We start from the raw sequence: 54882 nt of genomic DNA on the forward strand, positions 1-54882 counted from the left end.
GGAGAAAACTCGGAACTTGACCAAGGCCTGACCAGCCCAACATCGTCAAAGCCGGGTCAGTTCTTGATGGAAATCCTGGGTCAGCTCTCAGTGGAAATCAACACTTTGTGCTCTTGTCTGGCGAAATGAGTTCCTGCGGAACTTTAGTGTGGCGAGGACACTAAACGGCACGGTGGCGAAATCTCAAAATAATGTAGTGAAATCAGTAAGAGACCCGAAGTCTTATCTGGCGAGCAAGACTTCCTGACAGAAATGCGGATACGAGGACCGTCGGACTTTCCGGCGACGACCTGCTCTAGTTTCTGTCTGCATTCATCGGATCCAGATCATCGCGCAGGCAAGATGGACGACGCCCTGTAAGGCGGCGAGTGTCCTCCCCATGGCATCTCTGAACCAATCGGCGTCGTAGCCGCGGTCGCCGAGCAGCCAATGCGCCTTCGGCAAATCGTCCAGCAGAGCGGCCGATCCGGTGTCGTCGCTGATGTGCCCCGCGTTCATGAAGAAGCTGATGATCGAGCGCGAGATCCTGTTCCGCGTCTCCCAGGGACCATAGGGCGACTTGCTTCGGCAGATCGCCCGGCCGGACCGTCGCCTGTCTGAGGTCCGCCGAGCTCTCGACGGGATCCGGGCGCACTTCAACGAGCCGTTCCGCGTCGAGCCGCTCGCAGCCTTAACGAGGATGCGTGTCGCGGCCTTCTACCGTCACCTCAAGGCGATCACTGCCATGACGCCGATCCCCGTACCAGAAGCGCCTTCGCCTGCTCGAAACGCGCAGGCTCCTGTTGTTCGAACCTCGCGACGCCGCCGCGATCGCCTTCGCGGTGGGTTACGAGAGCGCGTTCCAGTTCCGTCGGGACTACGCCCGCATGGACGCCATGCCCCCGGTGCGGGACATGGCGCGGTTCAAAGATGAGACGGTCGCAGCCCCCCTGTTCGGGTGACTTGACGCGGCACGGGCGGCCGGCCCGTCCGTCGGCACAAGCGCAGCAGCGGTCCTGACGATGCGCCTTTTTCTTCTCGGCGGTCCGGCTGTCGCGAACGAGAACGTTCCGATGGGCCTTCCGGGCCAATGGGATGTGCTCGCGGTCCACCCCCGGACACCAACGGCCATTCCCCGAAACCGGCCGGACCGACCACGAGAGCGATGGTCGCGATCGCCATCAGGGACAATCCCGCAGCGGTTTGCGCTGGATCAAGGCACGAGGCCCGACGGACCACGTAAGTCAGCGGGGTGGTCACCATGCCTACGCAGACGCGGATCTCCTGGTCCACACAGGATTGCTCGACCGCAGGCATCACCCCGGGATCGGCTGACCCTGACCGATCCCATGCTGTTCGGTCGGCAGGAAGAGGCCGCCCGGCGCGGCTTGTTTCCCGAGAAACGCGAGGCCACCATGCGTGCTATTTCCAACATCGTGAATGCCACGATCGGGGCGGACGAGCCGTTGCAGACGGTCACCGTCGGTCGTGTCGCTGCGGCGTCCTACCGGGATCTGCTCTCGATCGTCGACGGTTCCGCGACGGACGAAGCTGTCCTGGCACATGCGGAGTCGATCGCCGAAACCTTCGATGCCCATATCGAGGTGATGCTCGCCAACGAGGTTCCAAGCCCTGCCGTCTATGCGGCCGAGGGACTGGGTCCGACCTACGCATTGATCGAAGCGGAGCGGGAAACCCGCGACGCCAAGGCCGATGCTTTGCGCCAGCGCCTGGAAGGCATCGACCGTCGCCACGATGTCCGACGTTGCGACGCCTATCCGGGCGAGCTCCAACGCCTTGCAGCATCGCTGTCGCGTTGCGCAGACCTGACGATCGTCTCTCGACCATACGGTCGTCAACATCACGACGCCACGACCTTGGAGGCCGTGCTGTTCGAAGGTGGCAGAGCCGCCTATGTCGTCCCGCACGAACCGTGCAAGCCCGTCCTGCCGGAGGTCGTCGTCGTGGGTTGGCGGGATACGCCCGAATGCGCACAGGCGATCGGGGCGGCCATGCCGTTTCTTCAGAGGGCGCGGCAGGTCTATCTCGTCTCGGTCACGGAAGGCGAACCCGCCGAAGCCCGTCGTCAGGAACCCATGGCCGACATGGTCCGCCATCTCGCGCGACACGACGTCAAGCTCGAGGTCCGCCACCTGCCGGAATGGAGCCATCCCGCCGACGCCCTCCTCAACGAAGGAAGGATGACAGGCGCCGGACTGATCGTGGCGGGCGCCTATGGTCGCTCCCGACTGCGCGAATGGATCCTGGGCGGCGTCACGAGGGAACTCCTCAAACGCAGTGAACTGCCCCTTCTGCTCGCTCGATAGGAGGGCTTGGGATGGTGCTTCGACGCGTGCCCCACCCGGTCGAGCCTCGCGAGGGGCATGGGACGGTCGCGTTCTCGCCCTGTGCCGGCGCGACCAAATCCCCGGAAGGCGCAGTTCCCCGGGGCCTTGCCGGCGATCCGCACGTCGCAGGTCCGCACGCCGCCGGGACCCCTCGATGAAACCGAACCAAATGCTCGGCTCGCAGGCCGGCCCATTCGACACGCTGCCGCACTCCTGCTCGGCGCGTTCCGTGGCGAGCAAACCGAAAGGGGCGGTCCGGAACACGAGGGCGGCCACGCGCTGGACTGCCCTATTCCCGATCGCCTGCGCCTTGATCGGCCTTGCCACCGGCTTCGCGATGCAAGGGCTGGGACGTCCGGACGCTGCCGGACTGGTCTGGTCGGCAGGCGTCGTGCCGGTTCTGGCCATCCTTCTCTGGCAGATCGTCGCCAGCCTTCGCCGGGGCGATGTCGGGCTCGACATCGTCGCCGCCCTCTCCATGTCGGCCGCGCTCCTCATCGAAGAGACACTCGCCGCAGCGGTCGTCGGGTTGATGTATGCCAGCGGGCAGGCGCTGGAGGCCTATGCCGCGGGCCGTGCGACGAGAGAGATGAACGCTCTCCTCGACCGCGTTCCGCGCAGCGCCGTCCGCCACTCGAACGGGACGCTGGAAACCATCCCCATCGCGCAGATCGCGGTCGGCGATCGCCTTCTGGTTCATCTCGGCGACGTCCTGCCTGTCGACGGGACGGTCGTGGGTACGGCTCTGCTCGACGAGGCGCCGCTGACGGGCGAATCGCTTCCGGTCACCCGGCGCGACGGAGAGGCCGCCATGAGCGGCTCGACCAATGTGGGTGCCGCCTTCGATCTCGTCGCGAGGGAGCCTGCGGCCCGCAGCACCTATGCGGGCATCGTTCGGCTTGTCGAGGAAGCAACGAAGTCGCAAGCTCCGATGACGCGTCTCGCCGACCGCTACGCCCTCGGCTTCATGGTGGCGACCATCGGACTTTCGGCTCTCGCCTGGTGGATCTCCGGCGATCCGGTCCGTGCCGTCGCCGTCCTCGTCGTGGCGACGCCCTGCCCGCTGATCCTCGCCGTGCCCGTCGCCATCGTGTCCGGCATCTCCCGGGCGGCGAAGATCGGGGTCCTCGTCAAGGGCGGGGCCGCCCTCGAAATGCTCGGACGCATCCGGACCCTCGTCGTCGACAAGACGGGGACGCTGACCCACGGAACCGCGGCCGTATCGCAGATCGTCGTCGGACAGGGCTGGTCGCAGAGCGAGGTCCTGCGGTTGGCGGCCAGTCTCGACCAGGTCTCCCAACACGCGGTGGCCCAGGCGATCGTCGCGGCCGCCGCCGAGCAAGGGCTCGCGCTGGCGCTTCCGACCGAAACCCGGGAAGTGCCGGGAGACGGCGTCGAGGGGCGCGTCGCAGGGCATCTTGTCCGGGTCGGCGGCAAGGCTTTCGTCTCGGGCGGCCTGCAGGAACGAGATCGGGTCCTGTTGAGGGCCGCCGTTCCTGCTGGCGCGCTGACCGTTGCCCTGTCCGTCGACGGTGCGTTTGCCGGGCTGGTGCTGATGCGGGACGCGCTCCGCTCGGATGTCTCCGGAACCCTGGCGCGGCTCCGGGAGCTCGGCGTGACGCGCGTCGTGCTGGCGACCGGCGACCGCAGGGACGTCGCGGTCGCGATTTCCGCGGGCCTCGCTCTCGACGAGATCGCCGCCGATCTGGTGCCCGAAGACAAGATCGCGCTCGTCCATCGCGAGAAGGCACGCGCGCCCGTCATGATGGTCGGCGACGGGGTCAACGACGCCCCCGCTTTGGTGGCAGCCGACCTCGGCGTCGCCATGGGCGCCAGGGGCGCGGCCGCCTCGGCCGAGGCGGCAGACATCATCCTCCTGCGCGACAGTCTCGACGGTATCGGCGATGCGATGGCGATCGGCCAACGCTCGCGGAAGATCGCCCTTCAGAGCGTCTTCGCAGGAATCGGTCTTTCCGCGTTCGGGATGGTCGCTGCGGCACTGGGTTATCTGCCGCCGGTCCAAGGGGCTCTCGTGCAGGAACTCATCGACGTCGCGGCCATCTTGAACGCGCTGCGCGCCCTTCGGCCGGGCTAAAGCCCGGCACGGGCGGGACGTCGCCGAGCATGCGGGACGTCCGTGACCAAGCTTGCGGGCCAGGTTCGCCGATCGACGATGCTCCCGTTTCCCATGTCTGCCGCCACACCGCTTGGCCGAAAGAACCGCACCAGAACGCATGTCCCTTCCATCCTCGCCGCCATGATGGCCGGCGGTGCCGATGAATGTGCTATGCGTCAACGGCACCGGGCTCGATCGCGAGGAGTGCAAGAGCCCATCTCGGCCGAAGCCGGGAGGAGCAGGGCTCCCACAGCGAACCGGATCGGACATTCCGTCATACGAAACCGACGGCGATCTCGGCGGAATGTCTCCGTGCCTGTTCGGCAATAGGGGCGACGGCGAAACGTCGGGCCAGCGGACGGAAGGCACGGTAGCGGGAAAGGTATACGGCCATGAACGAGGACGTCGCTCGACTTGCTCGTCAGCTTCTGGACAACGGGCTCGGGGCATTGTCGGCCCGCGAGCAGCGGGTGATCCTCCACATCGCCAAGCGGCTGAACGTCACGCGAAACGTCAATATTGTCGTATCGGAGCAACAGACCTTCGGCGAGCGTCTGGCGGACAAAGTCGCTCAGTTCGGCGGCTCCTGGACTTTCATCATCGTCTTTTCCAGCCTGCTTGTCTCCTGGATCGGACTGAACGCGTTTGCAATGAAGGCTCTGGGCGCGACGTTCGACCCGTATCCGTTCATCTTCCTGAATTTGATCCTGTCTATGGTTGCAGCCCTGCAGGCGCCCGTCATCCTGATGTCCCAGAACCGTCAGGCCGCCCGAGACCGCATCGCGGCTGGGCTCGACTACGAGGTCAACCTCAAGGCCGAGCTCGAGATCATGTCGCTTCACGACAAGCTGGACCGCCTGCGCGTGGAACATCTGGAGGCGATGCTGGGGGAGCAGACACGTAGAATCCAGGAACTGACGGAGCGCGTCGGTGTTGGTGGCACACAGCCGGCAGCTTCTTGACATCGCTGAACCGTCGGCGGTGCGAGGATGACCGAGTCGCAGCCCGCAACACCAGCGTCGATCTGACCGATGCAGGAACAGCGATGGCGCCTATTTCACGACGCCTTGCCAGTGCGTAGCCGGAAAACGAGACCTGCATGAACGAAACAACTGCCCAGGTGGCACCCACCGTCGATCCAACGGCAACCGCTGACGCCATCGCCGCCAATGCACCCGAGACCGTTGAACAAGCGGTTCGCGTCGATCCTGCCTTCGTCCTCGCCAAGATCGAGACGTGGGTCGTCGGCTTCCAGCAGCTCCTCCCCAACATCGTGGTCGCGATCGTCGTGTTCGCCGTCGCCTTCGGTATCGGTTGGAGCATCGAGCGCTCGTTCCGGGCTTGGGCCGACAAGCACGAGCGCGCCAATCTCGGTGCGGTGCTCGGCTCGTTCCTGAAATGGATCGTCCTCCTGTTCGGAGCGCTTCTGGCGCTCACCATCGTGATCCCCTCGCTGAATCCCGGCGACCTTCTCGCCGGCCTCGGTATCGGATCGGTGGCGATCGGCTTCGCCTTCAAGGACATCCTCCAGAACTGGCTGGCAGGCCTCCTGATCCTGATCCAGCGGCCATTCGAAGTCGGCGACCAGATCATCGTCGACGGCTTCGAGGGCACGGTGGAATGGATCGAGACGCGAGCGACGATCATCACTCTCTTCGACGGGCGTCGCGTCATCATCCCGAACGCCAGCGTCTACTCCAGCTCCGTGACAGTGAACACCGCGCGGCCCCTCCGCCGCTCTCAGTATGACGTCGGCATTGGGTACGGCGACGACATCGAAGTCGCTCGAGCGGCCATTCTGGCGGCCATTGCGAATGTGGAAGCGGTCGTGGCGGATCCGGCCCCCGAGGTCATCGTGTTCGACCTCGCTGCCTCCAGCGTCAACCTGCGGATCCGCTGGTGGACGCCGTCCAAGGGATTCAATCTCGTCAAGGTGCAGGGTGAGGTGCTGGAGGGCATCAAGCTGGCCCTCGATGCCAAGGGCATCGACATCCCCTATCCCACCCAGGTCACGCTCTTTCACAACCAGACGGAAGAAGCGGACGGCCGTCGGGGCGAGCAGCGCGAGGGATGGCCGCCACGCCCCGGCATCCGCCGAAATGCCACCGGCGCACAGGAGCCTGGAAGCGAGGATCTGGCCGGACGACCAGCCTCATCCTGAGGGCTCGTCAAAAGTGAACTTGCCCCGGAAGAGTGAGGCGTTCTCCGGAGTTTTGCGGAGGATCCCGCATGGCAGAAGTGCAAGGGCGGTTCACGATGGAAGCTGCGTGACAGGAACCCGGCGCCGGGAAGCGTCCTGTCGTCCTTCGGCGGCATCATCCGCTTCCACAACCCATCGGCGACCGTGCGGCATCATCACCGAACGCCGATGCCCCTTCGCAGCCCGTGCCGCTTCATCTCCAGCAGATCGACGGAACAGAGCCGGTAAGAGCCGGCTCCAACCCCATCGAGGATGCTCGTGCGTGTCTGCTCCCTTCCACGAAGGGAACGGAACGTCTCGGTCTCTGCTGGAGCCCTCGACGCGGCTGGAGCCATCGATCCCATCGCTCGAAGGACGATCACCCCGGCGTCAACGCATGCCCTGTTCGCGCAACAGCTCCGGTATCTGCTCCCTGAACTTGAAGAAGCCTTTGGTCGCGTGCGGCCAAAAGAGATCGTCCCAGTCCCGTCGAACCTGCACGAGCGTGATTCCCTGGCCTGCCAGGCTCGGCGTCAATCTTGCCAATGCGTCTGCGACCGGCCCGACGGGAGCGTAGGCCGTCACGATTTGGTGCGCACCAGCCGAACGCGCCGCGATCGCCAGCGTCTCGGCGTCCAGATCGACCAAGACGTTCGCTTCGCAATCGAAACTCACGGCGACCCGCGACGCGGTTTCCGCCGCAGCCTTCGCAACGAAGACCCGTGCGCGATCGCCCCAGAGCCCGTCGGGAGAGGAAGCGACAACGGCGGCCTTGATGGGCATGTCGGTGCGAGCGACGGTTTCGGGATTGAGATCGTCCGATGTGACAAGCAGAAGCGACTGGTCCGAAGATGCCGATCGCATCGGTCGAGGCAGGGGTTGCGGCCGCGGAATGGGGGGCTCGGTGATCGCGAACGCCTCTGTCGCCAGTCCTTTCGGCGAGAAACGGCCATTGGTGTAGCGAGCGATGTTGTCGGCGGTTGCAAGGTAGGTTTTGCCGACCGTCTGCAAGCCTGCCACCCACCGCCAGGACAGCGTGTTGCTGGCAGCATCCGCGTCGACGAGGTGGCGCAGGAAGAAGTCGGCGCCGAGCGTCCAGGGCAGACGAAGGGTAAAGATCCAGATCGACGCGAACCACATCCGGGCATGATTGTGAAGATAGCCTGTCGCGAGGAGCTCGCGCGCCCAGTCGTCGAAGCCCTCGATTCCCGTCGAGCCGCTCTCGGCAGCGGTCAGGGCACGTTTGTTGGGAAAGGTCTGGCGCTGGCGGTCTCGTTCCTCGACGAAGCGCGCCCAGACCGTCGGCCGCATCTCCAGCCAGCCCTTCCAATAGGTCCGCCAGAGAACCTCCTGCACGAACTTCTCGGCCGGCTCGAAGCCGTGCCGTTCGAGGACCGCCGCGACGACGTCGCGCTCGGTCACGAGGCGATATCGCAGGTAGGGCGAAAGCTTGGACACGGCGGTCGCCCTGCCGGGTCCGTCATCGGTGTTGCGTCCCGCGGCATAGGAACGTCCGGCACGGTTGACGAACTCGGCGAGGCGATCCAGGCCGGCGCTGCGTGACGGTTCGAAATCAGACGGGTCATCCTGCATGGCCAGAGAAGTAGTTGGAGAACCGTGGTCGTCATCCGCGGCATCGGCGCGCGGCCGTCTTCCGTCACGTCCCGGTCGGAATGGCCACCTTTGTCCTCGCCGGGCACAGTGTTCGCCCGCGAACATGGCGGAGGCCAAGAAACCAGGAGAGTTGCTTGTTCCCCTGCGCGACGCACGCGTCGCCTGCATCCTCGTTACGGTGTTACGGCCGGGAAACGGAGCCGTTGTCGCCGGGGCTGAATGGCAGCGATGCTTCTGTACCCTTCCAGAAGCTGGCGGTCGCCGTTCCACCCGTGTCGGAAATGATGTCTGGCAGCAGTCACGCGCCGAAAGCAGCCTGTCCACATCCGGGCCAGCTTTTGCGAAGAGCAGCCAGTCCGCGTCGACCGTCAGCCGACATTCAAACAGGGACCGGTGCGCCCGTTTTACGGGCGATATCGACGGGAAGCGGAGGCTTGCAGCGCCGGCCTTCGCCGCAACCTCTTTCGTCTGTCAGGCGATGACCGTGGCCGGCGTTTCGTTTGCTTCACCGGGTTTCAGCGTGCAATGCGCGGCTGTCGCCGGCTCCCAAAGCGCAACGCTGGGGATCCGCCTGCACCCGCGGTTCCCACTCGACCATTCGGGCTCGTCCCCGAAGCGGACGCGATGAAAGGGACCGGGACATGACCTTACGTGAAGCGCTCCGGCAGGCAGAAACCAGAGGATTGCAATCCCCAGAATCCATAGACTGCGCCATCCATCCAGCTTCGCGCCAGCTTCACATCCGACAACACTGTCCAAGCCGTGTTTAGGAAAGATCAACTGATGTTCTCGACCGTTCTCGAAGCCACCCGCACTGATGACGCCGAGAAGGAAGCCTTGGCGGCCTCGATGATCGAGGTCTCGAAACTGACCCGCGATCTGCTCGCGATGCATCTGGCGACCATCGCCCTATTGCCGGGTGAAGACGACTACCTGCTTGCGCTCAGCACCCGCGTCCCCACCGACCTCATCGAGGCGGCTGAGGAACTCGGCGTCCGTCGGCTCGTCGCCGCAAGGGCGTATGAAAGGCTGTCTGTCCGGAACTTCGTTGAAATCGATGGCAACACGGTCACCCTGACGGCCTCCGGCCAGGACATTCGCTCGCAGATTTCGACCGTCTACCGCATGGTCGGCGAAGACATCGCGGACAGACTGAGCACCAACACGATCGAAGTCGTGAAGGGTGCGCTCGCCGAAGTCAGACGGAACATGAAGCGCGCGCTCAAGCGGAAGGGTTGAGACCACGAGCCAGCCGGCAAGGGCGCGAGCGAGCCTCTCTCATGCCGCCAGTGGGCCGATGGCTGCCCGTCGGCTTTCGGGAAGGCAGAGGCCACCAGCTGCCGTTCCGGCTTCGGTCCATCGGCAAAAGCCGTAGCGAACCGCGTCCGTCACCTTCGCAAATGGCTCCGCCCGTGCCTGGTTCCTACCGGCCGGCCTTCGTCGCGGAATGAAAATCGGCGGGCTTGTTGGCGACCCATTTCACGAAGCGTGCGACGCTTTCGTTGTCCGTCAGCGCTGTTCCCGATTCCGCATGACGGACAAGTTCGCTTGCCGAGAAATTGGCGTCGATGGTCTCTCGGCAAATAGGATGGACGGGTACGGTGTCGCGACCTCCTCGGCTCTTCGGGATCGGGTGAAAGCGGTCCACGGTCTTTCCGAGCAGCCGTCCGCAGAGCCAGCACGGCTCCGCCGGCTGAGCGTCCACGGCAGCTTCCGTGAGCCAGTCCGCGTCTCGAATCTTGCGTGCCATCCTGCAACTCCCGACCTACGGAACGAGGTGACGCCTATGGTGATGGCGCCATCATCCTTGCCGCGACTGATGGAGCGGACCAGGGCGCTCGGTCAAGCCGATGGGGAACAAGGTTGATCCCCCGGCAAGCTCAAGCCTTGGATGCCGGCGCCGCGGTCCGTCAAAGACCGCCCTCTTGCGCCGTCAAGGCCGATCGCGGACCGGCAGCTTTCGGCCCGTGCGGTGGGAAAGCTGTCCATCCGCCAAAGGCCTGATCTCGCACTTCAAGCTTCGTATGCGGATCCGGATCGTTCCGGACGTCCCCCACAGGGTGCTGCGGACCGACAGCGCCCCTCGAGGACCCCGTCGGCTCGAACTCGGCTCGCCGACCGGTTCGCAGCCGTTGATCCGGCCGACTACGTTGGCCGTGCGAGCAGGCGGGCAGCATTTTCACGGTCAATGGCCGGGCGCGACAAACCCTCCACGTCCATGTCTTCCAGCGCCCTGACGAAGGTTCTGATGCCGAAATCGGGCGCCATCGGGAAGTCGGTTGGTCGGACGCGCGGCTTGCGCGGATCGTGGGGATGGCGCGGACTCCGCCCACCGTCGAGCCGCAGGTCGAGCGAAGCGCCTCAGGAAATCTTGTACTGTCCGCCATCGACAGGGATCGCCTGCCCCGTGATGAACGAGGCATCCTCGCTGGAGAGGAAGCAGATCGCACCGGCAATGTCCCTGGGTTCGGCGAAGCGCTTGATCGCCTGCTGTTGCCAGGTCTGACGCTTGGCCTCCTCGGGCATGTCCTGCGTCAGCCGCGTGTTCGTGAGGGCGGGAAGAACCGCGTTGACCGTAATGCCCCCGTCCGCGACATCGTTCGCCAAACCTCGAACGAAGCCGATGACGCCCATCTTGGACGCCATGTAATGGCTCATTCCGGGTATCGCGAGCCCGATCGAGTTGGACGATATATTGATGAAGCGGCCCCAGTTGTTGTTTCTCATCTGCGGCACAAACTGCTTTGCACTGAGAAAATGCGCATCGAGATTGACGGAAAGCGTCTTTTTCCACTGCTCGAAGTCCAGTTCGTCGATGCGCTTGGGGCTCCCGATACCGGCATTGTTCACCACGATATCGGTCCGACCGAAGCGCTGCTGAACCTGCTGGTCGATGCGCGCCCAGTCCGCCGCGCTCGTGACGTCGGCGGCGACGACCAGACTGGGACCGCTCAGGAGGGCGGCGGTCTCGTGGGCTTCGTCGATATCGACCAGAACGAGGCTGGCGCCGCGTTCGGCCAGTTGAACGGCAATGGCCTGCCCGATGCCGCGGGCTGCGCCCGTGACGAGGGCGACGCGACCTTCGTGACTCGATCTTGGCTCGTTCATGCTGTGTGGCTCCCAGAGATGGATGACGTGGAGCGGTGCCGATTGCGGATCGGCGCCGCGATCTTGGTCAAAACGGATGGTCGGCCTGGTTCGCGCTGTGGCGGGCGTTGATCCAGATCGTGTCCGTGACGTCCTTCATGCAGTCCGGCCCGGTCCGGCCCCCGCCGCTGCCGCGCACCCCGCCCATGGGCAAAGATCCGAAACGGCGGTTCGCGCGGCGTGATCGACATCGACATCGACATCGACATCGTCGAGCACGATCAGCCTTTCATGTGCTTCGCCGGAAAGGCTTCGACATAGACGTTCGACGGCGTTGAAGGCCCGGCTCATCTCGACGATTCCATCCTGGCACGGGTGATGTTGGGGCCCGGAGGCTGGACGGCCCCTTGTCCCGCAGGGCTCGGCAAACGGTTCGATGCCGTTCGCTCGGGCCCGTTGCGCCAGGTTCCGGCGCATGTCCGGGCGGAGCGACCTCGCTTCGCCCGGACATGGCTTAGGTCATGGAAGCGGCGATACGCTCGGCCAGCATCATGGTCGGGAAGGCCGTGGCGACCGAAGGCACGTCCGGCCAGATCGAGGCGTCGATCACGCGCAGGCCTTCGATGCCGCGAACGCGGCCCTCGACATCGACGACGGCATGGGGATCCTGCGAGCCGCCCATCGGCACCGTGGAGGTGGGATGCTGATAGGTGACGACCGACGCAGCCAGGGCGGCGTTGATCGAGGCACGGTCGCCGACGGCGGCGCCCGGCGCCAACTCCCCGTCGATCATGTCGGCGAAAGGCTTGTGACGTGCGATGTCGCGGATCATCTCGACACCGTCGATCAAGCGCTCCCTGTCGTCGTCGTCCTGGAGGAAACCGAGATCGATGACGGGAGCCGCCTTGGGATCCCGGCTGGCGATGGTCAGCAAACCGACCGATCGGGGTCGCACGAGCGCCGCGAAGAGAAGGAACATCGCGCCGGCGGATGAAGCACCGTCGTCCGGCAGCGTCGCGGTGCTGATATTGAGGTCAACCTCTACGCCCCTGGCATGGTTCGACCGCGCCCACAACATCGCGCCGATCGGCGGATACGGAAGACCGACCGCCTCCTTGCGGATGGACCAGACGGTTGGAACGAGCGGATGATCCTGCAGCCGGCGACCGACCGGCAGATCGGCGATGATCGGGATGTCGAGGCGACGCAGCGTTTCGGCGGGCCCGATGCCGGACCGCATGAGGATGGCGGGGCTGCCATAGGTCCCCGCGGAGAGAATGATCTCCCCCCCTTCGACGATGTCTCCGCCAGCCAGGCGAAGTCCGGTCGCACGGCCGAGCGTCACGACGACGGCGTCGACCAGTGTCTCGTCGCGGATCGTCAGATTGGGGCGAGCGCGGATCGCCTCGCCGAGGAGCGTCATGCCGGTGTTCAGGCGGACGCCCATGCGGGTGTTCATCACGTAGGGGCCGACACCCCATGGCTGTTCGGTGGCAAAGCCCGCGGATCGTCGGTGGCCTGCAGCCAGGGCGGACGCGATGAAGGCTCGGTGTTGATCGGAGACCTCTTCGTCGCCGAGCTGGTGCAGCGGGAAAGGACCGTCCTGCCCCTCGCCGCCGGTGCCGGAGGTCCGCTCCAAAGACGTGTAGAAGGGATGCGTGGCCTCCCGGCTGAAGGCGCCGAGGTCGTGGTCGCGGGCCCAACGGTCATGATCGTCGCTCGGCAGCCGCATGGCGACCGCCCCGTTGATCGCGGACGAGCCACCCAGAACCTTGCCGCGGTTGAGGGGGATCGTCCGGCCGAGGAGACCGGGCTCGCTCTGGAAGCCCCAGTCATGCTCCGCGTCGCCGCCGACGATGTCCTGGCGCCGCACCGCGTCCGGATAGGCATGGGGCGGGTAAGCCTTGCCGGCTTCGATCAGGAGGACTCGCCGCGATGGATCCGCGCTCAATCGGTTGGCCAGCACGGCTCCGGCCGAGCCGCCGCCCACGATGATGACGTCGAACCTGGAGCGGCCTCCGGCTTGTGCGGATGCGGCGCCGGAGACCGGCCGTACGACCGTCGCGACCCCGCCACCGACGACATCCCGCCCATGGGGCCCGTTCTCGTCGGGTTGATTGCTATCAGTCATGCTTACTTTCTTTTATTCGGCGGCGAAGCGGATCTGCTGTCCGCGACCGCTGCGCCTTCAAAATCTTTTCTGTCGGAAACTCGGAATGGCGAGACCCCGACGACATAGATTCTGGTTCATCTCGCGTTTGCCCCATCAAGATGGGGTGCGCATTCATGCCAAGCTTTCGTTATCAGGAGCAGCCTGTATTTTCTGATGTAGACCATCGGCTCGACCGATATGATGATCTCGACATGGTGGAAGATCTATCGCTGGATCCGAGTGTTGCGGCGCAGGTCGGCGGCTGTCGACGATCGGTCCATCCGATCCGTCACGGCTGGACTGCCGGCTCTCGCGCGTCCGTCGGATCCGGGACAAGCCGCGCCAGCACCTCCACGTCGTTTCCCGACATCCGGACGACGATCATCTCCCCGGACGCCGGGAAGACGCCCGTCAGAGACGTGATGTTGACCTGATGGGTGACGAGCGTCGCTCTCTGACCTGTCCGGTCGAGGTCGGACAGCGTGCGCCTCACCTCGTCCGACTGCGTCCGGGCGGTCTCGCGCGTGTCGAAAAAGGAGTTGAGCGCGGCGTCCTCCACGATCGGCCCGAGATCGAGGAGCGTCGCGGTCTCGGCCGCCCGGCACCATTGGCTCGTCAGGATGCGGTCGACACGGATCCCTCGATCCTTGATCGCTTCGCCGATGCGACGCGCCTGTTCGCGCCCCGCCGCAGACAGGTTGCGCTGGGTGGCGCAATCGCCGAGCCGAAACCCCGCGGGGTCTCCGACGCCGGGCGCCTCGGCATGCCGCATCAGGATGTGGGTCTGCGGCTGAGACAGGGCGTCCCATCCCGGCGTCCCTTCGGCCTTTGACGGAGCCGTGACAGCCGAACACGCGATCATGACCGCGGCGATGAACGGAAGGCGGTGCTTCATGGAGCGAACTTTCGGTTGGGCGGACATCGCCGGAACGTACGCTCCGCATCGAGAGCGTAAAGGGTCAGCCGCAGGTCGTCCGGTCGCATGGACGACGATCCCGTGCCGGTCGGATCGGCGCTCGATCCCGCCGGATCGACGGATGACATGCCCTCCCCCAACTGCGCCGAACCGCATGTCCCTGCGTCGCGCCTCGCCGAAGCCGGACCGGGCTCGCCTCGTCCTTCGGGAAGGGCGGGTCGATCCTTTTTTCCGGCTTTCGACGCGCGCATCGGCGTGCAGGGCGAACGAAAAATCCGCTTCGGGCTGCAAATACGAACTCTTTTATCTACTTCATCGATAGACATTATGATCGGATCAGGGCCTCAACGCGATGGGGAGCCCAGAATGCCCAAAACCGAATCCAACGCCGTCCCACTCGGCACGAAGGCCATCGAGTTCTCGCTCCCCGGCCCCGGGGGCCGTGAGGTCGCGCTGGCCGACTACGCGGACAAGCCCGCCCTTTTGGTCGCCTTCATTTCGAACCGTTGTCCCTTCGTCCTCCTGCTGCGCGAGGAATTCGCAGCCCTGGCGCGCGACTACGCGGACAAGGGCCTCGCCGTCATCGCGATCAACGCCAACGATGCCGATGCCCATCCGGAGGAATCACTGGACCGCATCGCGGCGGAGATACGGGACCAGGGCTACGGATTCCCCTACCTCAAAGACGGCTCGCAGGAGGTGGCCAAGGCCTATCGCGCCGCCTGCACGCCGGATTTCTTCCTCTTCGACGCCGACCGACGGCTGGTCTACCACGGGCAGTTCGACGACGCCCGGCCCGGGAACGGCAAGCCGGTGACCGGCGCGGACCTGCGCGCCGCGGCGGACGCGGTTCTCGAAGGCCAGACGGTGGCCGCGCACCAGACGCCTTCGATCGGCTGCAACATCAAATGGAGCGCCGGCAACGAACCCGGCGCGGCGCAGAGAGCGGCCTGAGCCTTGCGCCCGCGTCCGAGCCGCCCCGCGGCCCCCTCTACCGATTGATGTGAGATCCGAACATGTCCTCGACCCGGAAGGACCGCTTCCTGCCCGATGGCCAGACCCTTTCCTGCGACGTGCTCGTCGTGGGCGGCGGCCCGGCGGCCGCATGGGCTGCGCTTTCGGCGGCAGGCGACGGCGCGACCGTCATTCTCGCCGACAAGGGATATCTCGGCACCAGCGGGGCGACCGCGCCCTCCAACACCGGGACGTGGTGCGTTCCGCCCGGAGAGGGGCGTGCCTCGGCCGTCGAGGCACGCTGGAAGCGGACGGCGGGCCTGGCCGACAAGCCGTGGATGCTCCGCTGCGTCGACTAGAGTTTCGAGAACCTCGCCAAACTCGTGGAGTGGGGCTACCCCTTCCCGAACGACGACGGCGGCAACCTCTACGTCGCCAACCTGCGCGGTCCCGACTACATGCGCTTCATGCGGGCCCGCGTCGCGGCGGCGGGCATCCGCATCCTCGACCATCACCCCATCCTCGAACTCATCGGTGACGGCCATGCCGTCAAGGGTGCGCAGGGGATGGCTCGGCGCACGGGCGCCAGCTTCCGCGTCGAGGCCGGGGCGGTCGTCCTCGCGACGGGTGGATGCGCCTTTTTCGAACGCATTCTCGGCGGCACCGGGCTGACCGGGGACGGGCATCTCTTCGCAGCGGAAGCCGGCGCCTCGCTCTCGGGCATGGAGTTCACGGGCAAGTACACGCTGGCGCCGAAGGGCTCGTCGCTGAACAAGGGCCTGCCCTTCCGCTGGGCGACGTTCTACAGGCCGGACGGCACGCCCCTGAAAGGACACGACGGCGAGATCCTCACCAATGGCATCGGACCGGCCGAGCGCGTGATCGCCCGCGCCCTGACCGAGGGCGAGGTCCTGGCGCGTCTGGATCTCGCGGACGCGGGTATCCGCGATGCCCTGCGCCGGGGCCAGCCGAACTGCTTTGCCCCTTACGACAAGATGGGGATCGACCCGTTCAGCGCGATGTTTCCGGTCGAGCTGAAGTTCGAGGGCACGATCCGGGGAACCGGCGGCATCCGGATCGCGTCGTCCGAATGCGCCACCGAGGTTCCTGGCCTCTTCGTCGCCGGGGACGCGGCCAGCCGCGAGAACGTCACCGGCGGGATCTCCGGAGGCGGCGCGATCAACTCCTCCTGGGCCATGGCCAGCGGCTGGTGGGCGGGCCGGGGTGCGAGCGCGCAGGCCAGGCGCCGGCGCGGCCGGCCCGAGGCCGCATCGGCACCCCTCGGACGGACGGGCTTGCGGGCCCGGCACGAGGCGAGCCCCGTCGACCTGGATCGGGCCGTGCGGACCGTGCGCGCCGAGATCGCGCCGCTGGAGCGCAACTACCACCGAACCGCCGCGACTCTGGCTTCCGGCCGCCAGGCGGTCGAGGACGTCTGGCGCGAGTTGGAGAAGCATCTCGAGGCGACCGGCCGCGACCGTTTGCGGGCCCGCGAGGTTGCCGCCGTCACGGCGGCGACGCGGTGGACCCTGGCGGCGGCCGAACTGCGCACGGAAAGCCGGGGCGTCCATCGGCGCAGCGACCATCCGGCCGAGAACGATGCCTTGCGTCGCCGCATTGCCGTTTCGGATCTTCGTTCCGTCCAGGCGGACTGGGAAGACGATGCGGACACGCTCGGCCTGCTCGAAGGATCCGCGTCGTGATCGAGGTCGTGTCCGAGGATCGCTGCATCCGCTGCGACATCTGCGAGCGGGTCTGCCCCGCCTTCGTCTTCGACCGCGACGAGACGGGACGGCCCGTCATCGCGCGGCAGGACGACTGCCAGACCTGCTTCCTCTGCGAGATCTACTGCCCGACCGACGCCCTCTACGTGGCCGAGCGCGCGGACGGCCCGACCGGGATCACCGAGGCCGAGGTCGCGGAGCGCGATCTCTTCGGGACCTATGCCCGATCGCTCGGCTGGAACCGCGGCCGGGCGGGCGGGACCCAGAACGACCCGACGCACCGCCTGCGGCTCGCCCAGGGCTGAACCGGACGAAAAGGAGAGACCCATGGACCGCATCGCCGTGCGCGACCTGCGCAAGACCTTCCAGCTCAAGCCCGGGCAGAGCGTGACCGTCGACGGACGCACCAGCGACCGGGTCAGCGTCCTCGGAGGCGTCGACCTCACGATCCGGCGCGGCGAGTTCGTGACGCTCGTCGGCCCGTCCGGCAGCGGCAAGTCCGTCCTGCTCGACGTCATCGCGGGCCTCACCGAGGCGAGCTCGGGTGCGGCGGAGATCGACGGCGACGCCGTCGCCCGCCCCCATCCGGGAACCGCCTATGTCTTCCAGCAATACGCCCTGTTTCCCTGGCGCACCGCGCTCGAGAACGTCGAATACGCTCTCGAGGTTCGCGGCGTCGGCCGGAAGGAGCGCCGCGACAAGGCCCGGGCCTTCCTCGACCTCTTCGGGCTCCGCGCCTTTGAGGACCGGTATCCCTCGCAGCTCTCCGGCGGCATGCAGCAGCGCGTGGCGATCGCCAGGGCGCTGTCGAACGATCCCGAGGTCCTCCTCATGGACGAACCCTTCGCCGCCCTCGACGCCCAGACCCGCGACATCCTCCAGTCCGAGCTCCTGCGGATCTGGGAGCAGATCAAGACCACCGTCGTGTTCGTCACCCATTCGATCGACGAGGCGATCTTCCTGGCGGACCGAATCGTCGTGATGACGGCACGCCCGGCCCGCGTGAAGGAGATCATCGAGATCGACCTGCCGCGGCCGCGCGAGCCGGGTGTGCGAAACGGCGACGACTTCACCCGCTACCGCGCCCGCGTCTGGGAAGCGCTGCGCGACGAGGTCCGCAAGGCGCAGGGCGACTGGTCCCTCGCCTCGACCTACGCTCATTGAGGAGCAAGACCGATGACGCTCGTTTCACCCAAGACACTGGATCCGTCCCTCGTCGGCACCCGGCTTCGCTTCGGACCCGCCGCCAGCTCGCTGCGGCGGTCCTTTCAGCGTTTCAGCCTCGGACTGCCGGCAGTGCTCGCCTTTGCGCTCCTGTGGGAGATCGCGCCGCGAGCGGGCTGGATCAACGCCCTCTTCTTCCCGCCGCTCAGCCGCGTGCTGAGCGCGCTCGGCGAGATGATCGCGGACGGCACGATCGCGGAGCACATCGGCATCAGCCTCCAACGCGCGGCCCTCGGCTTCCTGCTGGCGGTCGTGGTCGCCGTGCCGCTCGGCCTCGTGATGGGCCGTTACGCGCTCTTCGAGCGCATGAGCGATTTTCTCGTCCAGACGCTGCGCAACACCTCGCAATTCGCCCTGATGCCCGTCTTCATCCTGATGCTCGGCATCGGCGAGGCTTCCAAGATCGCCATCACCTTCTACGCGGCGGTGTTCTTCCTGCTCGTCAACACGATCGTCGGCGTGAAGTCGGTCGACCCGTTGCTGCTCAAGGCCGCGAGGTCGATGGGAACGTCGGACTGGGACCTCTTCAAGAAGGTGATCCTGCCCTCCGCCATCCCGTCGATCGTGGCGGGCGCCAGGCTCGGAGTGAAGACCTCGCTCTTCTCCGTCATCGCGGCCGAGATGCTCGCCGCCCAGTCCGGCATCGGCTTCCTGATCCAGCACGCGTCGCTGATGCTGGAGACGGACCGGATGTATGCCGGGATCCTGACGCTGACGGCGACGGGCCTCATCCTGAACTACCTGCTCGTCGCCCTCGAGGCTCGCGCCACCCGGTGGCGCAGCACCGACGCCAACGGCCCCGCCTGACGACACGATCGCAGCCCGGCCGAATGCCCGCTTCCCGTCCACGTCTCCAAGAGGATCCCGTCATGAACCGCATCACCTGGCCCCGGCGCTCGCTGCTTCGGCTCCTCGCCCTCAGTCTCGCCCTCGGCGTTGCCCCGGGAACGACGGCCCTGGCCGAGGAGGCCAAGCCCGACGTCATCCGCATCGGCTCGACCGCCCCTGGCCACCTGAAGTTCATTCTCTTCCGCAACCAGAAGCTTCTGGAGAAGGAGTTCGCCAAGGACGGCATTGCGGTGGAGTTGACCACCTTCGACGGCGGATCGGCCGCCTCCTTCGCGCTGGGATCGGGAGCCATCGACCTGACCTACATCGGCAACAACCCGTCCCTGCGGCTGGCCGCCAGCGGCGCCGACGTCAAGGCCATCGGCCTGTCGAGCTGGGTTCCCTCGAACGAGACGACGATCGTGGTGCGGCCCGACTCGCCGATCCGCTCGCTCGTCGACCTCAAGGGCAAGAAGGTCGCCTATCTCTCCGGCACCGTCCGCCATTCCACGTTCGCCAAGGCGCTCCAGGCGGAGGGTCTCTCCATCAAGGACGTCGAAAGCCTCAACATCGGCCTCGAGAACTCCGGCCCGGCGCTGTCGCGCGGCGACGTCGACGCGATCGTCGAGAGCACCGGCCCGGTCCAGAAGCTCGTCGAGGCGGGCCAGGCCCGGGTTCTGTTCGACGCCGCGGTCTCCGGCAGGCCGGAATGGGCCGTCCCCTATCCGATCAGCGTCAACGGCACCTTCGCCAAGACCTATCCCGAGATCGTCGAACGGATCTTGAAGGTCGACATCGAGGCCGCTCGCTGGGCGGACGCGCATCCGGACGAAACGGTGGCGATCTTCGTCCGGGAAACCGGGAACAGCGAGGCGTCCGTCCGGGCCACCTACGCGGACGGCAAGTTCCACCTCGATCCCGAGATCACTTCAAAGGCCGTCGAAGCGCTGAAGGGCGAGGAAAGGTTCATGGCCGACGCCGACCTCCTGAACGGCATGGTCGATTACGACGCCTGGGTGGACAGGAGCTTCTACGACGCGGCAAAGGCGCAGGTGGCGGCCAGCAACTGACGCTCTCCCCGCGCGGTTCCGGGGCACCGGCAGGGTTGGCCGACGTCCACGTCGCGTTGGCCGTCATGGAAATCACCGGAGCGATCGCCTCGCTTCGGTTCCTGGCCTTGGCCTGGGATGCCGGCGCCGAAGTTGCCGGGACACGAGCCGCAGCGCGCTGAGACCCCGTGTCCGGGGGAGACCGGCCTCGCCTTCGCTCAGGCCTCGTTGGCCCAGCGGATGGGATCGGATGGATCCGAGCCGTCTCAGGCGGAAGGCCGCGCGCTCCATCGCCGAGAAGACGAAGATAGGAGCGTGACGCGGCCGAGCTCAAGCGCCCTGCACGGCTTTCGAGAACGCAAGACAGGAAGACCCGGCCGGTGCCCCTGGGAGCGGCACCGGCCGGGTGACGGCAACCGACGGCCGGGAGGAGCGCTGTCGGTTGCAAGCTTCGAATCGCGTCGCCGCGTGAGCCTCCTCGACGAAGCGCATCGCAACGAGGGGGCGTCGTCCGCGCGGGCAGCGGGCACAGCGGGCCCTGTCCTTTCAGCGAGCGCGGCGGGCAGCTGGCGCTGCCCTATCAGGAAGGCCGCGGTCGTTGCGACAGCTCCCGAGGGAAGCCGCCCTTCATGACGCGCTGGCCGCTCGTGCCTCGGGAATGCTCGTATTGGCGATGGCCTCGCCGACGAGACGGGAGTCTGCCGGGGCGGCCGCGGCGCGGGGATCGTCGTGGTCGAGGGTGAGCCTTGGGAGGACGCGCTCGCCGAAGGAATAGGCCTCCTCGAGATGCGGATAGCCGGAGAGGATGAAGGTGTCGATGCCGACGCGGCGATACTCGTCGATCCGCTCGGCGACCGTCGCCCCGTCGCCGACGAGCGCCGTGCCCGCCCCGCCGCGGATCAGGCCAACGCCCGCCCAGAGGTTCGGGCTGATCTCCAGCTTCGTCCGGTCGCCGCCGTGGAGCGCGCGCATTCGGATCTGCCCGACCGAGTCCTGCCGCGCCAGCTGCTTCTGCGCCCGGGCGATCGTCTCGTCGTCGAGTTTCGAGATCAGGCTTTCGGCGGCAGCCCAGGCCTCCGCGTTCGTGTCGCGCACGATCACGTGGAGCCGGATGCCGAAGGACACCGAGCGGCCCTCCTTCTCGGCGGCCGCGCGCACCTTCGCGACCTTCTCGGCGACGGCCGCCGGAGGCTCGCCCCAGGTCAGGTACTTGTCGATCGTCTTCGCCGCGACCTCGATGCCGGCATCCGACGAGCCGCCGAAATAAAGCGGCGGGTACGGTCGTTGATGAGAGCGGAGCATGAGTTGCCCGTCCTTCACCTTGAGGTGCCGACCCTCGTAGGTCACGGTCTCGCCGGAGAGCTCCGCCTTGTAGATGTCGAGGAACTCGCGCGTCACCTCGTAGCGCTCGTCGTGGGCGAGGAAGATGCCGTCGCCCGCGTTCTCGACGGGATCGCCGCCCGTGACGACGTTGATCAAGAGCCGGCCGCCGGAGATGCGGTCAAGGGTCGCCGTCATGCGGGCGGCCAGCGTCGGCGACAGAAGGCCCGGACGCACGGCGACGAGGAAGCGCAGGCGCTCCGTCGTGCGCGCCAGCGCCGATGCGACGACCCAGGAATCCTCGCAGCTTCTGCCCGTCGGCAGGAGCACGCCGTAGTACCCGAGCCGATCGGCGGCCTTCGCGACCTGTTCGAGATAATCGATGTCGACGACGCGCCCGCCTTCGGCCGAGCCGAGAAAGCGTCCGTCGCCATGGGTCGGCAAAAACCAGAGAACCTTGAGCTTGTCGGGAAGGGCAGCGGTCATGGAGACTCCCAATCTGAACGTGACGCGAATGCTATCGGCCGCGGGCGCACCAGGACAGGAACTGATTGTCTATCATGACGCTGGATTGAGTAGATTTTACCTCGCGCCGTTGCCGACCGGAGCATTAGCCTTCGAATCGAAGCGGGCGGGTCGAGGTCATTCGGACCCGGCTCGGTCGGCGCCGAACGGAGATCGCCACCTTGAAGAAGACGAAAGCCCTGATGCTGTGCGCCGCCCTTTTTAGCTCGGCCCTCTCCGCCGGATCGGCCGGCGCCGCGCAGACCATCCGGATCGTCCAGCAGTTCGGCACGATCTACCTGCCGCTCCACGTCATCCGTGACCAGGACCTCATCCAGAAGCATGCGACGGCGCTCGGCCTCGGCGAAGTCGAGGTGGAATGGGCGAGGCTTTCCGGCGGCTCGGCGATCAACGATGCGCTTCTGTCCGGCCATGTCGACGTCGCGGCGGCCGGCATCGGCCCGTTCCTGACGCTCTGGGACCGGACGGGCGGCGCGGTGAAGATCATCGGCGGGCTTGCCCACCAGCAGAACCACCTCGTCACATCGCGTCAGGACATCCGGACGCTCGCCGACTTCAAGCCCGGCGACAAGATCGCACTGCCCGCCGTCGGCGTGTCGGTGCAGTCGCGCATTCTCCAGATGGCCGCCGAGAAAGCCTTCGGCGAGGGCCAGCACGGACGGCTCGACGCGAACACCGTGTCGCTTCCGCATCCCGACGCGACGGCGGCGCTCCTGTCCGGCTCGACCGAGATCGCCGCGCATCTCTCCAACTCGCCCTTCCAGGAGCGGGCGCTGGAGGACCCGAAGGTCCACAAGATCCTGTCCTCCTACGACGTCCTCGGCGGCCCCGTGACGCCGACCTACGTCTACGCCACCACGGCCTTCCACGACGAGAACCCGAAGCTCGCGCAAGCCTTCTTCGAGGCTTTCAAGGAGGCCTCCGCCTGGATCGAGGCGAACAAGCCGGAAGCGGCGAAGACCTATGTCCGCGTCGAGAACTCCAACCTCGATCCGGCCTTCGTCCAGTCTCTGCTGGAATCGCCGGACTCGCTCTACACGCTGGTGCCGGCGCGCTCCTACGACTTCGCGGCCTTCCTGAACCGCATCGGCGCGATCAAGACGAGGCCCGCGAGCTGGAAGGACTACACCTTCGAGTCGCTCCACGGCGAGGATGGAAGCTGATGTTGGCCCGTCCCGATCAAGGCCGGCCGGACGGCGGAATCGCCTTTGCTGCCCGTGGGCTGACGCTCGACTACGCGACGTCCCGCGGGTCCGTCCGCGCCGTCGACGATGTCAGCTTCTCCGCGGGCGAGGGAGAACGGCTCGTGCTTCTCGGGCGATCGGGCTGTGGCAAGTCGTCGATCCTGAAGGCGGTCGCGGGCTTCATCGAGCCGGCCGACGGTGAGATCCTGGTGAAGGGACGCCGTGTGAACGGACCGGGTCCGGACAGGATCGTCGTCTTCCAGGAGTTCGACCAGCTCCTGCCGTGGAAGACGGTGCGCGAGAACGTCGCCTTTCCCTTGCGCGTCTCCGCAAGGCCCGGTGGCCGCCTGTCGAAGGTCGAGGCGAGCGAGCGGGCGGCGGATGCGCTGCGCAAGGTCGGGCTGGAGCGGGTGATCGACGCCTATCCCCACACGCTGTCGGGCGGCATGAAGCAGCGAGCGGCGATCGCCCGTGCCCTCGTGACGAACGCCGACGTGCTTTTGATGGACGAGCCGTTCGCCGCGCTCGACGCCCTCACCCGTCGGCAGTTGCAGGAGGATCTTCTGCGGCTGGCCGAGGCCGAGCGCTTCACGCTGCTCTTCGTCACCCATTCCATCGAGGAAGCCATCCTCGTCGGCACCAAGCTGCATCTCCTTTCGCCCCATCCCGGGCGCACCATCGCCTCGTTCGATACGTCGGAGTTCGGTCTCGGCAACAGCGGCGGCGATCGCTTCGAGCGCGTGGTCAAGGAGGTCAACGGTCTCCTCTTCGACGCGGCGCCGATCCCGGAGTCCGTCCATGTCTGACGCCGCCACGATATCGGGCATCGCCGCGGTCCGCTTCTCCGGGACGACCTCCGCCGTCCTTCGCAAACTTGCGATCCTCGTCATCCTGGCGGCGGTCTGGCAGGCGGCCGCTGTGTGGACCGCCAAGCCGATCCTCCTGCCGAGCTTCACGGCCACCATGTCGGCGCTTGCCGACGGGCTCTGGAACGACGGGCTCCTGTCGTCCTCCTGGACATCGCTCACGGTCCTCGTGAAGGGCTATGCGCTCGCGGTCGCCATCTCGCTCGTCCTCGTCTCCCTGGCCGTCGCCAACGGGTTCGCGCGTGAGACGCTGCGGACCCTCATCTCGATGTTCAACCCCCTTCCGGCCATCGCCATCCTGCCGCTCGCCATGCTGTGGTTCGGGCTCGGTCAGGCGAGCCTCATCTTCGTGCTCGTTCATTCCGTGCTGTGGCCGTTCTCGCTCGCCGCCCTCGGCGGCTTCGACGGCGTTCCGGAGACACAGCGTCTGGTCGGGCGGAACTACGGGCTGAAGGGCCCGGCCTATGTGGGGCTGATCCTCATCCCGGCGGCGCTGCCCTCGATCCTCTACGGCCTGAAGATCGGCTGGGCCTTCGCATGGCGGACCCTGATCGCGGCCGAACTCGTCTTCGGCGTCTCGTCCGGCCAAGGCGGCCTCGGCTGGTACATCTTCCGCAACCGGAACGAGCTCTTCACCGACAAGGTCTTCGCCGGACTGGTTCTGGTGATCGTGATCGGGCTGCTCGTCGAGGGTGTCGTCTTCCGGCTGCTCGAATCCCTGACCGTCCGCCGGTGGGGCATGCAGCGCTAGCCGCTCCGGCATCTCTCCTCCCGACCCGTCCGCCTCCCATCGTCTTCGAAAGGCCAGAGCATGACATCCGTTTTCGCCCGCGTCCGCGCGACCCGTCGAACCCTCCTCGGCGCCGCGGCCGTCGCAGCCCTCGTCGCGGCGATCCCCTCGGCGGCCCTCGCCGAGGGCAAGATCCGCATCGCCCAGCAGTTCGGCATCGCCTACCTCATCCTCGACGTGGTTCGTGACCAGAACCTCATCGAGAAGCACGGGAAGGAAGCCGGGATCGACATCGAGGTCGAATGGGCCAGCATTTCCGGCGCGACGGCCATGAACGAGGCCCTTCTATCGGGCTCGCTCGACGTGGTGTCGGCGGGCGTTCCCCCGGCGCTCGCGATGTGGGACCGCACCAAGGGCAGCGGGCAGGACGTCAAGCTCGTCGCGGCCCTCGGCTCGCTCCCGAACCACCTGATCACCAACAATCCGGCCGTGAGGACGCTCGCCGACTTCGGGCCGAACGATCGCATCGCCGTCCCGGCGGCCGGGGTCGGCTTCCAGTCCCGCACGCTCCAGATCGAAGCGGCGCGGCAATTCGGCGCCGAGAACTTCAAGAAGCTCGACGACATCTCGATCAGCCTGCCCCATCCCGACGCCACGGCCGCCCTCATCGCCGGCGGCACCGAGATCAACGCGCACTTCTCGTCGGCGCCCTTCTACTACCAGGCTCTCGCCGCCAACCCGGCCGTCCACAAGGTGCTGAGCTCCTACGACATCCTCGGCGGGCCGGCCACGTTCAACGTGCTCTATGCCACCAGCGAGTTCCACGACGAGAACCCCAAGACCTACAAGGCTCTCTACGCCGCCCTCGGCGAGGCGGCCGGATGGATCGCGGCCAACAAGGAGAAGGCGGCGGAAACCTTCATCCGGCAACAGAAGTCGAAGCTGTCACCGGACCTCGTCCTCCAGATCGTCAACGACCCCGAGAACGACTTCACCATCACGCCGGAGAAGACCGAGGTCTACGCTCGGGAGCTTCACAAGCTCGGCGTCCTGAAAAACGAAGCCGCTTCGTGGAAGGACTACGTCTTCGAGGAAGCGACGGGCGAGAACGGCAGTTGACCCCGGCTGCGGATCGACGTCGCTTCGTCGTCGGCATCACCGACCACATGATGGGCGGACCGGCGATCGAGACGGACATCCTCGCGCCGACCGCCGACGTCGAATTCTTCGACGCCCGAAGCGAGGCTGACTTGGACGTCGAACGCCTTGCCCGCGTCGACGCGCTCATGGTCTGGGGCGTGCCGCTCGGCCGTCGGAGCGTCGACCACCTGCACAGATGCCGCGCGGTCGTGCGGTACGGGGTCGGCTACGAGAAGGTCGACCGCGCCGCCCTGGCAGATGCGGGCATTCCCTTCGCGAACAACCCCGACTACGGCACGGAGGAGGTCGCCGACCACGCGGTCGCGATGATCCTCTCCCTGCAACGCAGGCTATGGGAGCACGACCACCGCTCCCGGCGCCATACGACAAGCTGGCAGGCGAACACGCTGTCGCCGCTCCACCGCTCGAGCGGGGCGACGGTCGGCGTCGTCGGCGCGGGCCGGATCGGAACGGCCGTCATCAACCGGCTGAAGCCGTTCGGATACCGGATCGTGGTGTTCGATCCCGACCAGCCGCCCGGACACGAGAAGGCGATCGGGTACGAGCGGGTCCCGGACCTCGCGTCCCTCCTGAAGGTCTCGGACGTCGTGACCCTCCATTGTCCCGCCACGGCGGACACACGCGGCATGATCGACCGGACGGCGCTGGACGGTCTCAAACCGGGGGCGATCCTCGTCAACACGGCGAGGGGCGATCTGCTGGACGGCCTCGACGCCGTGGAGTCCAGCCTGCGTTCCGGACGCCTTGCCGCCGCCGCGCTCGACGTCCTGGCGCAGGAGCCGCCCGAGGATCATCCGCTGCTCGACGCCTGGCGCGAGCGGGCGGACTGGCTGGCCGGACGTCTCGTCATCACGCCGCACAACGCCTTCCATTCGGATGCCAGTGGAGTGGAGATGCGCCGCAACGCCGCCGACACGGTGCGGATGTTCCTCGAAGGCCGAGGATTGCGAAACCGCGTCGAGCCGGACTGAAGCGTCCGCGGGTTCGTCGCGAGCCGGCGCGGCTTCGGATCGGCGGCGTCGAAGCTTGCGTCGCGCCACGTCCCCTCCTCGTTCGCTCACGCCAGGCGCGAGGCGTCGACGTCACCGCGCCTCCCCAGGTTGAGCCAGAGCGCCATCCCCGCGACGATCTGTCGAGATTGGCGCGCTGGGCTCCGGCGCTCCCCATCTCCGAGCAACGGATCTGGATCTTCGCTGAAGCGCTCCGAAGCCGTCATGGCGTCACGTCCATCGTGGAGGAGATCGGGCGGGTCGCGGGCATGTCCCGCGACGGCGGAGGTCGCGGCGCCGGGCCTTCGAACCCGCCGATCCGCTCGTCGCCGGCCGGGTCCGAGGTTGCGGCCACCCCCGTTGCCGCAGTACGGCTGGGCACGCCGGAGCAGGTCCCGGTGAAGCAGGGTATCGCCATGAAACGACTGGACTTGATCGACGGGTTGCGGGGCTATTTCCTCGTCTTCATGTTGATCAACCATCTCGCCTTCGACGGCGGCTACTGGCTGGTGGAAATCAATCACCGCCAGCTGGCCTTCGTGGAGGACGCGCAGGGCTTCGTCTTCCTGTCCGGCCTTCTTGTCGGCATGGTCTATGCCGGCCGGATGGAGCGCAAGGGTTTCAGCGCGGCGGCTGACGGCATCTGGAGCAGAGCGGGCGACCTCTATCGCCAAACCCTCGTTCTTCTCGCCTTCGCGATGACGATGATCGTGTTGTTTCCCGCCGCCAAGCTGGCCTGGGTCGATTGGATGGCGGATCTCGACTGGCGCAATCCCTTCCGGGCGGCGAGCGCGGCGCTTCTCCTGTTCCAGCCGACCTATATGGACATCCTGCCCCAGTACATCGTCTACATGCTCGCGGCACCCGTCCTGATCCGCGCCTGCCTGAAGGGTCGCGGGCCGGAAATTCTGATCGGCTCCTCGCTTCTGTGGCTGGCCGCGCAGTTCGCCGTCCAGCGGCCCATGACGGCCGCGCTGAACACCTGGCTCGCAGGCGACACCGGGCACGGGCTCCGTGTGAACTTCAATCTCATGGCCTGGCAGATCGTCTTCGTCGTCGGTCTCGTCTTCGGGGCGCTGACGGCGATGAACCGGATCGACTGGAGCCGGGTCTTCCGGCCGGACGTCACGATCCTGCCGGTGGCAGCGCTGTCGGTCTGCCTGTTCTTCCTGCCCTTCCGGTTCGCGACGGCCCACGATTACATGCCGCTCGACGTGCTCGGTACGTTCCAGAGCTACGAGAACCGCTCGGAGTTCGGGCTCGTGTACCTGCTGAACTTCGCCGCGGCGGCCTCGGGGATCGCCTGGCTCCTGATCGCCGGGCCGGACCACCCGTCCCGCCGCGTGCGAGCCTTCTCGCGGGGCCTGTCCGGGCTCATCAGCCTGCCCTTCCTGCGACTTCTCGGACGCCACTCGCTCCAGGTCTATGTCTGGCACGTCGTGATCGTCTATCTCGTCCGCTTCGTCGACATCGAGACGCCCCCCTTCAGCCAGCCGTTGAAGACCGCGGTCGCGTTCGGCTGCATCGCGCTTCTCGCGCTCCCGGCCCTCTATCGGGAGCGCAAACGGCTCTTCGGGCAACTCGGCCCCGGCACGCCCCCGGCATGACGAGCACGGCGCCGCAACCGCCCAAAAGGTCGGCGATCGTTCGGACCGTCATCGCTGGCATTCGGTTGGCCCCATGAGATGGCCACCCAAGATCGCTGTCTCCAAGGAAGCCATCCTCGGGAACCGCTGGATACGTCCGTTCGCCCACCGCTTGACGCATCCCTCCCTCTGGCACCTGAACCGCAGGTCCGTTTCGAGGGGCGTCGCGCTGGGCCTCGTGGCGGGCTTCCTGATCCCGGTCGGGCAGATCGTCGTCGCCGCTCTTCTGGCGTTCAGCGTGCGCGCCAACATCGTGGTGGCCGCGACCGCCACCCTCGTGACGAACCCGCTCACATTCCCGCCGATCTACTACGCGGCCTACCGCGTCGGGCGGTTCATCCTGGGCACCGGCGCGCGCGAACTGTCGGAGGATCAGGTGTTCGTGCTGGCAGAGAACGCGGCATCGGCTGCGGAAGCGTCGAACTGGTCTTTCGTCAACGTCCTGCTTCCGCTGGCGCTCGGGCTCCTCGTTTTCGCCGCCGTATCCGGGGTGCTCGGCTTCGCCCTCGGCCGCCTCGTCTGGACGATGCGCATTCGCCGGAAATGGCGGCGCAGGATCACCGCCAGGTCCCGGGGCCGGAAGATGGGCGCGGCGCCGACGGACGCCCGGTAGCGGACACACCGGCAAGCGCCGAGCCGTTCAAACCGGCCCCCGCCACGAGGGGGTCGATCGCCTCCTGCGGACAGACGCGCTCGCGCAACGCCTCGGCCTCGGCCTCGATCCGCCAGCCCCTCCGCCGTCCGTCGGACCTCTCGTTTGAGCGATGGCCGCGGTCCCTCGGCATGCCCCCGATGCACAAGGGGCTGCCCTTCCCCGACGGACGAAGACGCGGGCGCCGGCAAACGCAGAAAGGCGCGCGAACGGATGTCGCGCCGGCGCTCCGGATGGCGACGCCCGCGAAGTCTCGGACCCTTAAGCGGTCAGGCGAGGGCCGGGTCGGCCGCGAGGGCGTTCGCCAGGGATCTCGCCGTGACCTGTTGTGTCGTCCAGCCGTCCAGCCATTCCAGCTGGCGTGTCGATCCGGCGGAGTACTGGCAGGACGAGGTGGGACGTTCGGCGGTGAAGGAAGCTGCGCCTTCCAGGCGGGGCGTGTTGGTCATGACGTGGCACTCCTGTCGCCGGCGATGGCCCGCAAGTGCGCCGATAGCGCCAAGTGCAGCATCGCTTGTGGCAGGCGCATAAAGCGACGGGAACTTTGGGATGTAAAGCAGAATGCGTCTCAAGCGCTCGCAGCGACGGACGCCTCGGCCTCCATCTTTTGATGCCCAAAAATATCCATAGTAATCACCGGCGTAAGGTCTTACATGTGTGGTGCAGGTAATGCTCGAATTGTCGGATTTTCCACGCATTTGCGTGAAGCGATCAACAATCTGACTGACCGAAAGCTTTCACCATGCACCCCAGAGACACTGCCCGCCAACGCGCCGAAGCGCTGTTCAAGCCCTCTGCGCCCCACGCGGCGAGGGCGGAGGCTCCGAGCCCCTTCGACAGCATCAAGCGACAAGCCGCCCTCGCTCACTCGATCGGCAGGCTGAAGCGCTCCGATCGTCCGGTCGGCACGATCGCGCTGCCGGCGGTCGCCGACGGAACACGGGAGAGCTGACATGGCCTACATGCAGAAGTACCCAACCTCGGCCAAGCTGCCGGACCTGCTCGCTTCGGTCGCCACGGTGGCCAACAATAGCGTCATCGTCGAGCGGGAGGGTTCGGAAGCGGGCGAGGACCAGTTCAACTGGCCTCCCCCGAGCGCGGCGGCCCGGCGCTTGCCCGATCTGAAACGCGCATGAGCTTCGAGACAACGACGCATGACTCCTTCACCAAGCGGAAGGATGCCCGCGGCGAGTGGTCCGTGATCGTCAACCTGAGCGGCCAGCGCCAGCCCGCGGTGTTCTGCAAGGACGAGGCGCATGCCGACCGCACCATCCGCGAACTGAAGCTGAAGCATCCCGAGTGACGCCGCGCCTGCAACCGATCTGGAGACGGTCACCATGAAGAAGAACCAAACAGCCCGCGTGACGATCGGGACGCTGCACCGCGTCTCCGACACCAAACCCGTTCTGGTGTCGCCCGCGGACATGGCGCCGCGGGACGCCGAGGTCGTGCGCTCGATCAACAGGATCATGCGAAACCTCGAAGGCGACGGCACAAGAAGCGACGCCACCGAGGCGACCCCGCTCGATGTGGGGCCCCGCCGCTGAAGCTCGGGCGCCATCATCCCGCCGAGCTCGATCCGCCATCGTGGGGCCTGTCGCCTCATCCAATGGTTTGGGTGCGCTGTCGTGTCCGTTGCGCAATCTCCCGGCATCCCCACTTGCCCAAGACCCAAAGGAGCATGCCATGGATAACGCCATCACCGACGACGGCCCCTCTTCCAACCTGACGCCGACGGACGGCGACCGCATCGCCTGGATGAGCGACATCGCCATTCCCTGCATGGAAGCTTTGGCTGAGGAAGCGGCGAGCGCCGGACGCTCCGTGACCTACGAAGCGGACCTCGGCCCGCAGCGGCTCCCGGGCGTGAGCCGCTCCCTTCGGCTCAACATCGATCGGCCCAAGGGCGCGCTGTCGCAGACCTACAAGGCGCTGTTCACGGTCGTCGTCACCGAGCTCGGGGAGATCAAGGCGTTCGGTTACGGCGAGCGCTTCGCTCTACTCGGCCGCATCGGCGACGTGAAGCTGGCCGATCTCCGCTCGGCGCTCGACCGGATCGTCCGCCCCTACGGGATCGGACCGCGGGCCGCCTGACCGCCGCCTACCACCGCGAGCGTGGAAGGGCGTAGATGGCGAAGCCGAGCGTGAGGACGGCCATGGCGCCGATCCAGATGACGGCCCTCGCAACGACCCAGAACCGCCGGTCGGTTTGAGCGGCGGCACGGCGGTCCATCTCGCCGTGGATGTCGTCGAGATAGGCCGAGACCGGCGCTCCGGCGGTCGCGCTTGCCTCCCAGCGGTAAAGGTCGGCCAGGGTGGCTCGCTTAATCTGGACCACGGCTTCCGGACGTTGCGAGCTCAGCGGCAGACGATTGGGCATGAGTCGATACTCCAGAAGCCTGATCACCAAGCCCGCGCATGGCTATCGCACGCCTGGCTGACGTGAGCCTCTGTCGCGTCCTGACCACGAGGTTCCGCATCGGCTCCGCCTTCGGACGGGAAGAAGGGCATTCATCGCCCCCCTCGTGTCCATGCGAGATGGCACCCCTATTTCCCCCTGTCCGGGAGACGCGGATCTCGGGACGGAACCGGGACCGGCGGATCGAACACAGGAGCGAACGCACATGGACATCACGAGGAACGGCTCGAAAGCCTCCAGCAAAGGTCCCTCCGACTGGTTCACGGGGACCGTCCGGATCGACCCGCTCTTTGCGGCCAACGACGCACGGCGCGCAGCAGCCGGAGCGGTGACGTTCGAGCCGGGTGCGCGCACCGCCTGGCACACCCATCCGCTGGGCCAGACGCTGATCGTCGTCGCCGGATCGGGCCTCGCCCAGCGTGAGGGCGGTCCGATCGAGGAGATCCGGCCCGGCGACGTCGTCTGGTTCGAGCCCGGCGAGAAGCATTGGCACGGCGCTTCTCCCACGACGGCCATGACGCATATCGCGATCCAGGAACACCAGGACGGCAAGGTCGTCGACTGGTTGGAACACGTGTCCGACGAACAGTACGAGGCACGCTGAAGCTCGGTTCCGCGGAGCCGAGACGCGGCGTCGTTCGCGGGGCGAGGACGACCGTGACCTCCGTCCCGCCAGGAACCGTGCGGGAAAGGCCGCTTCGAGGGAACGGACGGTGCCGCGCCGCGCCCCGCGGGATCTGGCAGACCCTCCGGCGCTCGGCCTTCGTCCGTCAGCCGCGAGACCGGAGGGCATCGAGAACGAGCGAGAAGGCGGCCGACGGCTGGCGGCGGCTGGGATAGTAGAGGAAGTAGCCGGGAAACGGGTCGCACCAGTCCTGGAGGACGCTGACCAGCGCGCCGGAGCGCACGAATGGCTCGACATAGTCGGCGGGAAGATAGGCGAGACCGGAGCCCTCCAGCGCTCCGAGGCGAGCCAGGATGTTGGAGTTGACCAGGAGCTGGCCTTCCACGCGCACGTTCAGGGCGCGGCCCGCCCTTTCGAACTCCCAGACCGCCCATCCGCTGTTGGCCGTGTAGCGAAGGTTGATGCAATTGTGGCCGGACAGCTCGTGCGGTGTGACGGGCGGCTTGCGAGTCCGGAAATAGCCGGGCGACCCGACGATCGCCATCCGGATGTCCGGTCCGATCCGGGCCGCCACCATGTCCTGCGCGACCGTCTCGCCGAGACGCACGCCGGCGTCGAAGCGCTCGGCCACGATGTCGACGAACCCGGCGTTGACGCTGATCTCCACGCGAAGATCGGGATAGTCCGGCAGGAGCTTGGCGATGGCCGGCAGGATGATGCCCTCGGCGGGCGTGTCGCCGACGGTGATGCGCACCGTGCCCGCCGGCTTGTCCCGGACTTCGGTGAGTGCGGTCAGGCCCCCTTCGATCCCGGCGAAGTGTGGCGCTATCGTGCGAAGAAGGCGTTCCCCCGCCTCGGTCGTGGAGACGCTGCGCGTGGTGCGGTTCAACAGACGCACGCCCAGCCTCGCTTCCAGTTCCCGGAGCGTATGACTGAGGGCAGGCTGCGAAACGCCGAGATCCTTGGCGGCTCGGGTGAAGCTGCCGGCCTTGGCGACCGCCAGGAAGACAACGAGATCGCCGACGTTCTCGCGCAAGACGGATCATTCCTGTTGACGGGCTTGCGCCCCATCTAGCGTCTGGTTTCAGAACGTACAGGCGCCGGTTCTGCGCCGAGGCTCGGCCTCAAACGATCGGGCCTCGGGCTGCGAAGTCCCATCAAGAAAGCTTCGATCCGGTCGACGCGCCGTCTCGACCATCGCCGGGGGCTGCAGGCTGGATGCCCGGTGGCGGCAGCCGGGCCGCTTCGTGCTAGAGACGATCGCGGAAAGCCGCGTCCCCTGCGAACACGCAGGACGAGGTCCGGACTCGCGGACGGGCCGGCTTCATGACGAGGGAAAGGAACCGAGATGCCGCATGTCATCGTGAAGCTCGCCGCGGGGCGGTCCGACGAGATGAAGCAGGCGCTGGCCCAGCGGGTGGCGGAAGCTCTGACCTCGACGATCGGCTGCGGCGCCGAGGCCGTGTCGGTCGCCATCGAAGACGTGCCGATGTCGGACTGGACCGAGGCGGTCTACATCCCGGACATCGAGCCGCAGCTCGACCGGCTCTACATCAAGCCCGGCTACGGACGAACCTGAAGCCTAGAGCCTCGGCGGATCGGTGCGCGCGGACGATGCCGCGCGCACCGATCGTCGCTCAGGCGACGTCCGGCAGGTCCTCGATCAGCTTGTCCAGCGTGATCGGATAGGACCGGACGCGAATGCCCGTCGCATTGTGGATCGCGTTGGCCACCGCCGCGCCGACGCCGCAAAGACCGAGCTCGCCGATCCCCTTGGCCTTCATCGGGGACGAACGCGGGTCGGTCTCGTCGAGGAAGATCACCTCCTGGTGCGGGATGTCGGCATGGACCGGGACTTCGTAGCCCGCGAGATCGTGATTGACGAAGAAGCCGTGGCGCTTGTCGACGGCGAGTTCCTCCATCAGAGCGCCGCCGACGCCCATGGTCATCGCGCCGATCACCTGGCTCCTCGCCGTCATCGGGTTGAGGATGCGGCCGGCCGCGCAGACCGACAGCATGCGGCGCACGCGAACCTCCGCCGTCGCCACGTCGACGCCGACCTCCACGAAATGCGCGCCGAAGGTCGACTGCTGCTCGGCCTCGGAGAAGCCCTCGTCGAACTCGATCGTATCCTCCGCGACGATCTCGCCGTCGGCCGCCGCATCGGCCAGCGGGACCGACCGGTTTCCGGAGCGGACCTCTCCGTCTGCGAAGGTGAGATCGTCGGCCGAGTTGAACCCGAGCTTGGCGGCGATGGACTCGCGCAGCTTGACGCAGGCGGCGTAGACGCCGGCGGTCGCCGAGTTCGCGCCGAACTGGCCGCCGGAGCCCGCCGAAACGGGGAAGCTGGAATCCCCGAGATTCACGTCGACGCGCGACAGCGGGACACCCATCATCTCGGCCGCCGTCTGCGCGATGATCGTGTACGAACCCGTGCCGATGTCGGTCATGTCGGTCTCGACGGTGACGACGCCGTCCCGTCCCAGCCGCACGCGCGCGCCGGAGGGCAGCGTCAGGTTGTTGCGAAAGGCGCTCGCGACGCCGATGCCGACCAGCCACTGCCCGTCGCGCGTCTGGCTCGGCCGCGGATCGCGGGCGCTCCAGCCGAAGCGTTCCGCGCCCTGCCGCAGGCATTCCACGAGCTGGCGCTGCGAAAACGGGCGATCCGGCTTCATCGGATCGACCTGCGTGTCGTTGAGAGCGCGGAACTCGATCGGATCGAGCCCGAGCTTTTCGGCCATCTCGTCCATGGCGATCTCCAGCGCCATGAGGCCGGGCGCTTCGCCCGGCGCGCGCATGGCATTGCCCTCCGGCAGATCCATCTCGGCCATTCGCAGGGACGCCAGGCGATGGGCGCCGGCATAGAGGAGCTTGGTCTGCGCCACGGCCGTTTCCGGATCGCCGCCCTTCAGATTGCCGGACGTGCTTTCATGCGCGATGGCCGCGATGCGCCCGTCCCGGCCCGCCCCGATGCGGATGCGCTGGATGGTGGCCGGACGATGGGTCGTGTTGTTGGCAATCATCGGGCGCGCGAGCGCCACCTTGACCGGGCGCTCGACGGCCTTGGCGCCGAGCGCGGCCAGAACCGCATCGGTGCGCAGGAAGAGCTTGCCGCCGAAGCCGCCGCCGACGAAGGGCGAGATCAGGCGGACCTTCTCCTTGGGCAGGTTCAGGGTTGCCGCAAGATCGGTGACGCTCCAGTCGATCATCTGGTTCGACGTCCAGACCGTCAGTTCGTCCCCATCCCATCGCGCGGTGGAGGCTTGGGGCTCCATCGCCGAATGGCTCTGGTCGGGCGTCGTGTACTCGGCGTCGAGCTTGACCTGCGCATCGGCGAAGGCTTGCTCGAAATCGCCGATCCGGTCCTCACCGGGCGTGGCGCTGCCCTCGTCGCTGTTGCCTGGGACGAGCGGGGCGTCCTTGGCGAGCGCACCGAGATCGAAGCGCCCCTCTCCGCGATCGTAGTCGACGCGCACGAGACTGGCGGCGGCCCGCGCTTCCTCGAAGCTGCGGGCGACGACCAGCGCAAGCGCCTGATGGTAATGATCGACGGCGGGGCCGCCGAGCAGCTTGGCGACGTTGTACTTGCCCTTTCCGAGGGCGCCGGCGCTCTCGGCCGTGACGATGGCGAGAACGCCCGGCGCGCGCCGCGCCTCGTCGAGATGGATCGCCGAGATCCGCCCCTTGGCGATCGCGCTTGCGACGACGTAGCCATAGGCGGCGTCGGGAGCGATGTCGTGGCGCTCGTAGGCGTAAGGCGCGGTGCCCGTCACCTTGTGACGTCCGTCGATGCGCTCGTGCGGCTGGCCGACGATCGTCATCCGGTCGATCGGGTTCGTGGTGGCGACTGTGTCGAACTTCATCGGATCAGCTCCTCGCCTCGGCCATCACCGCGCCGAGCGTGCGCTCGACCAGCGGAATCTTGAAGGCATTGTGTTCGGTGGGCCGGGCATCGGCGAGCAGCCGGCCCGCGACGGCCTTCGCTCCCTGCGCCATCGCGGCGTCGGCCTCTTCCCTGCGCCACGGCTTGTGCGCGACGCCCCCGACCGCCAAGCGGCCCGAGCCGTCCGGCTGGACGACGGCGGCGACCGAAATCAGGGCGAAGGCGTAGGACGCGCGGTCGCGCACCTTGCGGTAGATCTGCCGGCCGCCGAGAGGCTTGGGCAGCGTCACCGCGGTGATCAGCTCCCCGGTGTCCAGCACCGTCTCGATGTGCGGCGTGTCGCCGGGCAGCCGGTGGAAGTCGGCCATCGCGATCGCGCGCGTCTGCCCATCCGGCTTCACCGTCTCCACGGTGGCGTCCAGCACGCGAAGCGCGACATTCATGTCGGACGGATTGGTCGCGATGCAGGCGTCGCTGACGCCGACGACGCCGAGCTGGCGCGAATAGCCCTCGAGCGCCGAGCAGCCGGAGCCGGGCTGGCGTTTGTTGCAGGCCATGTTGGTGTCGTAGAAGTAGGGGCAGCGCGTGCGCTGGAGGAGGTTGCCCGCCGTCGTCGCGCGGTTGCGAAGCTGGCCGGACGCGCCGGCGACGATCGCCCGCGTCAGCACGCCGTAGTCGCGCTTCACACGGGCGTCGCTGGCCAGATCGGTGTTGCGCACGAGCGCGCCGACGCGAAGACCGCCGTCGTCGGTCGCCTCGATCGTGTCGAGCTTCAGGCCGTTGACGTCGATGAGATGCCGCGGCGTCTCGATCTGGAGCTTCATCAGGTCGAGGAGGTTCGTGCCGCCCGCGATGAACTTCGCGCCGGGCTGGGCGGCTGCGGCCTTGGCGGCATCGGCGGGCGTCGCGGCGCGTTCGTAGGTGAAGGACTTCATGCAGGCCTCCCGGCGACCTCGGTCATCGCCTCGGCAATGTTGGAATAGGCGCCGCACCGGCAGATGTTGCCGCTCATGCGCTCGCGAAGCTCCGCGTTCGACGCCTCCGGCGCTGCCGACAGATCGGCCGTGACATGGCTCGGAATGCCCGCCTTCACCTCGGCCAGAACGGCCACCGCCGAGACGATCTGTCCGGGCGTGCAGTAGCCGCACTGGTAGCCGTCGTGCTTCACGAACGCGTCCTGCATCGGATGGAGCTTGTCCGGCGTGCCGAGCCCCTCGATCGTCGTCACCTCGTCGCCCTCGTGCATGACGGCGAGCGTCAGGCACGAATTGATGCGCTGTCCGTTGACCATCACCGTGCAGGCGCCGCACTGGCCGTGGTCGCAGCCCTTCTTGGTGCCGGTCAGATGCAGGTGTTCGCGCAACGCATCGAGCAGCGTCGTGCGCAGGTCGAGGTCGAGCTCGCGACGCTCGCCGTTGACTGTGAAGGAGACGTTCGAGGTGACGGGCGCCGGCTCGGCGCTTTCGAGTGTCTGTGCGCCGGACGAGGACGGTACGATCGTCGCCACCGCGCAAGCGGAAGCGCTGACCATCAAGTCCCGGCGATTCAATTCAAGGTCGGTCGATCTCATCAAGGCGTCCCGTTTCAATGGATGGGGCCCCTTCGCACCATTGGTTTCCGGACAGCCGGCAAGGCGGCTCGGACAGGAAGGCAGCCGTTCGAGTTTGTAACTAGTCTAAACTTCGCTTTTGATTACCGGCGGAAAGCTGAATGCTCCCATGAGCACAGCTTATGAATGACGGAGCCAAGCGGCCCGTTCGCGGTGGGACAATCGGCACAACCGGGGGCCGCGACGGGCCGGACGCAAAGGCACGAGGCGAGCCGATGATTGGCGATCCGTATAGTCGCAGCCATTGGGCGGAGTGGATCCTCCCCCAGAACACTCGCAGCCAGCGCTGCGGGATGTTGCATGCTCTCCGACAAACGTTCGATTCGGTCCGCGCTTCTTGCCGGGATCGTGATGCTGGCGGTTCCGCTCGGCGGGACCGCGGTTCGATATGCGAGCGGCAACGTGCACGAGGTCGAGGCCGGTGTCCTCTACCGGTCCGGCCAACTCGACGATGCGGGCTTGCGCGCGCTCATCGCCGAGACCGGCATCCGGACGATCCTGAACCTTCGAGGCGCTCATCCGGATCAGGATTGGTACCGGCGGGAGACGGCGATCGCGCGGGACAACGGCATCGACCATCGCTCGGTCTCGATCTCCGCGCGCTCGGTTCCCGACATGGCGAGCATGGTCGAGATCGCGCAGATCCTGCGGGAGGCTCCTCGCCCGGTCCTGGTTCACTGCAGGGGCGGATCGGATCGCTCCGGCCTTGCCTCGGCGATCCACGAATTGGTCGTCGAAGGATCGAGCGAGGCGGAGGCGGCCGGTCAGCTCTCGATCGCCTACGGTCACTTCCCCTGGCTCGGCTCGAAGACGGCCGCGATGGACCGTGCCTTTTCCCAGTTCGCGGATTATTGGAGAAACGGTCGGCGCCAACTCGTGGCGTCCCAATGACGGAAGCGCCATCGATGAAGATCCTGGTGATCGAGGACGACGCGCAGACGGCGTCCTACGTGGAGAAGGGTCTTCGCCAGGAGGGGCACGACGTCGATCACTGCGCCAGCGGACCGAACGGCTTGGAACTCGCCGTCTCGCGGGATTACGACGTCATGGTGGTCGACCGCATGCTCCCCGGACTCGACGGCCTGTCCATCGTGCGGGCGCTCCGGGCGGCCCGGCGGGACACGCCCGTCCTCTTCCTCACCTCCATCGGCGGCGTCGACGATCGCGTCGAGGGCCTGGAGGCCGGCGGCGACGACTACCTGCTCAAGCCCTTCGCGTTTTCCGAACTGATGGCACGCCTCAACGCGCTCGGCCGTCGCGCGCCGTCGAAACGCGAGGAGACGATCCTCAAGGTCGGCGGCCTCGAGATGAACCTCATCGCCCGCACCGTGACGCGCGACGGCCAACCGATCGATCTCCAGCCGCGGGAGTTCAGGCTGCTCGAATATCTCATGCGCAATCGCGGCCGCGTCCTGACGCGCACGATGCTCCTCGAACGGGTCTGGGACTTCCACTTCGATCCCAAGACCAACGTCGTCGAGACCCATATCAGCCGCCTGCGCTCCAAGGTCGACAAGCCGTTCGCCGCGGAGATGATCCGCACCGTGCGCGGCGCCGGATACGCGCTCCATGCGCCTTCCTGATCAGTTCCGATCCACGTCGTTCCGGCTCGGCACGATCTATGCCGGTCTCTTTCTCGTCTCCGTGATGGCGATCCTCGGCACGACCTACGTCGCCGCGACGGCGGAAGTGGCCGGGATCGTGCGCCTGTCCGTCGCCGAGGACATGGACGCGTTCGGCGAGGCGTTCCGGACGGGCGGCGGCGACGCCCTCAAAGCCCTGGTCGAAAACCGGGTGAACGGCGGGGCCGACGACCACTTCTATCTCCTGACGGATGCGGCAGGGGCGCCGATCGCCGGAAACGTTCCGCCGAGCGTGTGGCGAAGCGGATGGAGCGAGTGGAAGGTCGACGGAGCGACCGTGGCCACCAGCCCGGCGCTGAAAGCAGCCGCGGCGAAGAACTCCGACCGGGAGGTCCGGCTCTTTGCGTCCGGCGAGACGATGGGGCCGTTCCACATCCTCGCCGCGCGGAACTCGCACGTGCTCGACGAAACGCAGGAGATCATTCTCGCCGGCCTGCTCTGGGGCAGCCTCCTGACGACGCTGCTGGCCCTTGTCGGCGGCTATGTCGTCAGCATCGGCCCGACGCGGCGGGTGGACGCCATCGCGGCGGCCATGCGCCTCGTATCCGACGGGCGCTTCGACCAACGGCTTCCGGTCACCGGACGCCGCGACGAGCTCGATCGGTTGTCGAGCGACATCAACGGCATGCTGTCACGCATCGAGACGCTGATGAGCAGCCTGAAGCAGGTGTCCACCGATATCGCGCACGATCTGCGCACGCCTTTGGCGCGGATGCGCCAGCGGCTGGAGGGCGCGCAACGCGAGGCCGCCGAGCCCGAAGACCTGCGCGAGGCGATCGAGGGAGCGGTGCTGGAGACCGACTCGATCATCGAGACCTTCAACGCGCTCCTTCGCATCGCGCAGATCGAGGCGGGAGCCCGAAAGGCGAAGTTTCGCCGGATCGATCTTTCCGAGCTCCTCCGCGAGATCCACGAGGTCTTCGAGACGGTGGCGGAGGAAGCGGGGCATCGGCTCATCATGGACGTCGCCCCCGGCCAGATCATCGAAGGCGACCGCGACCTTCTCCAGCAACTCCTCGCCAATCTCGTCGAGAACGCCATCACCCATGTGCCGCCCCCCGGCTCGATCCGGCTCGTCGCGCGCCGGGAGCGGGGTTTCGTCGCCGTGGACATCGCCGATGACGGGCCGGGCGTCCCGGAGGAGGAGCGCGAGCGGATCTTCCGCCGCCTCTACCGTCTCGACCGGAGCCGCACCACGCCCGGCAACGGCCTCGGTCTCGCGCTCGCAGCCGCCATCGTGGATCTTCACGGAGGGACCATTCGCGCCCTCGACGGCAGGCCCGGATTGACCATGCGCGTGTCGCTGCCCCTCGTCGACCGGGCCGAACCGGCAACCTCGAGCCGCAGGGTCGGGCTGACGGCGCTCGCGCCGCCGCATCCCGGGAGCGCGGACCCGAGGCTCCTGCGGGGAGACTGACCCGCGCGCCCGCGCCCGCGATGCCGCCGCGGCTCGACCGCGCCCGACGGCTGCGGCGACGGGCCGGAGACGGGCCGGAGACGGGATCGCCGCGCCGATGGCGCCCCGCCCGCGATGGCGGTCATTGTTACGGATCCGTATAGGGCCGCCGGGCTAGCCGTAAGGTCGGGACCTCATCCTGCCGGTGCATCTGAATGCCGGCGATGCGCTGTCGGCGCGGCCGATCATGGCCTTGACTCCGAAGGATCACGGTCATGCCCGATGTTTCGCTCGCGAGCGCCTCTCCCTCGTCCCCGGGGACTCTCGCCATCGCATGGCTTTCGGACCTCGGGCGCTGTCGGTCGAGGTCCGAAGCGACCGCTCGCCTGACCTTCCATGAGGCCGGTGCGTGAAATCGGTGCTGACGCCCGCCGGCCGATGGCGGCGTCGCGAGGAGAACCCCGTGCAGCCACGACCGGCCCGGCGATCGGCGCCCCGCTTCCCTGCAAGCCTTTAGAGATCGACATGAAGCTTTACAGACCGCGGGTCGGCAGCGTGACGCTGGCCGTCCTCGTATCGGCCTACATGCTCGCCTTCACGAACAGCACGTTCCTCGACAAGGGCCTGCGCACGTTCGCAGGTCATGAAGCATCGTTCGCGGCACTGATCGGCGCGGTCTTCCTCCTCTCGGTCGCGGCGCTCACGGCCCTGTCGGTGAAGTACCTGATCAAGCCCGCCTTCATCCTCCTGGTGCTGATCGCGGGATCGGCGTCCTATTTCACCGATGCCTTCGGCACCATCATCGACCGCGAGATGATCCAGAGCGCCCTCGTCACGACCTCCGGCGAAGCGCGAAATCTTCTGACGCCGAACCTCTTTCTCCACCTCGCCCTCTACGCGCTTCTCCCGAGCCTTCTGATCGGCTGGGTCCGGGTGGTCCATCGACCGTTTGCGTCGAAGTTCCTGCGCAACATGGCCGTCATCCTGCCGTGCCTTTGCGGTGCGCTCGCGATCGTGGCGTTGAACTATGCCACCTTCTCCTCGATTTTCCGGGAACGTCGCGATCTGATGGCGACCCTCAATCCCGGAGCGCCGATCGCCGGCGCCGTCAAGTACGTTCAAACCGTCACGAAGGACCGCGACATCGTCGCGGCGCCCCTCGGCACCGACGCCCGGCAGGGCACGCGCTTCGCCGCCGCCGGCCAGCGCTCGCTCACCGTGATCGTCGTCGGCGAAACCGCGCGGGCCATGAACTTCAGCCTCAACGGCTACAGCCGCAACACCAATCCCGAACTGTCCGAGCGGAATGTCCTGAACTTCTCCCGGACGTCGAGCTGCGGGACGGCGACCGCGGTCTCGCTCCCGTGCATGTTCTCGGTCTACCCGCGCTCCGACTACTCGACGTCCAGGGGCCTTGCGACCCAGAACCTCGTCGACGTCCTGTCCCATGCCGGCATCGCGGTCGACTGGTTCGACAACAACACGGGCAGCAAGGACGTCGCGGACCGGATCCGCTATGAATTCCTGCCCGACACGAACGATCCCCGATTCTGCATGGGCGGCGAGTGCAAGGACGAGATCCTGGTCGAGAGGCTGAAGACCTACCTGCATCAGCGGCCGAAGACCGGGAACGCGGTCGTCGTCCTTCATCAGCTCGGCAGCCACGGCCCGGCCTACTTCAAGCGCTACCCGCCCGAATTCGAGCGCTTCAAGCCGGCCTGCGAGACCGCCCAGTTCGCCGACTGCACCCAGGAGGAGATCGTGGCGGCCTACGACAACACGATCCTCTACACCGACCACATCCTGTCCGACATCATCGACCTCCTGAAAGCGGAAGATCCGCGGACGGCCACCGCCATGGTCTACATGTCCGATCACGGCGAGTCCCTCGGGGAGGATGGCCTCTACCTTCACGGCACGCCCTACTTCATGGCGCCCGAGGCGCAGACGCACGTGCCGTTCGTGGCGTGGCTCTCGGACGGTTTCGCAAAAGCGGGCGGACTGGCCATGGACTGCCTGCGCGGCGAACGGGACCAGCCCTTCTCGCACGACAACCTGTTTCACACCGTTCTCGGGCTCGCCGACGTTTCGACGGAGGTCTACGATCCGTCCCTCGATGCCTTCGCCGCCTGTCGGCGCGGGCCGGGTCCGATCGCGGGCGAAGGTGACGCGAGGACCCCATCGTGACGGACGGAGCCGCGGGCGAACGGCGCAAACCCGCGCCGCGGACCGGTCTGCGGCACGGTCTGGCCGCCGCGGGATACTCGTTCGCCGGCTTTCGTCGGTTGCTGGAAGAGCCGGCCTTCCGCCAGGAAATCGGCGCGGGTCTCGTCGTGCTCGCCCTCTTCGCAGCCGTCGGCGCCCCGGTTTGGACCTATGCCGCCCAGGCTGTCCTCTTCCTGGTCCTGATGGCGGTGGAGGCCTTGAACACCGCCGTCGAAGTGCTCGTCGACCGGATCTCCCCCGACTACGCGGAGTTCGCGCGGCACGCCAAGGATCTCGGATCGTTCGCCGTCTTCTGCCTTCTCGCCGCCAACGCGATCCTTGCCGGCGCGGTGCTTTGGACGGCGTGGCGCGGCTGACGAACGCTGCGCAACCTCGGCCGGCAGGCCAGACAAGGACCGCTCATGCCCCCGTCGTTCCAGCACCCCGAACGTCACCTGGTCTCCCGCATCGGCTGGCTGCGCGCCGCCATCCTCGGGGCGAATGACGGCATCGTGTCGACGGCGAGCCTCATTGTCGGGGTCGCGGTCGCGGCCTCCGCGCGGGGCGACGTCCTTCTGGCGGGGACGGCGGGCCTCGTGGCGGGCGCCATGTCGATGGCGGCGGGCGAGTACGTTTCCGTCAGCTCGCAATCCGACACCGAACGGGCCGATACCGAACGCGAGCGGCGGGAACTCGCCGACCAGCCGGAAGCCGAGCGGCAGGAACTGGCCGAGATCTACGTGCGTCGCGGCCTCGAACCCTTGCTCGCGGACGAAGTGGCGCGCCAGCTCATGTTAAAGGACGCCCTCGGCGCCCATCTGCGCGACGAGCTCGGCATGGCGGACGAGACGGCGGCGCGTCCGATCCAGGCGGCGCTCGCGTCGGCTGCGTCCTTCACGGTCGGGGCGATCCTGCCGTTGGCGACCGCCGCCTTCGTGCCCGCTTCCCTGGTCGTGCCTGCCGTGTCGGCAGCCTCGCTGCTCTTCCTCGCGCTTCTCGGCGCCGCCGGCGCTCGCGCCGGGGGCGCCGATATCGTCAAGGCGACGGTGCGCGTGACCCTCTGGGGCGCGATCGCCATGGCGGCGACGGCCGGGATCGGCGCCCTGTCCGGCACCACGGTCGGCTGAGGGGGCGAACGCGACCGACGGCGGCGCAAAGGTCCGCACCGCTTCCTGGCGTGATCACCAGATGCGCATCCGGCCGATCAGGCCGTCGCGCTTGACGAAGTGATGGCGCAGCGCACCCGCGACATGGAGCGCGACGAGGACGATGAGAACCCATGCGACGGCCTCGTGAAGCTCGAAGAACCCGTCGCTGCGGTCCTCGTTCATCGCAAGCAGGTCCGGAAGCGGAAACCCGAAGGCCCGGATCGTTTCTCCGGACAGGGCAGACGCCACCCATCCCAGGATCGGCATGGCGACAAGGCAGAGAAGGAGCGCCGACTGCACGGCCGAAGCCAGAAAGCGCTCCCATCGCGGCGACGCTTCGGGCATCGGGTCGATGCGATGGGTCGCCCGCCATGCCAGCCGCGCGACGACGACGAGAAAGAGCAGGAGTCCGAAGGAGCGGTGGAGGTCGACGAGGGTGACGCCGAGATCGCTCGGTCCGATCCCCTCGAAGCTCCAGGCCAAGGCGAACAGGACGACGAGAAGCCCCGCCGTCGCCCAGTGAAGGACGCGGATGGTCTTGGGCAGCGGCGGGACGCCATCCCGTTGCGAGAGAGGATGCTTCGACATTACGGACATGTATAGAAACCGCCTGACTGCCGACATGATTGTCGTTGCAATCTGACATATCGTAGATTCAATCAGAATCAAAGATACAGATCAGTATAGAATCAGCTAATAGCCAAAACCCGAAAGACAACGACATGAACCGCATTGCAATCTATGCCGCATTCGGCGTCCTCCTCTCCGCCGCGCCCGTCCTGGCCGCCGAAACCGTTTCGGTCCAATTGATCGGGGAGCGAGGCGGCCAGATGTCCATTAAGCTCGACAAGAGCGAGGTTCCTGCGGGCGAGGTCACCTTCGAGGTCGTGAACGCCGCGGCCAACACCCCGCACGAAATGGTCGTCATCAAGCTCGACAAGGCGGGACAGACGCTCGAGATCGACCCCGCCAAGAACCGGATCGACGAGGACAAGCTGATGAGCATGGGCGAGGTCGGAGACCTCAAGGCCGGGAAGATGGACACGCTCACCGTCACGCTGGCGCCGGGCGCCTACGAGCTGATCTGCAACCTGAAGGGCCACGCCGCCGCCGGCATGATCGTGCCCTTCACCGTCAAGGGCTGAGGTCGTCCGACAGCGACGACGAGCGGGTGCGGCGCGCTGCGCCCGCCTCCGTCATCGGCTCGCACAGGGATTGTCATTCGCGGGACCGGACGTCCGTCCGCGCCGCCCCGCGGCTCGTCCGGACATGAAGGGTCCCGCTCGCATCTGGGAAAGCGAGCAAGGCCATCACGTCATGCGGCCTCGTGCGGGGAACCCGCTGCCGCATCGACCATCTGCCGAGCGCAAGTTCGTCGCGGCGCCGATGGACCCTCGCAGGTCCTCTGCAAGGCAGAAGCGGCGCTCAGGGCCCGGCGATCGGACGCCGTCAGAACAACTCGATGGCGGCTCCGGGTTCGCCGCCCTCCTCCACGCCCACATGCGCCCTGCGCTGCGAGCTCATGACATAGGTCTCGTAGAGGTCTTCGAGGATGGCGGGAATGCGCCCGCCGTCTGCGCCGGCGGGGTCGTCGATGATGTCGGCGCCCGCGTCCGCAATGCGGCGAATGCCGCTTTCCAGAGCCTCCGTCTGCTGCCGGACGATGTCCTGGAACTGGACGCAGCCGGCGATCTCCTGAATGGGCCCCGAGAGGTCGGCGCCGAGGCGCCCGACCTGCCGGAGCATCTCGGCCTGCTGCCGGGACACTTCGTCCAGCGCCGCCGCCATGGATCCGTTCGACTGCGCGATCCGCTCGCGCGTTCGCACATCCTGGCGACCACGATCCTCGATGGACCGCGTCAGGACCCCCTTCACGGTCGCCTCGATCTCCTTCACGCCGGCGCCGATCGACCGGGCGATGGCGTCGGTCTGTCCCGCCAGCGTGCGGACCTCGTCCGCCACGACGCCGAAGCCCCGTCCCGCGTCGCCGGCGCGCGACGCCTCGATCTTGGCGTTCAGCGACAGGATGCGCGTCATCCGGGTGATCTCGTCGATCCGTTCGAGACCGGAGACGAGGGAGGCGGCCAGCGTCACGACGAGCGCGAGGGCCCTGCGCGTCTCCTCCTCCAGTCTGGAGCCGGCCAGGGCGGCTTCGTCGAGAAGCGTATGGTGGTCGCCCAGCTCCATCCGCACGCGCCCGACGACCTCTTCGAGGGGCGCGGCCGACGCCGTCACCGTCTGAGAAAAGGCATCCACCAGATTCTCGACGGGACCGAGGAGACCGATGATGCGGATGGCGGCGGTTTCCGTCTCGGTCCGGACGAGATCGAGCTGGGCTCCCGCCAGATCGCCGAAGGAGCGCAAAGCTTCCGCCTCGCGTCCCAGGGCAGTGTCGCCGGTGGAAGTCTCCAGGCGCTCGTCCGCCCGCCGGACATCGCTCTCCGGCGCCGGCGTCTCGTCGGAGGCCCATGGTTCGGCTACGGCACTCACGTCTTGAAACTCACGCGGGAACGAGTTGCTTGATGACGCCGAGAAGGGAGTCGGCCGGGACGGGTTTGACGAGCCAGCCCGCGGCTCCCGCGGCCTTCGCCTGAACCCGCTTTTCCTGCTGGGACTCCGTCGTCAGCATCAGCATCGGCGTGAACGCCAGGCCCGGAACCTTCTTGGCCGTGCGGATGAAGTCGATCCCGTTCATGCCGCCCATGTTGAGGTCGGTGATGACGAGCCTCGGCTTCGCACCGCCCTTCAGCTTCGTCAGGGCCTCCTCCGCGGACAAGGACTTCACCACCTCGTGCCCCGCACGCTTCAGAACGGATTCCATGCTCGCCAGGAGCGTCGGGGAATCGTCGACCAACATGACCATCATCGGAGAAAACCTCGCTTCGTCATCAGGTTCAATGCGCTGCGATCGGCAGCAGCGGTGCGACCCAGAGGGCCAGAAAGGGATCCACGGGGGCGCCCGACACGGGCACCCGCGCCTCGGCGAGCGCCTGCACGATCGCGGTGTGCAGATGCGTGGAGGAGCGGAGGTCGACGAGGGGCGAGGCCGCGGCGTCGAGCCACTCGGCCAGAGCGGGGACCTCTTCCACGCCGCAGGCGCCCTCCATGGTGACCGTCCGGTCGTCGTAGGTGATGGGCATGCTCGTCTCCGTTCGTGTCACAGAAGTTCCTTGATGTTCAGCACCAGGAGCACCTCGCCATTGCCGAGGACGGCGGTGCCGGCATAGCCCGGCAGCCCCGCGAGAAGGCCCGACATCGGCTTCAGCACCACCTCGATGCCGACATTGAAGTCGTCGACGACGAGCCCGACCGGTGCGCCGTGCAGGCGGCAGACGAGGACGGCCTCGCTCTCCCGCGGTTCGGCGTCCGCCGACAGCGCGAGCCGGGTGCGCATGCGGACCAGCGGCACCAGCGCATCGCGCAGGAGGAACATCTCGGCCTGCTTGAAGCGACGGATAGAGGCGGCGGGAACGCGGACCGTTTCGGCGACCGTCTCCATGGGGATACCGATGAGCGTTCCCGCGACCTCCACCATCATCACCCGCGTCACGGCCATGGAGAGCGGCAGACGAAGCAGGATCCTGGTCCCGACGCCCGACGTCGAGGCCAACTGGACGTCGCCGCCCATCTGCTCGACCGTCGTGCGCACCACGTCCATACCCACGCCGCGGCCCGACAGGTCGCTGGCCTCGTCGCGTGTCGAGAAGCCGGCGAGGAAGACGAGCTGGACCGCGTCCTCGGGCGACATGGACGCCGCGCGGGCGGCATCGATCAGGCCCTTGGCGAGCGCCTTCTCGGTGATGCGGGCGGGATCGATGCCGCGGCCGTCGTCGGTCACCTCGATGCAGACCCGGTCGCCCTCCTGGAAGGCGCGGATGCGGATCACCGCGGTCCGTCGCTTGCCCGCGGCCACGCGGTCCTCGGCCTCCTCGATGCCGTGATCGAGCGAGTTGCGCATGATGTGCAGGAGCGGGTCCGAAAGCGCCTCGACGACGTTCTTGTCGGCCTCGGTCTCCTCACCCTCGATGACGAGTTCGATGTCCTTGCCGAGCTTGCGCGAAATGTCGCGCACGAGGCGCGGATAGCGTCCGAAGAGGCTGCCGACCGGCATCATGCGGATCTGCATGATGGCGTCCTGCATGCTCTGCGTGATGCGGTCGAGCGCGCTGTACTGGTGCTTGATCTCGCGGGCGAGGTCCCGGCAGCCGAATTCGTTTTCCGCGCGGCGCGACAGATACGGCAGCGCGTTCTTGGCGACCACGAGCTCGCCGACGAGATCCATGATCGCGTCGACCCGCGACTGCTCGACCTTCAGGAGCTTCTCGCCGTCCGCCTTGACGGCCGTGGCGTCGCGGGCGTCGGCGGTCGACTTGCCCGCGTCCGGCGCGGAGGGCTCCGGCGCGGCGATGCGCGCGAGAACGGACAGGATCGGCTCGGGACCGCCGCCCGCCAGCGCCGCGCCGAGAGCCGAGGCCAGCGCCTCCCGGCCGTCGTTCCCGGTCGTTGCGAAGACGACCCGCGCAAGGGTCTCGACGACGGAGGGCAGCCGGTTCCGCCAGGCCTCGGTTCCCGGCGCGATGGCAAGGATCCGGTGCTGGACGGCGATGAGGTCGTCCGCCAACGAGCTCGCCCCCGCCGACGCGCCCTTGGCCGCGCCGAGGGCGGCGGGGACGCGGGCCTGCGCCTCGAAACCGTTCAACGCGCGCACCACGGCCTGGATGGCCGCGCTCGGCGGCACCGGCGCTTCGAGGAGCGTCGACAGCCAGCGCGCGCCCGATCCGACGAGGCCCGCCTGGTCGCAGGCCGGCCCGACGGCCTCCGACAATCCGAGCCAGTCGCCGTCGGCGGCGAGCTCCAGCCAGTCCCGAACCGCCTCCCTCGATGCGTCGTCGCGATCGTCAGGCCCGGAGAGGCGAGCCAGATCCTCGATCGCGACGTCGCAGATCGTGACCTGCTCGCTGACATATCGGAACAGCTCCTCGACGCTCTTGCGCGAGGCGTCGGCAAGGACCCGCAGGACGACGCGGCAGGTGAAGAGGTCGGCGGCCCGCAGTTCCTCCCAGTCCTCGCGGTGGGTCCAGGAGAAGGCGAGCAGGCTGGGGATCTGCCGGATCGCGTAGAGCGGGTCCTCGCCCGCATAGAAGCACTGCGGATCGGGGCGATACTCGACCGCGACGAGCCTGGCTTCCTCCCCGAGGGAGGCCAGCACGCTCGCGGCGGCCAGCCGATCCACCTCGTCGAACTCCGCGACCCAGGCCGGGACGGCGTCGGGCGTCGTCGGAGCCTCGGCGGCCCGGCGCGTCGCCTCCGCGCCCGCATCCGCCGTCAGACGGCTGCGATAGGTCGCGATGTGGACGGCGCCCGTCCGCGCCGCGTCGGACGGCAGCGCGCCGTTGTTGCCGAGCCAGTCGACCCAGTGCGAGAGAAGATCCATGCCGGCGAGAAGCTGGTCGACGAGCTCCGGCTCGAGCACGATCTGGTGCTCGCGCACGAGGTTGAGCACGTCCTCGGCCGCGTGGACGAGCTTGGTGAAGGCCGGGATGTCGAAGATGCCCGCCGTCCCCTTCAGCGTATGGACCGACCGGAAGAGCCCGTTGATCGCGGCGTCGTCCGTCGGATCGGCCTCGAGCGCCACGAGGGCCCGGGAGGAGGACTCGAGGAGATCGCGGGCCTCGGGGATGAACTGCTGGAGAAGGAGATCCATCACATCACCGCGGCGGTCATCAGGCGGGCGCAGGCGACGAGCTGGTCCGGCCGGATCGGTTTGAACAGGTAATGGTTGGCGCCGGCCTCATAGGCGGTCGCGACGTCCTCGGGCTTGCTCTCGGTGCTCATCATGATCGCGGGGATGGCGCGCAGCGCCGGATTCTGGCGCACCCGCCGTAGCATCTCGTGCCCGTCCATCTTCTGCATGTTGACGTCGGCGAGGATGAGGTCGAACGGCTCGGCCATCAGGCGCTCCAGACCTTCGAGCCCGTTGATCGCCTCCTCGACCCGGTAGCCGGCGCCCTCCAGCACCTGGCGGCTGAAGAGACGAACGGTGACGGCGTCGTCGACGACGAGGACGCGATGGCCGGGCCAGTCGAACCGCGGGGTTGCGGCATCGGAGCGGGAAGTCGGAACGTGGCTCATGCGACCTCGCGGAGGGACGGCTTCTGGTAGACGAGGGCTTCGGCGAACTGGCGCGGCCGGAAGAGATTGCTGATGCGGCTCATGCTTTCGGAATGGCCAAGGCAGATGAATCCGCCGGGCGTCATGCAGTCGAACATGTTGTCCGCCGCCAGCCGGCGCGACACGTCGTCAAAGTAGATCAGGAGGTTGCGGCAGAAGATCAGGTCGATCTCGCGATAGCGGACGGTGTCCTGCGGATCGCTGAGATTGACCGGACCGAAGGTGATCGAGCTGCGCAGGTCGTCGATCAACTGCCAGCGGGCGGGTCCGGCGGGCTTGAAGTAGCGCGCGCGCAAGGGGGCCGGCAGGCGGGACAGCGCCCGCTCCTCGTAGATCCCCTGCTTGGCGCGCTTCAGGACGTTGCTGTCGATGTCGCTGGCGAAGAGCTCGATCTCGAACTCGTCGGCCCTCGCCCAGTTCTCCAGGATGTGGATCGCGATCGTATAGGGCTCCTCGCCCGTCGAGCAGGGGATCGACCAGATGCGGATCCGCTGGCCGGGCCGCTTCGAGCGGGCGATCTCGTCCAGCATGTGCCGGGTCATGCACTCGAACTGGTAGTTCTCGCGCCAGAAATAGGTCTCGTTGACCGTCATCTCGTTGATGAGGGCTTCGAGCTCGTTGGCGAGCCCGCCGAACTTCAGGCGCGCGAAATAATCGGCGAAGGCATGGCACCCGCTGGCGCGGATGCGGTCCACGATCCGCCGTTCCATGTAGTAGCGCTTGCGTTCGTCGAGCCGGATCCCCGTCTTGCGATAGAAGAAGTCGGAGAATTTCGCGAGCTCGTCGTCGGAGATCGTCGGCACATCGGCGGCAAGGCTGCTCATGGCCGCGCGATCCGGGCGATCGCCACGTCGGCGGAGAAGCACAGGAACGGCTCGGACGGGAAGCGCGCCATCGCGGTGCGCAGCGCGGGCACGCAGCCCGGGGTTCCCGCCTCCATCAGGGCTTCGATGGCTGCGGCGCAGACGTTCGGGTGCTGGTCGGTCTCCAGAACCGCGCACAACCACTGGCAGGACCGCTCGTGTTTGAGGCCGGCCAGCACGTTGCAGACGAGGATCCTAACGTCGGAATCGGGATGAGCGAGCAGGCGGTCGAGATGGGGGGCGAGCGCCTCCGGCATGCTTTCCAGGGCCTCGACCACGCCGTTGCGCAGTTCGACGTCCTCGCCGCCGAGATGGGCGACGAGGCCGAGAACGGCCTCGTCGGTGCCTTGGGCGATCAACGACAGGATCAGCGTCTCGCGAACCTGCCGGTCGGTCTCGACCTGCAGGCGCGCCAGAAGACTGCGCTCCGAACCCTCGACGCTCGAAAGGCGGCGGGCGGACGTTCGACGGGACGCGGTGTCCTCGGCGTCGAGGTCCCCGAGGGACGTCGCGACCTTCGTTCCCGCGCGTCCCGCAATCTTGGCTTTGACGAGTCCCATGGCTGTCCTCAGGCGGTTTGCGGGGGTGCGACGGCTGTCCAGCGACCGATTTCACGTCCGATGCGGGTGCTCGGCAGCACGCTCGTCGCCCCGCCGAGATCGATGAGTTCCTTTGGCATTCCGAAGACGACGGCCGTTTCCTCCGACTCCGCGATCGTGCGTCCCCCGAGACGCCGAAGCTCGGCCATCTCCGCCGCGCCGTCGTTGCCCATGCCGGTCAGCTGCACGCCGACGAGATGGGCCGCCTCCGCATGCTCGAGCGCGCTGGCCACGAGACGGGAAACCGAGGGATGCCAGAGACGACTGGGATCGGCGGGCACCGGGCTGAGGGCGATGCCGTTTCCCCGGCGCGTGACGACGAGGTCGGCGCCGCCTTTGCCGAGATAGACGTTGGCGGCCTTGATCTCGGTCACGCCCGTCACCTCGGTCACGGGGAGCGGGCAGACCCGACCAAGACGCTGGGCCAGACTGTGGGTGAAGCCGGCGGGCATGTGCTGGGCGATCGCCATGGCGCCCGGCATGTCCGGGGGAAGCTTCGACAGGACGTCCTCCAGCATGCCGGGCCCGCCCGTCGAGACGCCGACGAGAACCAGGTAGTCGAGGGCCGGTTCCTTGCCGGCGGCGCGCGGCCCGGCCGAACGGACCGGTCCGGCGGGCGCCTCCGCATCGGCCGCGACCCGGGCCTTTCGCGGACGCGCCGACACCGCGGCGCGGACCTTGGCGAGGATCTCGTCCTCGATGCGATGAAGGGTCGGCGACACCGTTCCATCGGGCTTGAGGATGATGTCGACGGCGCCGAGCGCCAGCGCCTCGAGCGTGGCCGTGGCGCCCTTTTCCGTGATCGAGGAGCACATGACGACGGGCTTGGGACACTCCGTCATGATCCGCGAGAGGCACGTCAGTCCGTCCATCTCGGGCATGTTGACGTCGAGGGTCACGACGTCGGGATTCTCCTGCCGCAGCACGTCGAGGGCATGCACGCCGTTGTGGGCGATGACGACATCGAACCCGCCCTCGACCAGCATCCGGGTCAGGACGCGGCGCATCAGGGCGGAATCGTCGACGACGAGCACTTTCTTTGTCGTGGGCATGGCGAAGCTCGCTGGGGATCTCAGGCGGCGGCGGCGGGAAGGCTGTCAGGCTCGCGCGTATCGAGGAGTTCCTCGACGTCGAGGATCTGGATCATCCGCTTGCGGTCCGGCAGGTTGGCGACGCGCCGGATCAACCGGTTCTGTTCGTCGGACATGTCCGGTGCCGGGAGGATCTCGGCCCGTGCGATGCGCCGGACCTCCACGACGCTGTCGACGATGAAGCCGGACCGCACGCCCTTCAGCGTGAACACCACGACCCGCTGGCGCTCGTTGCGCTCCATCGGCGGCAACCGGAAGCGGCGGCGCTGGTCGACGAGCGGCACGATCGTGCCCCGAAGGTTCATGATCCCCTCGATGAAGTCGGGCGCGTTCGGAACGCGGATCAGCTTTTCCGGGAGGCGGACGATCTCCTGGACGTTGTCGATCGCGACGCCGAACTCCTCGTCTCCGAGCTTGAAGACGACGACCTGCTCCTCGTCCACGGAGGCACGCGACGATCCATCTGCGGTCATGACGTTCTCCTCGGCGTTGGCGACGCTCGCTTCGGCGGCGGCCTGGATTTCGGGAAATTGGAAGATGCGCCGGGGATCGAGCACGGAGACGAGGCGTCGTCCCCCATCCAGGCGACAGACCGCCGAGATCTCCGCGAGCCCGCCGTCGGCCGCCAGCATCGGCGGCATCGGGTCGATCGTGCCGACGCCGATCCGCAGGACCTCGCGCACGGCATCGGTGAGAATGCCGACGGTCATCGAATGCCCCGTCGCCGCCGGCGAAACGACGACGATGCGATCGTCGGGTCCTGCGGCGCGCGGCGGCAGGCCGAGCAGGCTGCGCAGGCTGAGGATCGGCAGGAGCCGGTCCCTCAGCGTCACCATGCCCATCACGGCCGGCGAAGCGTTGGGAACCGCCGCGATGGTCTTGGGAACATGGACGATCTCCCTGACGTCGGCGATCGGGAGTGCGTATTCCTGTCCCTCGACCACGAAGCTGACGAACTGGCGGAGCTCTTCCGACACGCGCTCGGCGCCCGGTGCCGATGCGTCGGCGACCCGGTTCCCGCGGGCCTGCGCCGACGTCGCGGCGACGGGCGAGACCGCACACTCGCGCGCGACGATCCCCTCGATGTCGAGGATCATCGTGATGGACTGACCTGCCCCCTCGTTTCGGATGGCGCCGACGACGAGCGTGCGGTCGGCCTGTCCGACGAAGCCGCCCCGCATGTCGATCCGCGCAGCGTCGACCGACTCGACCGCCGACATCCGGTCGACGACGATGCCGACGGGCTTGCCGAGATCCATCACCAGGACGCGCGTCGCGTCGTCGCGCGGCACCTGCGCCAGACCGAACGCCCGTCGAAGATTGAGCACGGGGAGCACGCCGCCCCGCAGGTTGGTGATGCCGTCGAGGCTGGCCGGCGCCAGAGGAAGGCGCATGAGCGACGGCATGCGGATGATTTCCTTCACCCGCCCGAGCGGCACCGCGAAGGTCTCCGGGCCGATGAAGAAGGTGACGAATTCGGATGCGCTCGAACCGCTCGACCCGACCGGGTCTTCGCGCGGATCGCCGACGGCGACTGCGGTCATGGTTCTGTCCTGACGGTTGCGGGGCTACGGGACGCCGTCGGGTTCAGCCCGCCGACTGAAGCTCGTCGGACAGGGCCGCGACCTCTTCGACGGCCCGCGCCAGTTCCTCGGCGCCCTGGCTCTGCTGGCGGGCCGCGGAGGCCGCTTCCTGCGTCGCCGAGGCGGCCTGGCGGGCGGCGGCCAGCACCTGTTCCACGCTGCGCTCGCTGGCATCCACGAGGCTCGCCATCTCCTCGCTGTTGGCCATGACCTCGCGATTGCCGGCGACGACGTCGCCGACGGCGCTCTGCAGACGGGCCATGTTGGCGCCGATCACCTTGTTCTTGGCTCCTTCCTGGAGCGTCTGGGCGGAGATCTCGCCGAGCTCGCGCGTCACGGTCGAGATCTGGTCCTGAATGCCCCGGACGAGATCCTTGATCCGGTCTGCGTTTTCCGACGAGTCC

The 54882-nt window shown here is 67.3% G+C and carries 57 protein-coding genes and 1 pseudogene (1 of these 58 only partly in view); 34 read left to right on the forward strand and 24 right to left on the reverse strand.

The features are described 5' to 3' along the window. Window positions 1–378 precede the first annotated feature (378 nt). Window positions 379–510 (reverse strand): annotated as a pseudogene (locus ASG43_RS13555) (IS5/IS1182 family transposase); the annotation flags it as partial. Between the two features lie 272 nt (window positions 511–782). Between ASG43_RS13555 and ASG43_RS23305 the strand changes: the two are divergent. The 5 genes from ASG43_RS23305 (at window position 783) to ASG43_RS13580 (ending at window position 6604) form a co-directional block, all read left to right on the forward strand. Further along, on the forward strand, window positions 783–941 hold the full coding sequence (locus ASG43_RS23305; protein WP_200939513.1) for a hypothetical protein: 159 nt from the start codon (window positions 783–785) through the stop codon (window positions 939–941). A gap of 453 nt (window positions 942–1394) precedes the next feature. Beyond that, window positions 1395–2306, forward strand: a complete 912-nt coding sequence (locus tag ASG43_RS13565; protein WP_162244726.1) for a universal stress protein — start codon at window positions 1395–1397, stop codon at window positions 2304–2306. Between the two features lie 175 nt (window positions 2307–2481). Further along, window positions 2482–4422, forward strand: coding sequence for a heavy metal translocating P-type ATPase (locus ASG43_RS13570; RefSeq protein WP_244488093.1), 1941 nt, complete (start codon window positions 2482–2484; stop codon window positions 4420–4422). 413 nt (window positions 4423–4835) lie between these two features. After that, window positions 4836–5405: a DUF1003 domain-containing protein gene (locus tag ASG43_RS13575; RefSeq protein ID WP_056505889.1), complete on the forward strand. Its 570-nt coding sequence runs from the start codon at window positions 4836–4838 to the stop codon at window positions 5403–5405. Between the two features lie 137 nt (window positions 5406–5542). Beyond that, window positions 5543–6604 carry a mechanosensitive ion channel family protein gene (locus ASG43_RS13580; protein WP_082490900.1) on the forward strand — a complete coding sequence of 354 codons (1062 nt, stop codon included), beginning with the start codon at window positions 5543–5545 and terminating at the stop codon, window positions 6602–6604. Window positions 6605–7012: 408 nt separating this feature from the next. On the opposite strand, the gene ASG43_RS13585 is transcribed toward ASG43_RS13580, so the two are convergent. After that, window positions 7013–7978 (reverse strand): FAD-binding domain-containing protein, encoded by a 966-nt coding sequence (locus tag ASG43_RS13585; RefSeq protein WP_244488094.1) that lies wholly within the window; start codon window positions 7976–7978, stop codon window positions 7013–7015. Between the two features lie 1041 nt (window positions 7979–9019). Between ASG43_RS13585 and ASG43_RS13590 the strand changes: the two genes are divergently transcribed. Further along, on the forward strand, window positions 9020–9475 hold the full coding sequence (locus ASG43_RS13590) for a hypothetical protein (RefSeq protein WP_056505894.1): 456 nt from the start codon (window positions 9020–9022) through the stop codon (window positions 9473–9475). A 184-nt stretch (window positions 9476–9659) separates the two neighbouring features. Here the strand turns inward: ASG43_RS13590 and ASG43_RS13595 are convergent, their stop codons facing one another. The 4 genes from ASG43_RS13595 to ASG43_RS13610 all read right to left on the reverse strand — a co-directional run bounded on the left by ASG43_RS13595 (window position 9660) and on the right by ASG43_RS13610 (window position 14370). Beyond that, on the reverse strand, window positions 9660–9986 hold the full coding sequence (locus ASG43_RS13595; RefSeq protein ID WP_056505897.1) for a hypothetical protein: 327 nt from the start codon (window positions 9984–9986) through the stop codon (window positions 9660–9662). Window positions 9987–10597: 611 nt separating this feature from the next. After that, entirely contained in the window at window positions 10598–11344 is a 747-nt protein-coding gene (locus ASG43_RS13600; RefSeq protein WP_056505900.1) for an SDR family NAD(P)-dependent oxidoreductase, read from the reverse strand. Between the two features lie 493 nt (window positions 11345–11837). Then, window positions 11838–13454 carry a GMC oxidoreductase gene (locus ASG43_RS13605; protein WP_082490901.1) on the reverse strand — a complete coding sequence of 539 codons (1617 nt, stop codon included), beginning with the start codon at window positions 13452–13454 and terminating at the stop codon, window positions 11838–11840. A 310-nt stretch (window positions 13455–13764) separates the two neighbouring features. Next, the gene (locus ASG43_RS13610; protein ID WP_200939514.1) at window positions 13765–14370 is read right to left on the reverse strand and encodes a histidine phosphatase family protein; all 606 of its coding nucleotides are present in this window, start codon (window positions 14368–14370) and stop codon (window positions 13765–13767) included. Between the two features lie 387 nt (window positions 14371–14757). Here ASG43_RS13610 and ASG43_RS13615 point away from each other — a divergent pair, with 387 nt between their 5' ends. From ASG43_RS13615 to ASG43_RS13640, 7 genes are all read left to right on the forward strand, one after another. After that, on the forward strand, window positions 14758–15345 hold the full coding sequence (locus ASG43_RS13615) for a thioredoxin family protein (RefSeq protein ID WP_056505904.1): 588 nt from the start codon (window positions 14758–14760) through the stop codon (window positions 15343–15345). Window positions 15346–15407: 62 nt separating this feature from the next. Next, window positions 15408–15704, forward strand: a complete 297-nt coding sequence (locus tag ASG43_RS23590; RefSeq protein ID WP_244488096.1) for an FAD-binding protein — start codon at window positions 15408–15410, stop codon at window positions 15702–15704. Between the two features lie 24 nt (window positions 15705–15728). Further along, on the forward strand, window positions 15729–17048 hold the full coding sequence (locus ASG43_RS13620; RefSeq protein WP_244488097.1) for an FAD-binding protein: 1320 nt from the start codon (window positions 15729–15731) through the stop codon (window positions 17046–17048). Next, window positions 17045–17374 (forward strand): ferredoxin family protein, encoded by a 330-nt coding sequence (locus tag ASG43_RS13625; protein ID WP_056505908.1) that lies wholly within the window; start codon window positions 17045–17047, stop codon window positions 17372–17374. The genes ASG43_RS13620 and ASG43_RS13625 overlap by 4 nt, the downstream gene beginning before the upstream one ends. A gap of 22 nt (window positions 17375–17396) precedes the next feature. Further along, complete coding sequence (locus tag ASG43_RS13630) at window positions 17397–18233, forward strand: ABC transporter ATP-binding protein (protein ID WP_056505910.1); 837 nt, start codon at window positions 17397–17399, stop codon at window positions 18231–18233. A gap of 12 nt (window positions 18234–18245) precedes the next feature. After that, window positions 18246–19100 (forward strand): ABC transporter permease, encoded by an 855-nt coding sequence (locus tag ASG43_RS13635; protein ID WP_082490902.1) that lies wholly within the window; start codon window positions 18246–18248, stop codon window positions 19098–19100. A gap of 62 nt (window positions 19101–19162) precedes the next feature. Then, window positions 19163–20191: an aliphatic sulfonate ABC transporter substrate-binding protein gene (locus ASG43_RS13640; protein ID WP_056505914.1), complete on the forward strand. Its 1029-nt coding sequence runs from the start codon at window positions 19163–19165 to the stop codon at window positions 20189–20191. 606 nt (window positions 20192–20797) lie between these two features. Here ASG43_RS13640 and ssuD read toward each other — a convergent pair. Continuing rightward, the gene (gene ssuD / locus ASG43_RS13645) at window positions 20798–21976 is read right to left on the reverse strand and encodes an FMNH2-dependent alkanesulfonate monooxygenase (RefSeq protein WP_056505916.1); all 1179 of its coding nucleotides are present in this window, start codon (window positions 21974–21976) and stop codon (window positions 20798–20800) included. 200 nt (window positions 21977–22176) lie between these two features. Between ssuD and ASG43_RS13650 the strand changes: the two genes are divergently transcribed. The 7 genes from ASG43_RS13650 (at window position 22177) to ASG43_RS13680 (ending at window position 29204) form a co-directional block, all read left to right on the forward strand. Next, entirely contained in the window at window positions 22177–23178 is a 1002-nt protein-coding gene (locus ASG43_RS13650; protein ID WP_244488098.1) for an ABC transporter substrate-binding protein, read from the forward strand. Next, the gene (locus tag ASG43_RS13655; protein WP_056505922.1) at window positions 23178–24005 is read left to right on the forward strand and encodes an ABC transporter ATP-binding protein; all 828 of its coding nucleotides are present in this window, start codon (window positions 23178–23180) and stop codon (window positions 24003–24005) included. Before ASG43_RS13650 ends, ASG43_RS13655 begins: the two co-directional genes overlap by 1 nt. Continuing rightward, window positions 23998–24816: an ABC transporter permease gene (locus tag ASG43_RS13660; RefSeq protein ID WP_082490903.1), complete on the forward strand. Its 819-nt coding sequence runs from the start codon at window positions 23998–24000 to the stop codon at window positions 24814–24816. The genes ASG43_RS13655 and ASG43_RS13660 overlap by 8 nt, the downstream gene beginning before the upstream one ends. 60 nt (window positions 24817–24876) lie before the next feature. Continuing rightward, on the forward strand, window positions 24877–25914 hold the full coding sequence (locus ASG43_RS13665) for an ABC transporter substrate-binding protein (protein WP_056505925.1): 1038 nt from the start codon (window positions 24877–24879) through the stop codon (window positions 25912–25914). Next, the gene (locus ASG43_RS13670) at window positions 25911–26927 is read left to right on the forward strand and encodes a C-terminal binding protein (RefSeq protein WP_244488099.1); all 1017 of its coding nucleotides are present in this window, start codon (window positions 25911–25913) and stop codon (window positions 26925–26927) included. Before ASG43_RS13665 ends, ASG43_RS13670 begins: the two co-directional genes overlap by 4 nt. A gap of 434 nt (window positions 26928–27361) precedes the next feature. Beyond that, the gene (opgC, locus tag ASG43_RS13675) at window positions 27362–28552 is read left to right on the forward strand and encodes an OpgC domain-containing protein (RefSeq protein WP_056506698.1); all 1191 of its coding nucleotides are present in this window, start codon (window positions 27362–27364) and stop codon (window positions 28550–28552) included. A 73-nt stretch (window positions 28553–28625) separates the two neighbouring features. Continuing rightward, on the forward strand, window positions 28626–29204 hold the full coding sequence (locus ASG43_RS13680; protein ID WP_056505928.1) for a DUF2062 domain-containing protein: 579 nt from the start codon (window positions 28626–28628) through the stop codon (window positions 29202–29204). Window positions 29205–29512: 308 nt separating this feature from the next. Here the strand turns inward: ASG43_RS13680 and ASG43_RS13685 are convergent, their stop codons facing one another. Beyond that, window positions 29513–29692 carry a hypothetical protein gene (locus ASG43_RS13685; RefSeq protein ID WP_056505931.1) on the reverse strand — a complete coding sequence of 60 codons (180 nt, stop codon included), beginning with the start codon at window positions 29690–29692 and terminating at the stop codon, window positions 29513–29515. A 293-nt stretch (window positions 29693–29985) separates the two neighbouring features. On the opposite strand from ASG43_RS13685, the gene ASG43_RS13690 reads away from it, so the two are divergent. The 5 genes from ASG43_RS13690 (at window position 29986) to ASG43_RS13705 (ending at window position 31337) form a co-directional block, all read left to right on the forward strand. Next, window positions 29986–30195, forward strand: a complete 210-nt coding sequence (locus ASG43_RS13690) for a hypothetical protein (protein ID WP_056505934.1) — start codon at window positions 29986–29988, stop codon at window positions 30193–30195. Window position 30196: 1 nt separating this feature from the next. Further along, a complete protein-coding gene (locus tag ASG43_RS13695; RefSeq protein ID WP_056505937.1) occupies window positions 30197–30379 on the forward strand; it encodes a hypothetical protein in 183 nt (60 codons plus the stop codon). Continuing rightward, complete coding sequence (locus ASG43_RS22850) at window positions 30376–30546, forward strand: hypothetical protein (protein WP_156386708.1); 171 nt, start codon at window positions 30376–30378, stop codon at window positions 30544–30546. The genes ASG43_RS13695 and ASG43_RS22850 overlap by 4 nt, the downstream gene beginning before the upstream one ends. Before the next feature lie 34 nt (window positions 30547–30580). Further along, window positions 30581–30790, forward strand: coding sequence for a hypothetical protein (locus ASG43_RS13700; RefSeq protein WP_056505939.1), 210 nt, complete (start codon window positions 30581–30583; stop codon window positions 30788–30790). A gap of 139 nt (window positions 30791–30929) precedes the next feature. Continuing rightward, complete coding sequence (locus ASG43_RS13705; protein WP_056505941.1) at window positions 30930–31337, forward strand: hypothetical protein; 408 nt, start codon at window positions 30930–30932, stop codon at window positions 31335–31337. A gap of 7 nt (window positions 31338–31344) precedes the next feature. Here the strand turns inward: ASG43_RS13705 and ASG43_RS13710 are convergent, their stop codons facing one another. After that, window positions 31345–31623 carry a hypothetical protein gene (locus tag ASG43_RS13710; RefSeq protein WP_156386709.1) on the reverse strand — a complete coding sequence of 93 codons (279 nt, stop codon included), beginning with the start codon at window positions 31621–31623 and terminating at the stop codon, window positions 31345–31347. Between the two features lie 244 nt (window positions 31624–31867). Here ASG43_RS13710 and ASG43_RS13715 point away from each other — a divergent pair, with 244 nt between their 5' ends. Further along, window positions 31868–32266, forward strand: a complete 399-nt coding sequence (locus tag ASG43_RS13715; RefSeq protein WP_056505947.1) for a cupin domain-containing protein — start codon at window positions 31868–31870, stop codon at window positions 32264–32266. Between the two features lie 166 nt (window positions 32267–32432). On the opposite strand, the gene ASG43_RS13720 is transcribed toward ASG43_RS13715, so the two are convergent. After that, window positions 32433–33323, reverse strand: a complete 891-nt coding sequence (locus tag ASG43_RS13720) for a LysR family transcriptional regulator (RefSeq protein WP_056505948.1) — start codon at window positions 33321–33323, stop codon at window positions 32433–32435. 312 nt (window positions 33324–33635) lie between these two features. On the opposite strand from ASG43_RS13720, the gene ASG43_RS13725 reads away from it, so the two are divergent. Further along, on the forward strand, window positions 33636–33866 hold the full coding sequence (locus ASG43_RS13725) for a tautomerase family protein (RefSeq protein WP_056505950.1): 231 nt from the start codon (window positions 33636–33638) through the stop codon (window positions 33864–33866). A 58-nt stretch (window positions 33867–33924) separates the two neighbouring features. On the opposite strand, the gene paoC is transcribed toward ASG43_RS13725, so the two are convergent. Genes paoC through paoA form a run of 3 tightly spaced genes read right to left on the reverse strand, consistent with a single transcriptional unit; the run spans window position 33925 to window position 37701 of the window. After that, the gene (gene paoC, locus ASG43_RS13730; protein WP_056505954.1) at window positions 33925–36150 is read right to left on the reverse strand and encodes an aldehyde oxidoreductase molybdenum-binding subunit PaoC; all 2226 of its coding nucleotides are present in this window, start codon (window positions 36148–36150) and stop codon (window positions 33925–33927) included. 4 nt (window positions 36151–36154) lie between these two features. Continuing rightward, window positions 36155–37105, reverse strand: coding sequence for a xanthine dehydrogenase family protein subunit M (locus tag ASG43_RS13735; protein WP_056505956.1), 951 nt, complete (start codon window positions 37103–37105; stop codon window positions 36155–36157). After that, window positions 37102–37701, reverse strand: a complete 600-nt coding sequence (paoA, locus tag ASG43_RS13740) for an aldehyde dehydrogenase iron-sulfur subunit PaoA (RefSeq protein WP_056505959.1) — start codon at window positions 37699–37701, stop codon at window positions 37102–37104. The genes ASG43_RS13735 and paoA overlap by 4 nt, the downstream gene beginning before the upstream one ends. 378 nt (window positions 37702–38079) lie before the next feature. On the opposite strand from paoA, the gene ASG43_RS13745 reads away from it, so the two are divergent. From ASG43_RS13745 to ASG43_RS13775, 6 genes are all read left to right on the forward strand, one after another. Next, window positions 38080–38670, forward strand: coding sequence for a tyrosine-protein phosphatase (locus ASG43_RS13745; protein WP_056505964.1), 591 nt, complete (start codon window positions 38080–38082; stop codon window positions 38668–38670). Window positions 38671–38684: 14 nt separating this feature from the next. After that, a complete protein-coding gene (locus tag ASG43_RS13750; RefSeq protein ID WP_056506701.1) occupies window positions 38685–39362 on the forward strand; it encodes a response regulator transcription factor in 678 nt (225 codons plus the stop codon). Beyond that, window positions 39349–40839: an ATP-binding protein gene (locus ASG43_RS13755; RefSeq protein WP_082490905.1), complete on the forward strand. Its 1491-nt coding sequence runs from the start codon at window positions 39349–39351 to the stop codon at window positions 40837–40839. Before ASG43_RS13750 ends, ASG43_RS13755 begins: the two co-directional genes overlap by 14 nt. Window positions 40840–41343: 504 nt before the next feature. Then, window positions 41344–43005 (forward strand): phosphoethanolamine--lipid A transferase, encoded by a 1662-nt coding sequence (locus ASG43_RS13765; protein WP_056505968.1) that lies wholly within the window; start codon window positions 41344–41346, stop codon window positions 43003–43005. Next, window positions 43002–43400 carry a diacylglycerol kinase gene (locus ASG43_RS13770; protein WP_056505971.1) on the forward strand — a complete coding sequence of 133 codons (399 nt, stop codon included), beginning with the start codon at window positions 43002–43004 and terminating at the stop codon, window positions 43398–43400. Before ASG43_RS13765 ends, ASG43_RS13770 begins: the two co-directional genes overlap by 4 nt. A gap of 45 nt (window positions 43401–43445) precedes the next feature. After that, window positions 43446–44150, forward strand: coding sequence for a VIT family protein (locus ASG43_RS13775; protein ID WP_056505974.1), 705 nt, complete (start codon window positions 43446–43448; stop codon window positions 44148–44150). Between the two features lie 54 nt (window positions 44151–44204). Here ASG43_RS13775 and ASG43_RS13780 read toward each other — a convergent pair whose 3' ends face one another. Continuing rightward, on the reverse strand, window positions 44205–44768 hold the full coding sequence (locus ASG43_RS13780) for a cytochrome b (RefSeq protein ID WP_056505977.1): 564 nt from the start codon (window positions 44766–44768) through the stop codon (window positions 44205–44207). Window positions 44769–44893: 125 nt separating this feature from the next. On the opposite strand from ASG43_RS13780, the gene ASG43_RS13785 reads away from it, so the two are divergent. Then, window positions 44894–45316 carry a sulfocyanin-like copper-binding protein gene (locus ASG43_RS13785; protein ID WP_056505980.1) on the forward strand — a complete coding sequence of 141 codons (423 nt, stop codon included), beginning with the start codon at window positions 44894–44896 and terminating at the stop codon, window positions 45314–45316. A 304-nt stretch (window positions 45317–45620) separates the two neighbouring features. On the opposite strand, the gene ASG43_RS13790 is transcribed toward ASG43_RS13785, so the two are convergent. The 10 genes in view from ASG43_RS13790 to ASG43_RS13835 are tightly spaced (at most 43 nt apart) and all read right to left on the reverse strand, a layout consistent with a single transcriptional unit that may run on beyond the window. Continuing rightward, window positions 45621–46661 (reverse strand): methyl-accepting chemotaxis protein, encoded by a 1041-nt coding sequence (locus tag ASG43_RS13790; protein WP_156386710.1) that lies wholly within the window; start codon window positions 46659–46661, stop codon window positions 45621–45623. A 10-nt stretch (window positions 46662–46671) separates the two neighbouring features. Then, window positions 46672–47037, reverse strand: a complete 366-nt coding sequence (locus ASG43_RS13795) for a response regulator (RefSeq protein WP_056505986.1) — start codon at window positions 47035–47037, stop codon at window positions 46672–46674. A gap of 28 nt (window positions 47038–47065) precedes the next feature. Then, on the reverse strand, window positions 47066–47311 hold the full coding sequence (locus ASG43_RS13800) for a hypothetical protein (RefSeq protein ID WP_056505989.1): 246 nt from the start codon (window positions 47309–47311) through the stop codon (window positions 47066–47068). A 17-nt stretch (window positions 47312–47328) separates the two neighbouring features. Then, window positions 47329–49875: a chemotaxis protein CheA gene (locus ASG43_RS13805; protein ID WP_056505992.1), complete on the reverse strand. Its 2547-nt coding sequence runs from the start codon at window positions 49873–49875 to the stop codon at window positions 47329–47331. After that, complete coding sequence (locus ASG43_RS13810; protein ID WP_082490908.1) at window positions 49875–50303, reverse strand: response regulator; 429 nt, start codon at window positions 50301–50303, stop codon at window positions 49875–49877. Before ASG43_RS13810 ends, ASG43_RS13805 begins: the two co-directional genes overlap by 1 nt. After that, window positions 50300–51166, reverse strand: coding sequence for a CheR family methyltransferase (locus ASG43_RS13815; protein WP_056505995.1), 867 nt, complete (start codon window positions 51164–51166; stop codon window positions 50300–50302). Before ASG43_RS13815 ends, ASG43_RS13810 begins: the two co-directional genes overlap by 4 nt. Continuing rightward, window positions 51163–51765, reverse strand: a complete 603-nt coding sequence (locus ASG43_RS13820) for a HEAT repeat domain-containing protein (protein ID WP_056506000.1) — start codon at window positions 51763–51765, stop codon at window positions 51163–51165. Before ASG43_RS13820 ends, ASG43_RS13815 begins: the two co-directional genes overlap by 4 nt. 8 nt (window positions 51766–51773) lie before the next feature. Next, window positions 51774–52856: a chemotaxis-specific protein-glutamate methyltransferase CheB gene (cheB, locus tag ASG43_RS13825; RefSeq protein WP_056506004.1), complete on the reverse strand. Its 1083-nt coding sequence runs from the start codon at window positions 52854–52856 to the stop codon at window positions 51774–51776. A gap of 20 nt (window positions 52857–52876) precedes the next feature. Continuing rightward, on the reverse strand, window positions 52877–54439 hold the full coding sequence (locus tag ASG43_RS13830) for a chemotaxis protein CheW (RefSeq protein ID WP_056506007.1): 1563 nt from the start codon (window positions 54437–54439) through the stop codon (window positions 52877–52879). A gap of 43 nt (window positions 54440–54482) precedes the next feature. Then, on the reverse strand, window positions 54483–54882 hold the end of the coding sequence (locus ASG43_RS13835) for a methyl-accepting chemotaxis protein (RefSeq protein ID WP_082490909.1). Its footprint extends 1601 nt past the window's final position; the window shows 400 of its 2001 coding nt (coding positions 1602–2001); the start codon falls outside the window, past its right edge — the gene reads right to left on this strand; the stop codon is at window positions 54483–54485.

Source organism: Aureimonas sp. Leaf454, from assembly GCF_001424685.1.
GTDB lineage: Bacteria > Pseudomonadota > Alphaproteobacteria > Rhizobiales > Rhizobiaceae > Plantimonas.

What these genes read in the sequence shown, in the direction of transcription:
- ssuD (WP_056505916.1), bottom strand. Translation starts at nt 21,976, where the DNA reads ATGACCGCTGCCCTTCCCGACAAGCTCAAGGTTCTCTGGTTTTTGCCG.
- ASG43_RS13595 (WP_056505897.1), bottom strand. Translation starts at nt 9,986, where the DNA reads ATGGCACGCAAGATTCGAGACGCGGACTGGCTCACGGAAGCTGCCGTG.
- ASG43_RS13705 (WP_056505941.1), top strand. Translation starts at nt 30,930, where the DNA reads ATGGATAACGCCATCACCGACGACGGCCCCTCTTCCAACCTGACGCCG.
- ASG43_RS13785 (WP_056505980.1), top strand. Translation starts at nt 44,894, where the DNA reads ATGAACCGCATTGCAATCTATGCCGCATTCGGCGTCCTCCTCTCCGCC.
- ASG43_RS13745 (WP_056505964.1), top strand. Translation starts at nt 38,080, where the DNA reads ATGCTCTCCGACAAACGTTCGATTCGGTCCGCGCTTCTTGCCGGGATC.
- ASG43_RS13590 (WP_056505894.1), top strand. Translation starts at nt 9,020, where the DNA reads ATGTTCTCGACCGTTCTCGAAGCCACCCGCACTGATGACGCCGAGAAG.
- paoC (WP_056505954.1), bottom strand. Translation starts at nt 36,150, where the DNA reads ATGAAGTTCGACACAGTCGCCACCACGAACCCGATCGACCGGATGACG.
- ASG43_RS13755 (WP_082490905.1), top strand. Translation starts at nt 39,349, where the DNA reads ATGCGCCTTCCTGATCAGTTCCGATCCACGTCGTTCCGGCTCGGCACG.
- ASG43_RS13715 (WP_056505947.1), top strand. Translation starts at nt 31,868, where the DNA reads ATGGACATCACGAGGAACGGCTCGAAAGCCTCCAGCAAAGGTCCCTCC.
- ASG43_RS13655 (WP_056505922.1), top strand. Translation starts at nt 23,178, where the DNA reads ATGTTGGCCCGTCCCGATCAAGGCCGGCCGGACGGCGGAATCGCCTTT.
- ASG43_RS13750 (WP_056506701.1), top strand. Translation starts at nt 38,685, where the DNA reads ATGAAGATCCTGGTGATCGAGGACGACGCGCAGACGGCGTCCTACGTG.
- ASG43_RS13805 (WP_056505992.1), bottom strand. Translation starts at nt 49,875, where the DNA reads ATGGATCTCCTTCTCCAGCAGTTCATCCCCGAGGCCCGCGATCTCCTC.
- ASG43_RS13780 (WP_056505977.1), bottom strand. Translation starts at nt 44,768, where the DNA reads ATGTCCGTAATGTCGAAGCATCCTCTCTCGCAACGGGATGGCGTCCCG.
- ASG43_RS13815 (WP_056505995.1), bottom strand. Translation starts at nt 51,166, where the DNA reads ATGAGCAGCCTTGCCGCCGATGTGCCGACGATCTCCGACGACGAGCTC.
- ASG43_RS13700 (WP_056505939.1), top strand. Translation starts at nt 30,581, where the DNA reads ATGAAGAAGAACCAAACAGCCCGCGTGACGATCGGGACGCTGCACCGC.
- opgC (WP_056506698.1), top strand. Translation starts at nt 27,362, where the DNA reads ATGAAACGACTGGACTTGATCGACGGGTTGCGGGGCTATTTCCTCGTC.
- ASG43_RS13690 (WP_056505934.1), top strand. Translation starts at nt 29,986, where the DNA reads ATGCACCCCAGAGACACTGCCCGCCAACGCGCCGAAGCGCTGTTCAAG.
- ASG43_RS23590 (WP_244488096.1), top strand. Translation starts at nt 15,408, where the DNA reads ATGTCCTCGACCCGGAAGGACCGCTTCCTGCCCGATGGCCAGACCCTT.
- ASG43_RS13820 (WP_056506000.1), bottom strand. Translation starts at nt 51,765, where the DNA reads ATGGGACTCGTCAAAGCCAAGATTGCGGGACGCGCGGGAACGAAGGTC.
- ASG43_RS13680 (WP_056505928.1), top strand. Translation starts at nt 28,626, where the DNA reads ATGAGATGGCCACCCAAGATCGCTGTCTCCAAGGAAGCCATCCTCGGG.
- ASG43_RS13710 (WP_156386709.1), bottom strand. Translation starts at nt 31,623, where the DNA reads ATGCCCAATCGTCTGCCGCTGAGCTCGCAACGTCCGGAAGCCGTGGTC.
- ASG43_RS13665 (WP_056505925.1), top strand. Translation starts at nt 24,877, where the DNA reads ATGACATCCGTTTTCGCCCGCGTCCGCGCGACCCGTCGAACCCTCCTC.
- ASG43_RS13570 (WP_244488093.1), top strand. Translation starts at nt 2,482, where the DNA reads ATGAAACCGAACCAAATGCTCGGCTCGCAGGCCGGCCCATTCGACACG.
- ASG43_RS13630 (WP_056505910.1), top strand. Translation starts at nt 17,397, where the DNA reads ATGGACCGCATCGCCGTGCGCGACCTGCGCAAGACCTTCCAGCTCAAG.
- ASG43_RS13830 (WP_056506007.1), bottom strand. Translation starts at nt 54,439, where the DNA reads ATGACCGCAGTCGCCGTCGGCGATCCGCGCGAAGACCCGGTCGGGTCG.
- ASG43_RS13695 (WP_056505937.1), top strand. Translation starts at nt 30,197, where the DNA reads ATGGCCTACATGCAGAAGTACCCAACCTCGGCCAAGCTGCCGGACCTG.
- ASG43_RS13565 (WP_162244726.1), top strand. Translation starts at nt 1,395, where the DNA reads ATGCGTGCTATTTCCAACATCGTGAATGCCACGATCGGGGCGGACGAG.
- ASG43_RS13580 (WP_082490900.1), top strand. Translation starts at nt 5,543, where the DNA reads ATGAACGAAACAACTGCCCAGGTGGCACCCACCGTCGATCCAACGGCA.
- ASG43_RS13605 (WP_082490901.1), bottom strand. Translation starts at nt 13,454, where the DNA reads ATGACTGATAGCAATCAACCCGACGAGAACGGGCCCCATGGGCGGGAT.
- ASG43_RS13660 (WP_082490903.1), top strand. Translation starts at nt 23,998, where the DNA reads ATGTCTGACGCCGCCACGATATCGGGCATCGCCGCGGTCCGCTTCTCC.
- ASG43_RS13610 (WP_200939514.1), bottom strand. Translation starts at nt 14,370, where the DNA reads ATGAAGCACCGCCTTCCGTTCATCGCCGCGGTCATGATCGCGTGTTCG.
- ASG43_RS22850 (WP_156386708.1), top strand. Translation starts at nt 30,376, where the DNA reads ATGAGCTTCGAGACAACGACGCATGACTCCTTCACCAAGCGGAAGGAT.
- ASG43_RS13600 (WP_056505900.1), bottom strand. Translation starts at nt 11,344, where the DNA reads ATGAACGAGCCAAGATCGAGTCACGAAGGTCGCGTCGCCCTCGTCACG.
- ASG43_RS13640 (WP_056505914.1), top strand. Translation starts at nt 19,163, where the DNA reads ATGAACCGCATCACCTGGCCCCGGCGCTCGCTGCTTCGGCTCCTCGCC.
- ASG43_RS13800 (WP_056505989.1), bottom strand. Translation starts at nt 47,311, where the DNA reads ATGCCCATCACCTACGACGACCGGACGGTCACCATGGAGGGCGCCTGC.
- ASG43_RS13775 (WP_056505974.1), top strand. Translation starts at nt 43,446, where the DNA reads ATGCCCCCGTCGTTCCAGCACCCCGAACGTCACCTGGTCTCCCGCATC.
- ASG43_RS13765 (WP_056505968.1), top strand. Translation starts at nt 41,344, where the DNA reads ATGAAGCTTTACAGACCGCGGGTCGGCAGCGTGACGCTGGCCGTCCTC.
- ASG43_RS13810 (WP_082490908.1), bottom strand. Translation starts at nt 50,303, where the DNA reads ATGAGCCACGTTCCGACTTCCCGCTCCGATGCCGCAACCCCGCGGTTC.
- ASG43_RS13615 (WP_056505904.1), top strand. Translation starts at nt 14,758, where the DNA reads ATGCCCAAAACCGAATCCAACGCCGTCCCACTCGGCACGAAGGCCATC.
- ASG43_RS13575 (WP_056505889.1), top strand. Translation starts at nt 4,836, where the DNA reads ATGAACGAGGACGTCGCTCGACTTGCTCGTCAGCTTCTGGACAACGGG.
- ASG43_RS13795 (WP_056505986.1), bottom strand. Translation starts at nt 47,037, where the DNA reads ATGATGGTCATGTTGGTCGACGATTCCCCGACGCTCCTGGCGAGCATG.
- paoA (WP_056505959.1), bottom strand. Translation starts at nt 37,701, where the DNA reads ATGGTCAGCGCTTCCGCTTGCGCGGTGGCGACGATCGTACCGTCCTCG.
- ASG43_RS13685 (WP_056505931.1), bottom strand. Translation starts at nt 29,692, where the DNA reads ATGACCAACACGCCCCGCCTGGAAGGCGCAGCTTCCTTCACCGCCGAA.
- cheB (WP_056506004.1), bottom strand. Translation starts at nt 52,856, where the DNA reads ATGCCCACGACAAAGAAAGTGCTCGTCGTCGACGATTCCGCCCTGATG.
- ASG43_RS13635 (WP_082490902.1), top strand. Translation starts at nt 18,246, where the DNA reads ATGACGCTCGTTTCACCCAAGACACTGGATCCGTCCCTCGTCGGCACC.
- ASG43_RS13735 (WP_056505956.1), bottom strand. Translation starts at nt 37,105, where the DNA reads ATGAAGTCCTTCACCTACGAACGCGCCGCGACGCCCGCCGATGCCGCC.
- ASG43_RS13725 (WP_056505950.1), top strand. Translation starts at nt 33,636, where the DNA reads ATGCCGCATGTCATCGTGAAGCTCGCCGCGGGGCGGTCCGACGAGATG.